We start from the raw sequence: 54893 nt of genomic DNA, 5'->3' as shown, positions 1-54893 counted from the left end.
CTCTACCCGAAGACCCTGAAGCCGGAGCTGAAGCTCGACCTGCTGAAGGAGATCAAGGACCGGGTCCAGATCCCCCTCGTGCTGCACGGTGGCTCGGGCAACCCGGACGACGAGATCGCGGAGTCGGTCAAGCTCGGCATCAACAAGATCAATATCTCCAGTGACATCAAGGCGGCCTACCACCTGAAGATGCGCGAAGTCCTGGCCGATGAGAGCCTGCGTGAGCCGAACTCCATCCAGCCGCCGTGCATCGATGCGATGAAGGTGGTGGCCGCGCAGAAGATCGACCTCTTCGAAGCGGCCGGCAAGGCGTCTCTGTACTGACATGACCAGTCCTGTAGTCCTGGGCTTGGGGGGATGCGTCGACTACGAACTCAAGCTGTCCTCGTCGATCTTGGAGCAACTCGTCGGCGAGTACCAGATCCACGATGCCGAGCTGACTTCGTCGGTCACCGTGACCGACGAGCGCGAGCTGGTCATTTCGATTCTCACCTACCTCAAAAAGGGCGGGGGAGGCGAGCACTTCGTCGCCTCCTCCGAATGCCTGAGCGCATTCTCGGGGCGCTTCCCCAAACGAACGACTCTGGGTGGCACCTCCGTTCGAGCGGCGATGGAGATGAGCCGGCTCGGCGTACCGTCCACCCTGCATCTGGTCAGCCTCAACGACATCGTCCGCCGCCTGCTGCCGGCAAGCTGCGACTACATCTGCAGCGGCGACCAGGACACCCTCTATCCGCACCTGATCGTGCAGTACGACCGGGACATGCGGGTTCGGGCGGGTGACATCGACATCCGTGCGCCATTTCCGAACAGATTGATCTACGTCAACGACCCGGCGAACGAGTCCATGCTGCTGAGTGATGAACTGGGCTCGTTGCTTCGCGACGCACGGGTCTTTCTGATCTCGGGATTCAACGCGATACGGGACCGGCGAACGCTCGACCAGCGGCTTTCCACGCTGAGAAGCCACATGCGACAGCTTCCGGCCGAGGCGGCCGTCTACTACGAGGACGCCGGATTCCACGAGCCGGGCCACAGCCGGCGGGTCCGCGACGCGCTCCTGGAAGTCATCGACATTTACGGACTGAACGAAGACGAGATGCAGGCCCACCTGGGCCACGCCGTCAACCTGCTCTCCGTGACGGAGGTGGCAGGCGCCCTCGAATCGCTGCGAGCTCTCATCCCCGTGCCGACCCTGGTCGTGCACACCAAGTATTGGTCGGCGGCATTCGGCGAGAGAGCCGGCGAGTACGCGGAGCCGCTGAACGAGGGCATCGTGATCGCCAGCACCCGCTACAGCCACGGCGATGACTACACGCACCATCAGTACGAGCTCATGCAGAACCGGCCAAGGCGAACGGAGGCGGTGGAGTTCGCCGCGGCCCTGGAGGGCCGGATGGGCGGGGTTGTTCGTTGCCTGCCTGGCTTCGAGCTCGACGTTGCCGCGCCCACGACCATCGGGCTCGGCGACGCGTTCGTCGGCGGCTTCCTGGCCGCAGTCTCCCGGGGCGGTTCAAGCAGGCAGCGCGCCACGTGAGATGGTCCGGGCCCGCGACCACCGGACAGCGGTTCAGAAGTTCGTGACCGCTCGATGCAGGGCAAGCCGGGGCCTGGTCGGCTCCGGCGATCTCGCCGCCGGCCAGGCCGCGTTCCCGGGGCGCGCTCTTCGCGGACCTGCCGGGTCAGGCTCTGTAGGCGCTCGTCAGGCGTGACCGCGACGCCTCGAGGTGGGCGGTCATGGCGCTCGCCGCCGCCTCGGGATCCTTGCGGCAGATGGCGTCGAACACCGCGCGGTGCTCGTCGGCGGCTTGAGTGGCGATCCCATGGCGGAAGTAGAGGCGGTAACCATGGGTGTGCGCGCGGAACCTGCGCAGCGTGTCGGCGATGAGCGGGCTGCGACTGGCCTCGGCGATCGCGTTGTGAAACAGGGCGTCCAGTTCCGCGAAGCCACGGTACGCCTCGTAGGTGTCGCCGAGCAGCGGTGACATCATCTGCTCCAGCGCCTCCCGCATGGCGGTCACCTCGGCGTCCGTGGCGTACCGTGCGGCACGCGCGGCGGCGGACGGTTCGAGGAGCAGGCGAACGTCGTACAGGTCGTCGAGGGCGGCCCGGTCGAGCAGGGGAGCGACCAGATAGCCGGCGTTCGGCCGGCGGACGACCAGCCCCTCCGACTCGCAGCGCGCGAGCGCTTCGCGGACCGGCGTCTGCGACACGTCGAGCTCGCGGGCGAGCCCGTCGATCGACAGCTTCGTCCCGGGCTCCAGGTCGTGATCCATGAGCCGGGCCTTCAGCGTCTGGAAGACCGATTCGCGGACGCTGACCTTGGCGGGCTCGTCGGAGCCCGAGCCGTTGGGTGCGCCTGTCACCCGCGCTGATTCACTCATCCGCCCCTCCATCCGAGGCCGCTACGGACACGTAGGTCCCGGACATCTTCGCCACTCCTGGTTGACACATGACCGAAACGCCCTGCATCCTCATGCAATCGTATCGTATCCGATCTGAGCGAGCCCGCTCGACGCAGAAGGATGAGCTCGTGACCATTCCCGACTGGTTCTGCGACGCGGGTTTCGGCCTGTTCGTGCACTGGGACCATGCGAGTCAGCAAGGCGTGGAGATCGGCTGGCCACTGGTCGGCCATTCGATCCTTCCAGGCCGGACAGAACCCGAGGCCGACATGACCATCACGCAGTACCAGTCGAGCGCGGCCACGTTCGACCCGCGGCGCTGGGACCCGCGCGGCGTGGCGCGGCTCGCCCGGGACGCGGGTGCCCGCTACGTGGTCTTCACCGTCCGCCATCACGCCGGGTACTCGATGTACCACACCAAGCAGTCGGAGTTCTCCATCGCGGCGTCGCCGTACGGACGTGACATCACCCGGGAGTTCTTCGACGCGTTGCGCGCCGAGGGCCTGCGCGTCGGCGTCTACTACTCGCTGCTCGACTGGAACCATCCCGACTATCCGGCGTTCACCGACGCCGATCGTCCCTACCCGCACGAACGCTACCGGCGGCCCTCACCGGAGCAGTGGGCTCGCTATCTCGGCTACGTCAAGGGGCAGCTCACCGAGCTGCTCACCGAGTACGGGACCATCGACCTGCTGTGGTTCGACGGGGAGTGGGAACGCACCGCGGAGGAATGGCACGCCGCCGAGCTGCGCGAGCTGATCAAGTCGCTGCAGCCGGACGTGATCATCAATGACCGGCTGCCGGGCCAGGGCGACTACGCGACACCGGAGCAGGGCATGCCGCGCCGGCCACCCGGCGGACCGTGGGAGCTGTGCCTCACCATGAGCGAGAGCTGGGCCTACCGGCCCGACGACCTCGACTACAAGAGCCCGCGGCTGCTCGCCTCCTACCTGAGCGAGGTCGTCTCCCGGGGCGGCAACCTCCTGCTCAACATCGGGCCGCGCGGTGACGGGTCGCTGGTGCCGGCCGAGGTCGCCACACTCAAGCAGCTCGGCAGCTGGCTCGCCGGCCACGGCGAGAGCATCGTCGGGGCCGCGCCCGCGCCGGAACGCCTCGACTTTCACGGCCCGGCCACGCAGCGCGGCAACAACATCTACCTCCACCTGCTGCTGCAGCCGCAGGAGGTGCTCATCGTCAGGAACGTTCCCATCGGCTCGGTCGTCGGCGTTCGCCTGCTCGGCACCGAGCAACCGCTGCCGTACAGCGTCAACGAGGAAGTGCACAAGGCCAACGGCGCGGACGACGAGCCACTCGGCGAACTGATCATCTCCGTGCCACCGCCGACCGGCGCGCTCATCGACGTCATCGCCATTGAGCTGTCAGCTCCCTGGAAGGACGGGTCCCGTGCGACTCTCTAGAACTCTGAGGGCGGCCCTCGCGGGCGCCCTGCTCGCGGCCGTCAGCACCGCGTGCGGCACCGGCACCGGACCAGGCGGCGGTGACGGCAAGTCGCTCCGGGTCCAGATCCCCACCGGACCGCTGGCCGGCGCCATGGAGCAGGTCGGCAAGGACTTCGAGAAGGCCAACCCGGGCACGGTCGTCACCTTCGAGGGCGTCGACTCCGGCAGCTCCCGCGGCCCCAACGTGGCGCTGCTCAGCTCGACCGGCACCCCGGACATCGGCTACCTCCAGCGCAGCACAGGTGTCTGGTCGGCGCTGCTGAAGAACAAGCAGCTGACCCCGCTGGACGACGTCTGGAAGGCCGCGGGCCTGGCGGACAAGTACTCCAAGAGCCAGGTCGACTACTACACGACCGACGGGCACCACTACGGCGTCCTCTACGAGCAATTGCTGATCAACCCCGTCTACTACAACAAGGCGGCCTTCGCCAAGGCCGGCATCCCCGACCCGCCCGACCACCAGATCGCCTCCGTCGCCGACTTCGAGTCCATGGTGGGCAAGGTCAAGGCCGCCGGTTACGAAGGGTTCGGCGTGGGCGGTTCGAGCCCGTACGACCTGGGGCACACGCTGGACGCGCTGCTGCCCACCGCGGTGTCGGCAGAGGACTACGACGCCATGCTCACGAACTTCAAGCCCGGCTCTCCCACGGACGTCAAGTACACCGACCCCGGCTTCGTGAAGGTGCTGCAGACGATCCAGGACTGGCAGAAGAAGGGCATCTACCAGAACGGGATGCTCGGCATGGACACCGACCAGGCCCAGGGGCTGTTCACCAGCGGAAAACTCGCGATGCTGCAGGGCGGCAACTACACGTACGCGAGCCTGAAGGAGGCCAAGCCGTCGTTCGAGATGGGCTGGTTCCTGCTGCCCCCGCTCACTCCGGGCCGGAAGACGCCGTTCGACGCCTTCAACGGCGACACCCTGGTGGTCCCGGCCAAGGCGGCGAACCCGGAGCTGGCCAAGAAGTTCCTTCAGTTCTTCATGACCGACAAGTACCAGGTCGACGTCATCGCAGCCACCGGTTCGCTCCCGGTGTTCTCCTCCATCCCCGCATCAAGCCTGTCGAACCTCGGCGACCTGGTGCAGCAGCAGCTTGAGCTGTCGCGGTCCGTCGGACTGGTCAACATCTGGGACTCCACCGTGCCGTCCACCCTCGGGCAGGCGTTCTCGGTGCCGGTGCTGCAGAAGCTCGTGGCCGGCAAGCTGACCCCGCAGCAGGCGGCGCAGCAGTACCAGTCCGCGCTGGAGGACCTGCAGTCCGGCAAGGTGTCGGGAGCGTCGGACTGATGACCGCCGACAAAGCCGTTCTGGCGACGGCCGCCACGGCGCGGCCGCCTCGCCGGAGGCCACGGATCTTCCCGATCGCGATGATGCTCCCGGCACTGGTGCTGCTGCTCGTGCTCGTCGCCTACCCGATCGCCGGATCCGTGCGGATCAGCCTCGGTTCCTGGGACGGCATCGGCGCGGTCGTCTATCACGGCCTGGACAACTACCGGCGGCTTCTGCACGATTCGCTGGTCTGGCAGTCCATCGGGACCAGCCTGCAGTTCTTCGTCGGAACCGTGGTGTTCACGGTGACCTTCGGCTGCCTCCTGGCCAACGCGATCAGCCGCAAGGTGCCCGGCGCCCGGATCTTCAAGGTCGTCTGGTTCCTACCGGTGATCATCCCGGTCAGCATCGCGGGCATCTTCTGGTCGAACGCGTTCCAGCCCACGACCGGGGTGGTCAACTCCGTGCTCGGCCTGCTCGGGCTCGGAGACGGGCACGCCTGGCTGGCGTCGTCCTCGACGGCGCTGTACGCGGCGATCTTCGCCGCGGTGTGGACGCAGACCGGGTACGCGATGCTGATCCTGCTGGGCGCGATGGAGGCCATCCCCCAGGAGGTGCACGAGGCGGCCACGCTGGACGGCGTCGGAGCGGCCGGACGGCTGTTCCGGATCACCTTGCCGAACATCGTGCCGATGCTGGGCACGATCACGACGTTGACCTCGGTGTTCTCCTTCAACGCCTTCGGCATCATCTACGCGATGACCCGGGGCGGCCCGGGTAACGCCACGAGCATCCTCCCGGTGCTGGTCTACAAGCAGTCCTTCGTCGACCAGGACTACGGCTACGGCTCGGCCACCGCGGTCGTCACGACGCTGATCGTCGCCGTCATCGGGATCATGGTCATGCGGATCTTCCGCCAGCAGACCCTGGACGCGCGATGACGGCGTCGCGGACGCCGAGCCGAACGCGGCCGGCCGTACGGCGCAGCGGGCGACGATCGGCCTGGCGGCGTGGGCCGCTCTGGTACGTCGGCTACGCGCTCCTGCTGGTCTGGACGGCGATCACGGTCGTGCCGTTCGTGTCGATGCTGCTGCTGTCACTCCACCCGACCAGCGACATCTACGCCCACCCGCTGGGGCTGGGCGGCCAGTGGGTGCTGTCGAACTACGCCGACGCCTGGCGGGGCGTGGTCGGTGGCGCGCCGCTGTCGACGTACATCATCAACAGCGTGCTGGTGGCACTCTGCAGCCTGGCCATCGGCGTGACCTGCGGCAGCCTCGCCGGTTACGGTCTGGCCCGCGCGACCAGGGGCCTGTCGAACGCGGTCAGCCGCGTCATGGTCCTGGCCCTGAGCGTCCCGCTGGTCGTCGCGCTGATCCCGACGTTCGAGCTGCTGGGCAGGTATCAGATGCTCAACAGCGTGCCGGGCATCTCGCTGGTATATGCGGCGTTCATGACGCCCACCATCGCGCTCATCATGCGGTCGGTGTTCGCCGCCGTGCCGCGGGAACTGCTCGAAGCAGCCAAGATCGACGGTTACGGGGAGCTGGCCGCGCTGCTCCGCGTGGTCCTGCCGATCAGCAAGGGCGGTTTCGTCTCCGTCACGCTGCTGGGGCTCATCTTCGTGTGGAGCGAGGTGCAGTTCGGAGTGGTCCTGCTGACCCGCCCGCAGAACCGCACGCTGTCGGTCGGCCTGCTCTCCTTGCAGGGCCAGTTCGTCAGCGACCAGGGAGCCTTCTTCGCCGGACTCGTCATCGCGACGTTCCCGATCGTCATCCTCTTCCTGATCTTCCAGCGCTATGTCACGAGCGGCATCACCCTGGGTGCGCTCAAGTGAGACCCTCAGCGGCCTCGTTCACGAGCGCATGCACGGCCGGCCGGCCTGTCATTCGCCGCCCCGGGTCGGGCAGGACCTTCGACCACGGAAAGGTCGCCGGCCGGCCGGATTCAGCCTGCTTTGACCGGCAGCCGGAGTGGCCGGTAGACGAACCCGTCGCTCCACGCGACCGCCGACAGCTCCTCCTGCGCGTGCAGTCCTGGCAGGCGCGTCACCAGGGCGCGGAACGCTTCCTGCAGTTCCATGCGGGCCAGGTTCGCGCCCAGGCAGTAGTGCGGGCCGTGGCCGAATGCCAGGTGCGGGGTGGACGGGGCGCCGGTGAATCGGTGCACGTCGAAGCGCAGCGGGTCCGGGAACACCGACGGGTCGTGGTCGGCGGCCCACAGGTTGGGCAGCACGACCGTGCCGGCCGGGATGGTCCCGCCGGACACGTCGACGTCCTCGGTGATGCGCCGGAGCATGCCGTTGGAGCCGGGGCCCTCGTGGCGCAGGATCTCCTCCACCGCCGGATCGACCAGTTCGGGATGCGCGGCGAGCTCGGCGTACTGGCCGGGGTGGCGGAGCAGGCGGAAGACGCCCCGGACGATCATCGAGGCGGTGGTCTCGTGCCCGGCCAGGATCAGCGTGAACACCATGTTGGTCAGCTCGTCCTCGCTGAGCCCGTCCTCTTCGTCGCGGGCCGCGATGAGCAGGTCGATCAGGTCCTCGCCGGGCGCGGCGCGGTGCTGCTCGATCAGCCGGCGCGCGTAGGCCGTGAACGCGGCCAATCCCTCGGCCCGGGCATCGGCGCTCGCGTCCGAGGTGGACAGGAACATCTCCGTCCAGCCGCGGAACTGGTCGAAGCGGTCCATCGGCACGCCCAGCAGCTCGCAGATCACCCGAGCGGGCAGCGGTAGCGCGAAGTCCGCGACCAGGTCGAACTCGTGGCCGGCCGCGTCGATCAACTCGCCGGCGATGGCCGCCGCGCGGGGCCGCCAGCGTTCGATCTGCCTGGGCGTGAACGTGCCGTGCATGATGCGGCGGTAGCGGGTGTGCTCGGGCGGATCCTGGTTCATCAGCGCCGCCGGATCGTCATCCAGGAACGTGCCCCGGACCATTCGGGGCAGGCCGGGCTCGCGCAAGTTACGGCTGCTGGCCGGCGAGGTGAGGACACCGCGGACGTCCGCGTACCGGACGATCATCGGCACCCGATCGCCGCTCGGCAGCGTGGCCGCCTCCATGGGCGCCTCGGCGTAGCGGCGGGTCAGGTCGGGGGAAGGGGTGCCGTACGGTCCGGGAGGAAGGTCCGGCCAGGTCGATGTGGTGCTGGACTGTTCTGTCAAAGCCGCCTCCGGGCATTGCCGTCGTCCAACAAGCTCGCCCGGAACGTACGCAACAAGCCGCCGACGGTCAAGACCGCCGCCCCACCGGCAGGCTCACCGGACGTGCCCGCTCATGATGGGGGGCTGCCTCGCGCCGGCCATGAGATCGCGTTAGATTGTCGGGCGATTGATGTTGGTCTGACAGTAGAGGCGTGACGTGGCAGGGTTTGAGATCTACTTCGACACGCTCGAGGAGTGCGCCACCAAGGCCAAGGGAGTCGCTAACCAGTTCAAGGGTGCGGCGGAGGATGGTCCCACGAGCGTCAGCACCTCCTGCTTCGGCGACCTGGAGAACGTTTCCGGCAAGCTCGCCAAGGCCGTCAACGACTTCGAGGCGAAGATCGACGCCGAGATACGCCATGCGCAACAGAACCTGACCAAGGTCGAGGCGGCCATCCACCAGGTCGTCGCCAACGTCCGCACGGCCGACCGCCCCAGCGTTCCCCGGACGGAGCAGGTGTGACGGACATCTGGGACCAGTACCTCAGTCCCATCCAGCGCGTCATCGACGACCTGAGCGGCGACCAGGCCCAGATCTCCAAGATCTCGGGGCAATGGCGAACGCTGGCGAGCGACATCACCACAGAGACCGGCGTCATCAAGCGCGCGGTCAACAGGGTGGACAGCGCGTGGAACGGCCTCGCCGCCGAAAGCTTCGCCAAGTACATGGCCAGATATCCCGAGTCCGGTACGGCACTGAGTGAGGCCCTGACCAGCTGCGCCGGCAAGCTGGATGCCGCGGGGAACGCATTGGAGACGGCCAAGGGCGCGGTCCAGGCCCTTTACCGGGAGAAACGCGCCTGGCTGGACGAGCAGCGCGGCGACCCCGACAGCACGACGATCTCGATGACGAGCATCAGGTCCCAGGTGGCCAACGCCCTCGAGCGCGCCAAGGTGCACACGGACAAGGCCGCCGAGGTGCTCGGTCAGGCCACCGGCGAGATCGACAAATACCTCGGCGAGGTGCGGTTCTTCACCGGCATCCCCGCTCCCGGCGATCAAGACTTCATCCCGGGCAACAAGTCCGGGATGCCGTGGATCCCCGACCCGGACTTCCGGCCGCACACCCCGACGACGCAGCTGGCGTCCTACAACGGCAACGGCAACGGCAACGGCCTGCCGATCGGCGACGGCCTCGGGAACGGCGTCAACGGGGCAGGCGGCGGTGGCGGCGGTGGGGGAGCGCCTTCACTGGCCGTCCCGCCGAACGCCCACAGCCTGGCGCCCAACCCACGTGCCCAGGCCGTCATCGACTACGCCCTCAAGCAGATCGGCGACCCTTACGTGTGGGGAGCGACGGGACCCGGCTCCTTCGACTGCTCCGGACTGACCCTGCGCGCGTACGAGTCTGCGGGGACCACCATCCCCAGGGTCGCGCACGACCAGTGGATGCGCGGACCGCGCATCCCTGACGGCAGTGTTCGGCCCGGAGACCTTGTCTTCTTCGACAACAACGGTGACGGCACCGCCGACCATGTGGGCATCGTTCTCGACCCGGAGAAGGGCACAATGATCCACGCGCCCAGACCGGGCTCCGAGGTCAAGATCGCCCCCTACAGCCGTACCCCCATGGGCTTCACCCGGCCGGGAACGAGCTGACCCGGGCACGCGCCTGGAGCCGGGCCGCAAGCCTGGCTCCACGCGGCCGTGCGTGATCCAAGGCTAGGGCGTGCAGACGATCATCGGCCTGGCCGTGGTGTGCCTCCACGGTCACCCGAGGCAGCGATTCCTGAGTTCTCACCCGATGGCGTGAAGGGGTTCCCTCGTAGGAGGGAGGCGCGCCGGCACCCCTGGACGGGAGCCTTGCGGTGTCACGGGTGTTCCACGTCTGGAGGGTGTGTGGCTGCTTCGCTGCGGGTTCGGAGCGTGGTGTATCTGCTGTTGTGCGGGCTGGTGCCGTGGGCGGGCGTGAAGACGGTGTGGACTCTTGGCGGTGATGCCCTCGGAGTGAGCGGGGAGGCGTGGCTTCGAGGGGTCGAGAGCGATGGGGATCCCGTGTATCAGGCGTTGGCGGCTGTTGGCATTGATCTGACGGTGCTGGCGGCCCTGCTTGGCGTGTTTCTCGCTCTCGGGCTGGTGCATCGATGGGGGATGGTCTTTCCGCGGTGGACCCTGTTTCTCGCCGGGCGGCGGGTGCCTGCCTTCCTGCCCCTGGTTCCGGCCTGGGGGGTGGGGCTGTGCCTCGGGGTGTACGGGGTTGTGCTGCTGGTCATGGTGCCGCTCAGCCTTGTCGGGACGATTTCGCGGTTCGCGCCACCGGCGCCCTTCACCAGCAGCACGGACGTGACGTGGATGATCGTGTTTGGCGGGCTGGCCTTCGGAGGGCTCGGGAGTGCCCTTGTCGTGGGGGCGTGGTCCTACGGACGGCGCCTGAAGCCGAGCGCCGCGACGACTGACCGGCGCCTCGAATGACGGCCGGGTCGACGTTGAGGGGCGCGAGGTTGCATCCAGGCGTGGGTCAGCCGCCGGTGACCCAGTCCATGTGCTCGATCCAGTGGACGAACAGCTCCCGATCTCCCTGCAGTTCCAGCGTAGGAGCCGCATCCAGAGGGCGACGCCGGCTGATCACGAGCAGCAGGTCGACGGCTGGGCCGCGTACCACGACATCCGCCTTGGTGTGCGTGCGCTCCAGCACCACCTTGTCCTGTTCCCGGCGTGCCACCCACTCCCCGGACGCGTCGGTCGCGTGGAAATGCAGACTCTGACCGTCCCCGCGCATCGCATCGGCGAAGCCCGGCCTGTTCTCCCAATAACCGCGAGACGTCAGCGTGTCCAGCCAGTCCTCAAGGGCCGCAACGGCAAGCTCCGGCGCCAGCTCGTACCGCGTGCCGAGCGCCGCAGCCGCGTCCGCGCGATGCACGCAGGCCTCGCCGAACAGCCGACGTGACCAGAACGGCACGCCTGCGGCGCCGCCCGACGGATCCCACACCGGCGTGTCATCGGTGACCGAGGCGAACGCCTGTCTCGCCGCGGCCGCGCCGTCGTTCAGCCAGGCGCGCCACTGGCCCGAATCGGTCGGACCCGGAACGTAGCCGGCGAACGCCTTGCTCGGCTCGGTCATCTGCTCACCCACGAGCATGGCCACCATGCGCTGGGTCCCGCCGACATGGTCGACGAGATCGGCCAGCGTCCACTCCGGACAGGTCGGCACCGGGGCCGCCGCATCCTTGCCGTGCACCCAATCGGCAAAGGTGCTCGTCTGCTCGACAACGGCCTCTAAATACGCGGATGTGTCCATCGCTGCACCTCCAAGTGCTTTGTGATCTTCCCGAAGTTCGCGGGCCATATGAGTGGCACTATGCCGGAAAACAGGGCTGCCGTGGTTGCGTTTGACCGTCGTGAATGACATCCGACAGCAAGCCGAAAAAGCCGCATCGTCGTAGCACGGGGTTGAGAAACCTGCGGACAGCCGTTGGCGGTACTCGTGAGTAACTTAGCTGGCCCCCTGGCTTTGCGGCGCCGGCAGCTGTTGCCCTGCCGAATCCGGCGAATCGTCCGCAGCGGGCGGCGGCTGCGCGATTCTGGGCTTTTGCCGATCTTTCCGAAGGATGTGGGGATGAGCGAGGACAGGCACCCGACCTTCGACGACCTGGACGAGGAGGAGGCGGGGGGTCGTCATCATCGAAGAGCGCGAGGGGGCGCCACGGCGGCGGTGGGCGCGCTACGTCATGCCGGTGATGGTGGAGGTCGGCCCGGACACCGACCGGATCACCCGGGTGGTGACGCTGCTGGAGGAAATCCGCGACGACCTGGGCCACTTTTGTGTGTGACGAGAAGTTCGTCCGCCGTCGCATGGACTATGACCCGGTCGATCAGCCCGAGCTGCATGCCTGGAACGTCGCCGAGGCACGCTGGAGGGACCGGTACCGGATCGGCGGCCCGGGCAACTGGCCGGAGTCCAGCCGGTGGGAGGAGGGGTCTGACCTCACCGAGGCCGACGATGCCTACGCCGAGGTCAACCCCTACGCCGAGCCCACGTGAGGGTGCAGACATCCGGTGTCCGTGGTGCTCAGGTGGTGGGTTCGCTGGTCAGCTCGATCTCGATCTCGATGGCCAGGACGCCGAGGGCTTGTTTCTCGGGGCCGTAGATGCGGCGGATGTTGGCCAGTTGCTGCTCGCGTGAGCTGGTCGGGTTCACCCGCTCGGAGGCCCTCAGCGGGTGCCTGGCGACCTCGCGGCGTGGCCTCGCTTGACCTTGACACTGTGACAAGGTCTTCACTGGCGCCAAGGAGGTGGTCCCGATGGCTATGCCGAAACAGGACACGGATGCGTTCCCAGCTTTGCAGGGACTGGAGGCCGGCGACTCGTCAGTGCGGCTGCGGGCGGTGCTGGCGCTCGGCACCAGCCCTGACCCGCGGTTCATCGACAAGCTCATCGAACGCTGCGCGATCGAGCCCGAATTCTCTGTGCGTGACATGCTGACGTGGGCGCTCACGCGCCACCCGGCGTCAATGACGGTCCCGGCGCTTGTCGAAGAAGTTCGCTCGGAGCATGCGCAGGCACGAAGCCAGGCATTGCACACGCTGTCCAAGATCGGGGATCGGCATGCGTGGCCGGCGATCACACGGGCGCTTCTGCGCGACGCCGACGATGAGGTGGCGCGGAGCGCTTGGCGGGCGGCGGTCGTGCTCGTGCCCGACGGTGAAGTGCCCGAGTTGGCTGCGGTGTTGTCGGCGCAGCTCGGGCGCGGCGGGCGTGAGATGTGGCTGAGTCTCAGCAGAGCGCTGGTCGCGCTCGGTGAGGTGATCGTGCCAACGCTGCGCGCCGCGATGACGGATCCCGACCCACGGGTACGCGCACACGCGATCGCCACGGAGAAGGTGTTGCGCGACCCGGATGCCGGGGTGGCGTTCGCGATCGAGGAGGCCAAGCGTGTGGTGGCCCTCGGCGGCACCGGCGAGGGGGAGTGACGGGCCGTGTTGATCGGTGATGTGGCACGGCGGTCCGGGGTCAGCGCCCGCATGCTCCGGCATTACGACTCGCTCGGCCTGGTGCGGCCGACGGGTCGCAGCGATGGCGGCTATCGAGAGTACTCCAGCGAGGACATCCGGCGGATCTTTCATATCGAGAGCCTGCGGTCGTTGGGGCTGTCGCTGCGTGAAGTCGGGCGCGCACTGGATGATCCTGACTTCAGGCCCGCAGAGCTCGTCGACGACCTCATCCGCCAGACGCGAGAACGCATCGCGGCTGAGACGCAGCTGCTCACGCGACTGCGCCGGATCGGCGCTGCCGAACCCGCGGGCTGGCAGGACGTCCTCCAGGTCGTCGCGCTCCTGCAAGCGCTGGGGTCGAAGAGCGCCGGTAGGCGCCAGCGCGCGGCCCTGTCCTCTGTCGAAGAGGGCCCGGTGCCCGTGGAAGCGCTGGTCGAGGCAGTGCTGAGCGAGACGGACCCGAACGTCGCCGGAGCCCTTCGATGGGCGTTGGCGCAATCGGGCGACGACGGATTGGCGCTGCTTGCGGAGGGTCTCGGCTCACCGGTGGCCGAGGTGCGCAAGCGTGCCGTCCAGTCCATCGCCGAGATTTCGGACGGTACGGCGACCGCGCTGCTGCAGGAGGCCCTCACGAGCCCCGACATCGTGGTCCGCAGGTACGCGGCTCTGGCACTGGGAGCCCGTGGCGTAGCCGAAGCCGTTCCGACGCTCACTGACATGGTTGTCGAGGGGACGAATGACGTCGATGCGGCCGATGCCCTGAGCGCGCTGGCGAGTCGTCCCGCGTCGGCGGACCGGATCGCTTCCATGCTCGTCGATCGCCTCGCCCATGACACCGTCGAATCGTCGGCACGCCGACGGCTGACACAGGCGCTCGCGGACATCCCTGGAACCACAGCGTCACGAGCCCTCGCGGATCTGTCACATGACGAAGACCGTGCCGTTGCGCTTACCGCGGCATACATCCTCGGGATACGCGAGCAGGCGTCATGACCATGATCTACAAGTCCGAAGCCGGTGGACGCGAGCTCCTCGAGCACTACCGGCAGGCGCTGGAGGCCTGGCCGGTTCCCGCCGAGCAGCTACGGGTGCCGACCCGTCAGGGCGAGACCTTCGTCCTCGTCTCCGGCCCGCACGACGCGCCGCCCCTGGTGCTGCTGCACGGTTCGGGCGCGAACGCGTCCATGTGGCGAGGAGATGTCGCCACATGGTCTCAGAACTTCCGCACATACGCCGTCGACCTCGTCGGCGAGCCGGGTCTGAGCGCGCCCTCGCGCCCCGCCCTGGACTCCGACGCCGTGGCACTCTGGCTGGACGACGTGCTGGAAGGGCTCGGGATCATCGACGCCGCGTTCGTCGCCACGTCCCTCGGCGGCTGGACGGCCCTGGACTACGCCATCCGCCGTCCAGAACGGTTGACCCGCCTGGCGTTGATGTGCCCAGGCGGCGTGGGACGGCAGAAGGTCGGCTGGATGTTCAAGGCCCTGCTGACCCGCCTGCTCCGGCGCGGCGGACTGCGCGAGTCGGCGATGGCGGTCGCAGGACTGGACGGGGACAGGGACCGGCAGGCGCTCGACGCCGTCGTCCTGACGTTCACGCACTTCAACCCGCGCAGGGAGAGGCTCCCGGTGTTCCCCGATGAGGCGTTGCGCGCTCTCACCATGCACGTCCTCGTCATCGTCGGCGGCCGTGACGTGATGTTCGACTCCCACCAGACCGCACGGCGCGTGCGTGAGTGCATCTCGCACGCGACCGTGCATCTGCTGCCTGAAGTGGGTCACGCTGTCTTCGGCCAGGCCGAGCCGATCGCCGCGTTCCTCCTGGCCTGAGGGTCGCCCGAGGGGATCCCACCCTCGGGCTCCGGGGTTGACTGGCAGCAGTCGTTGATCAAGTGGTCTGTATCCGAGCCAGTATGGCCTCCGGACACCTTCCGCTCCCGTGTCCCCAGCCCAAAGTGGGCCCTTGACTTGGGGATGGAGCGGTGCCGTCCCCGGCAGGTGTCGGGATTAGGTGATTTCCCGACAGGCTGCCGCGCCGGCCCCCGACGGACGAGGAAACCGGACACCAGGTGATGAAACGCGGCTCTGGGTGGTCGTTTGCGGGCTCTGATTGACGACAGGATTTCCCGGCAGAAAGAAGGGGGACTCCGACCCCCTTTCATCGAGGAACCTTCGGTGCGGATCGTCTACTCGACGCTCGTCCACCGCAACGCAGTCGCTGCTGCGCCAGCGGCACATCCTCACCGAGGCCGCGCTCCTGGTCCGGACCGAGGGCATCGCCGCAGGGTTTCGCCCGGCCGAGGGGGTACTGCGGTTCGAGGACCCGGCGACCACCTCCAAGATCCCCGCGCTGGAGCGTCCCGCGTTCGCCAAGGTCGCCGCCGCCGCACACCCCGGCGACGTCCTGACCGTGTCGGAGCTGTTTCGCCTGTGCCGCGACCTGATTGACATCCACGCCGTCCGCAACTGGTGCCAGGCCCGCGGCGTCGCCCTGCGCGTCCTGTCGGGACCGCTGTCGAACTTCCACGACCTCGCGGCCAACGACGCCACGACAGCGCTGCTCATCAACGTGATCACCGCAGTCGGGCAGTTCCAGCGCGACCTGCAAAACGAGCTGACCGCCGAAGGAATCGCCGCCGCCGAAGCCGAAGGCCGCTACCGCGGTCGGCCCCCCGGCGCTGGCCGGCGCCCGGCTTGCGGAGGTGCGATCGCGTTCGCCGACCGCGGCACCTCGATCGCGGCTCTCGCCCGTACGCATGGAGTGAGCCGGGCCGCCATCCGAACCGCACTGACCGGACTACTGCCCGGCCAGCCGAATCCGCCCTCGCACATCCCGACCGAGGACACCTGCCGAAGGGGCCAGCTAAGTTACTCACGGGTACCGCCAACGGCTGTCCGCAGGTTCCTCAACCCCGTAGCACGATGCTCCTCCTACGCCGAACCCGACTTGTCGGGATCGAGGCGGCGGTAGATGGCGGCTCGGCCGACGCAGGCGTTAACGGGGTTTCCACGGGTCAACGAGCCCTTGCCGGCCATGTCTTCCGCTGTGGTCGACGCCGGATTTCGCTCGCTTTCACAGCGCGGAAGGCAGCGCCCCCGCCCGGTCCTCCGGCACGCGAACGCGCGATGACCTCCTCCGTCGATGGCTGGAACCGTTCCAGGCGGTCACCCCGGTCGGCCGCGATCACGCGGACGGCCCGCTGCAGTGGGTGACGGTTGGCGATCCGGACGCCGGCGACGATGTCGGCGTCTCACCCGTGCGACCCACCTGGCCAGCATGACCTTCGACCCACCTGGCCAGTATGACCTTCGACCCACCTGGCCAGTATGACTTGGATGGCCGCCAGCCTCGCTCCCGCGTGCCGCGGTCACGCGCCGCCCTGCCCAGCCCACGCCCAGACGGCGGCACAGCGTGCGGAAGGACCGCTGCGGCGGACGCGTTCGCCGACCGCCGTCGCAGAGCTCGGCGATGGCCTCGGCGCGATCGGCGGTGAACCTGATCCCATCGCCGGCGAACTCCTTGCGCGCGATCGAGTGGAGCTTGCCGGCCTCGAAGGTGGTACGCGTCAATGGCCCAGACCTTCCTGGGACGCTTCCGCGACGCGGCCGGAACACGCCCAGAGTGAAGCGTCAGGTCGTTCGCTGGTCAACTGACGTCCAGGAGGCCGAGCCGTGCCGCTCGTACGCCCGCCGGGAAGCGGCTGTTCGCCCACAGCATCGCCGTGAGCTCACCGACCAACCGGGTGACGGTACGCGTGGAGACGCCCATGCTGCGGGGGATGGCCGAGTCCTTCTGGCCGGCGGCCAGCATGCGCAGGGCGGCCCGCTGCTGGTCGGTGAGCGTGACGCCGTCGGCCGATCGCGGCACATCGTCGGGCTCAGAGGCGGTCGTCCAGCAGTAGTCGTCGAAACCGAGCCCGGCTTGTTCGCCCAGCCGCGCCCGTAGACCGAACGCTGACCCACTGACCAGCAGACCTCATCCAGCCGCAACGACGAAAGGGGCATCAGCTCGCGTAACGCACTCTCAGGAGCCTCTGCCACGCTTCGTAAGCACCCAAAGCCAAAGAGTCAACTTCTTGCAACTCGAGTGTGTGGTCGCGCCTCTAACGAGACATGAGACGCATCGCATGGACGGTCGCCGGTCTCGCGCTCGCCGTCCTCGCCGCCCTGGCGCCGAGTACGGCACAAGCCGGCAAGACGGCCACCGCCCAGACCACAACGACAGCCACCGACCTGGTCGACAGCATCCCGCCGAAGATCCGCGCCGAGATGCTCGCCCAACGGCCCGCCGCCCAGGCGGCCCACGACATCAGGATGGCCGTGGAAAACACAGGGCCACACCGGTCTGGCCGGCATCACGATCAAAGGCACCGCCCTCGACGTGTGGTGGAAGGGCGACCTCCCGCCCCAGCTACGCAAGCTGATCGACTCCATCACCGACGTCAAGGTCGCCGTACGAAAAGCCGCCTACTCCCAGGCCGAGCTGGCCAAGGCCGCCGCAAAGCTGGAATCCGACATGCGGAATAACCCCGACACTCTTGTCCACTCCATCCGCTACCTGGCAGATGGCAGCGGCGTCGCCGTCGGCACCGAGGCGGAGGCAGACAAGGTACGTGAAACCCTCACCGAGCTTGCCGGCCCGCTTCCAGTTCAGGTGATCACCGCGCCGAGATGGGAACTCCACACAGGCCGGATGACAGACACGATGAACTTCTGGGGCGGCGGCCGCATCTTGAACATCTCCCAGGGCCTGGGATGCAGCGCGGGTTTCGCGGTCGCCGGAGGAGCGGGCATGCTCACCGTCGGGCACTGCGGTGACATCGGCAACGAGTTCCGAAACGGAGACCACACCGTCACCTACGGGTGGGCACGCCGCAAGCATGCCAGCCATGACCTGATGCTGATCCCCACCAACACGGCGGGCCGCGTCTATGTCGGAGGCGTGGACATCCCCAAGACGCACACCATGTCCATGGCAGTCGCCGGCTGGGATTGGGCCTGGCCAGGCGAGCTGATCTGCCACTCCGGAGCCACTTCAGGAACCGTGTGCGGCATCCGCAATACCGACACCTACGCGCTGTCGTTCTGCGCAGCTCCCTTCATGGGCCGCACCCGGTGCTTCTCGGACATGATCGTCTCCCACAACCTGACCTCCGGCAATCCCTCACAGCGCGGCGACAGCGGGGGGCCTGTGTTCACCTTCGCCGCCACGGCGACGCGCGAAGTGCGTGTGATCGCTGAGGGGACCATCACTGGTGGCGGCTACGGAGACATGATCTACCAGGACTTCGGCACGGCCTGGCGCGACTTCGGCGTCACGCCCGCCACCAACCCACGGTGACTCCATGCCAGGCGGACCCAACCGCTTAGCATGGTTTTCGGGCGGCCCGCAACTTGGAGCGGTCCTTGCGGCGGGTCGAGATGGTCTCCTCGACGATCTCTCGGCAGCCGGCCGCGTTCAGCAGGTCCAGCTGCGCGGCGTGGTCCTGGCCCCGGGTGGAGACGCGGGCGTAGCCGAGGCGGATCGCGTTCGACGGCTCGGCGGCCTCAGTCACGTGCGACGCCTTCCTCTCTCGGCTCGCTCCTGGCGGGCCTGCTGACGCTTGCGCCGGTCTTTCTCTTCCATGTCGGCCTCGATGATCATGTCTTGCTCGGCGGGCGTGAGATCCGTCCAGGCTGCAGGTAGGTGGCCAGCGCGGCGTGGGCGCGTTCGTCGTCCGGGCCGAACTCGGAGATCTCGACGCCGGAGCCGTCGTGGGCCTGGCGCCGCTCTTCGATCGTGTACGTGAGGCCGGCGTGCTCGTACAGTCGGAAGGTCATCGACTCGTCCAGCCCGTCGCGCGGGTTGAAACGGGGCCACCTCGCCCTGGTAACCGGAGACGCGGCTTCCCGCCCGGTGTGCGGCCAGCTACAAACGATGTGTGCGGCATCTGTACTGGGACCTCGGAGAAACCGGAGCCGGCGCCTGCTTCGAGGTGGACTGGCGCGGCTCGACCGCCCGGGTCTGCCTCATGGACAGCGAGGAATACCAGGCGTACCTCGATGAGGATGCGTACCAGTACCACGGCGGCTTCTACGACTACAGCCCCATCACCCTGCAGGTGCCCTACGACGACTACTGGTACCTGATCGTCGGCGCCCTGCTCCATGATTGACGGTCATGCCCGGCCGGTCGCTGACGGTCTGGGGTGGCTCTCGTGCAGGAGTGTGCGCAGTTCGGCGGTGTCGATGATGTGGGCCAGCCGCGGGAAAACGCTGGTCATCAGGGTGTGGTGGGTTTGCGCGTCCGAGTCGATGACGCAGTCGGACAGGATGTAGAGCTGGTAGTCGCGGTCGGCGGCGTCGGTGACGGTGGACAGCACGACGCCGCTGGTCGTGACCCCGGCGATGACCAGGGTGGAGATTCCGCGATCCCGCAGTTGCCTGTCGAGGTCGCTGGTGGACAGCGCTCCATAGCGGGTCTTACGTACGGTGATGTCACCGGGTTCGGGGGTGAGCAGGTCGTGGATGGCGGTATCGGGCTCCTCGTGATGCATGAGGTGCTGCTCTCCAATGAAGGAGAACGTCTTGTTGGCCGGTGGGATCGCCGCCCACTCGGCTTCGGTGAAGCCGACCCGCACATAGGCGATGGCGGCACCGTGCGCGCGCATGTCGGCGATCGCGCCGGCTACCCGGGACAGCAGCGCTTGGTCGGCCAACTCGGGAAGTGAGGCCAGGATTGCCTGCTGGTAATCCATGACGAGCAACGCGGTCGTCCGAGGGTCCAGCGCCTGAGTTGGGACGGTCATGTCTCTCCTTGGGTAACGAGGGTGTTGTGGCATGCGGAAGGGACACGCCAGGCACCGGCTGCGCTTGCCGAAGCCCGAGGTCTTCGGGGCGTCGTTCATGCTTGCGGCTGGCGTCTTCACTGTCTGGCGGGTTCGGCGGGCGCGGCCGACGGTGCGTCGACGGTGGTGCGCAGCGGCAGTTCCTTGATCAACAGAGCGAGAACGAGGGCGGCTGCCATCACTGCCGCGGCTACAAGGAAGGCGATGCCCAGCGCGTCGGTGAAGCCCTGCCGGAAAGGCTGGGCGAGCAAAGGGTGCAGGTGTTGCAGGAACGCCGTGTCATCGAGGGCGGACTGGCCGCCGGCCGATGCCAGGTCCAGCATCCCGGCCTGCTCGGGATGCTGCGCCGCAGCGGCGCGGAAGGCGGGGGCAGAGCTTGCCGTCGCGTAAGCCGACCTGATCGTGCTGTCAGCCGTGGAGTAGGCGATGGACAGGAACACGGCCGCGCCGCCGGCGCTGCCCACCTGACGGAAGAACGTGTTGCACGACGTGGCGACGCCCAGGTCGGCCTGGGACAGCGCATTCTGCATGGACAGTGTGATCGTCTGCGCGTACAGGCCCGCGCCGCCGCCGAGCAGGAACATCGCGGACTCGACATAGGGCAGGGGCGTCCCGGCGGACAGCCGCCACAGCAGCAGCATGCCGGCCATCAGCAGAAACGATCCCGTGACCGGCAGGATTTTGTAGCGGCCGGTTCGCGAGGTGAACTGCCCGGCGATCACCGAACCGGCCAGTGTGCCGGCCACCTGCGGCAGCGTGAGCAGGCCCGCCTCAGCTGGCGAATACCCCCGGACAAGCTGCAGGTACAGCGGCAGCAGTGCGATGCTCGCGAACATCCCGATGCTGGAGATCAACGACTGCCCGGCGCCGACAGCGAACCCACGGTTGCGAAACAGCCGCAGCACCAGCAGCGCACTGTCGCCCGCCCGCCACTCCGCGAGCAGGAATCCGGCGATCCCCAGCGTCCCGATCGTGTAGCAGGCTACCGAGGCCGGCGCGCTCCACCCCCAGTCCTGCCCGCGCTGGGCGACCAGCAGCAGCGGGACCGCCGCGATCAGCAGGGCCAGCGTGCCGGCCAGGTCGACGCGGCGCTGACGCCGGCTCTGATGGTGCCCTGACCGCAGCACCCTGATCACAACAGCGGAGGCGGCGATGCCGACTGGGAGGTTGATCAGGAAGATCCACCGCCAGCCGTCCACGCCGAGCAGCGCCCGCTGCCCGGCCAGCGCGCCGCCGACCACCGGGCCGACAACGCTGGCCACGGCATAGGTGGCGACGAAGTAGCCGCCGTATCGAGCACGCTCTCGCGGTGGGACGATGTCGCCCAGCACCGCCGAGGTCAGCGCGAGGATTCCCCCAGCACCGAGGCCCTGCACGGCACGGAAGACCGCCAGCATGGGCATCGAGGCGGCGAACACGCACAGCACGGAACCGGTGAGAAACACGCCGATGGCGACCAGGAACAACGGCTTGCGGCCGTGCGTGTCCGACAGCTTGCCGTAGACCGGCACGGAGATCGTCGAAGTGATCAGGAATCCGGTCGTCACCCACGCCTGCGCAGTGAGTCCGTTCAGGCTCTCGCCGATCCGGTACGTCGCCGCGGCTACGACGGTCTGATCGAGCGACGCGACGAAGGTGACAAGCATCAGCGCGGCCAGGATCGCCAGCACCTGACGCCGGCCATAGCCGTCCGACATGGTCACTTATACTCCTGGCGGTTGTTAGGGAGTGTCTGGGCGCCGCACATCAAATCGGATCCTGCGACACGATGTCCAACAGCCGACACAACGCATAAAACAACTAGGAGTTGTTCATGGAGCTGGACCTCGGTGCCATCAGGACGTTCCTTGCCGTGGTCGACGACGGGCATTTCACCGAGGCCGCCGCGCGCGTGGGCATGTCCCAGCAGGCCGTGTCCAAGCGCATCGCCAAACTGGAAGGTGACCTGGGAGTGCTTCTGCTGATCCGGTCCCGCACCGGGATCAGGCCGACCACGGACGGCGAGGCGTTCCTCCCGCATGCCCGGGCGCTGATCAGCCTGGCCGACCAGGCCGCCGCGATGCTCCGCGCACGCCGCCGCCCCCTGCGCGTTGACGTGCTCGGGCGCGATTCGGCCTCGATCGAGATAGTCCGGGCTTTCTACGAAGCCAGCGACGTCGAGCTCGACATCGTTGTCTCGCGGGGCGCCGTCCCACGGGCGTCGGCGCTCACTGGCGGCTCGGTCGACGCGGCGTTCGGCCGCACCACGGGGGCCCTGCCGCCAGGGATCGCGCGCGTCCCGGCCTGCCTGGAACCGATCCCCATCCTGGTCAGCCGCCAGCACCGGCTCGCCAGGCGCAAGCGCATACGGATGGAGGAGCTATCGGGCCTGACGGCGTGGATGCCGGGCAACGCCGGCGACAGCGAGTGGGCGGACTACTACCGCCTCCTCAGCGCCGAGTTCGGCGTCAAGATCGACAGTTCCGGCCCGTTCTTCGGTCGTGACCACATCATGGAGAGAATCGCGGCCTCGCCGGATCTCATCACGTTCGGCAACAAGAGGCAGTACCCGGTCTCGCCCGACGTCGTCGAGATCACGGTCACCAACCCCATGCCGGTGTACCCCTGGTCCTTGATGTGGCACGAGGCGAACCGCCACCCGTCGCTGCCGCTGCTCATCGCTCACATCAAGGACCACTACCGCCCGTTCGCCAGCCCCAGTCACTGGCTGCCCGCCCCTGATCGCTCCCTCTTCCCGGCCGATCCCGAACCAGCCCGCCAGCTGAGGCCGCTGCGCACGCCCCCGCCCGCCGAGTAACCCCCCTCCCGTTCAGCGCGCCGGATGCTCCCCGGCTGAAAGGCCCTCGGCGAGCATCCGGCGTACCTGCTCATGCGAGATCCCGGCGCTCGCGCCGATCTTGCGCAGGCCCCATCCCTCACCCCGCGCGTCCGCCATCGCCGCGATCAGCGCCGCGCCGGTCACCTCTTCCAGCATCGCGCGCAGCTCCGCCAGCCGCCGCAGCCGCAGCGCGGGCGCGAGATCAACGATCTCCAGGCAAAAACGATCAACATCAGCACGCAGGAACGCCACACCCTCAGAATCCGCCATCGGGCAAGCCTGCCCTGGTCAGGCCCATGGTGTCAAAACATGTGACACCAAGCCCGGTTCGCCGTTCCGCTCCTACTGGCAGGCCTCGTTGGCGGCCAGGAACGCGGCGTGCCCGGCGCCCAGGTCGTCCACCGCGATGCTCGGCGGCGGGGTGATCTCCAGGTCGCGCCCGTCAGGCCGCTGAGGGCCCCGCAGCGCGTCGATCTCGTCCTGCCCGGAGGGGGGGCCGGGCCCTGGGGGGCGGGGTGCGGGCTGCTGGGGGCCGTTGAGGGCGGTGCGATGTCGGTGGGCCGGTCGACGGGCGCCGAGCGGGCGTCCAGGCGGGCCCGTTCGGCGTCTAGCCGCGGTTCGGTGGCCTGGGCGGGCCAGGTGGCGGGCGAGGTCGACCAGCTCGGCTTTGCGGGCCGCGTTGGCGGCGCTCCACCTGGCTGCTGCCCATCATCACGCCCTGTGGCCTCGACCAGGTGCTGTTCGAGGCCATCTCCGCCTTCGCCACCAACGGCCTGTCCACCGGCATCACCGCCGGCACCCCGCTGGCCGGGCACGTACTGCTCAGTGTGCTGATGTTCATCGGCCGCATCGGCCCGCTCACCCTGGGCTCGGCGCTCGCCCTGAAGCAACGCACCCGTCGTTACGAACTGCCGGAGGAAAAGGTGATAATCGGCTGATCGCTCGGCCGCCGCACCGGCATTTGAAGGTACGCCCGCGTCAACCGCGTGAATCGGCGCCGAAGTTTACACGGGCGGTTCAACGTTACGGTTGATGTCATGTCGGCCTTTATGCAGAAGGAAGAACGTCATGGCGGATGACCACACGACGATCGAGCTCAGCCTGTACGAACTGCGCGAGGTCGCCGGCTTCGCCGTGGCGTGCGCGCGGCCCGCGTTGACGATCTTCGAACGTGAACGCCCTGACGATCGGCGCCCACGAGACGCGATCGAGACCGCGCAGATGTTCGCGGATGGAGCCAAGCGCAGCAAGGCGCTGCGCGACAGCGCGTGGGCGGCGATGCGCGCGGCTCAGGAGACGCGCGACGCGGGATTCGCCGCGGCGAGCGACGCCGCGCGGGCGGCGCTGGCCGCGGCCAGTGCGGGGTACCTTCATCCCCTGGCGAAAGCCACCCAGGTCAAGCACATCCTCGGACCGGCCGGTCACGCCGCACGGGCGTTCGAACTCTCCGCCGGAGACGATCCCGTCGTCGGAGCCGATCACATCGCCCAGGCGCGGGCCCTTGCCAATCCCGTCGTGGTGGACGTCCTGAGGCGCTACCCGCTCGCCCCGCCCGGCGGCGGGCGGGTCGGCGAACTGATCCGCCAACTGGACGCGTCCCTCCGATGATCCCCGACGGCGACCGCAGCGCCGTCTGGAGAAACCCCTGACCGCGCCTACGACACCAGTAGGCCCGGCACTCGGGTCGCCGTCACCAGGGGCAAGGTAACGCTGAGTAGCTGTCGTGGCTTTCGTGGTCGCGAGACTGTTCATCTCAGGGGGAGGCTGAACACGCCGGATCACCGGGGCTTGCGGCTGATCGCGGCTCGCGGGTAGGTCAGGCCGAGGTACGCGGCCGGCGGGTTGTTGAGGTAGTCGCCCCAGGCGCAGCCTGCGGGGTGGGGGCAGGTCTCCAGCCATGTGTTGCAGTGCCGGCACAGCAGGCCGCGGACCTGGAGGCCGGCGGGGTCGTGGTCGACGAACACGCCGATCGTGCTGTGGCACGCGTGGCAGGCCGGGCCCAGGGCCGCGATCAGCGCTCTGATGATCGGGCCCAGAACCGGCCCCTGGAACGGAGGCCACCGCGCGCTGTCTTGTTCGACCGGGCATCGCTCGCGTCGCCTGACGAGAGCGGGGTCGGTCTCGGAGCCGAGGGCGAGCACCGGCCAACGCACGGTCCTGTTGCCGCAGCGGCCCTCCTCCGGCCGGGTGCCAGGGGGCGGGTTGACCCGGTAGTGCTGCCCGTCCGCGCTCCACCACTTGCACCATTGCTCGTGCGGCAGGGCCGGGGGCGGCGGCTTCTTCAGTCCTCGCCACGTCCGGGCGCAGAGATATCGCGTGCCAAGACGCAGGTGGTAGCGGCCGTCGTCGCCGAGCACCGCGATCGGAGGGGTGACCGCGACGGATCCGGTGAGGACTCGGCAGGGCTGAGCAGCCCTGGCGGCGGTCAGCACCGCCAGGGCCGCGGGCTCGTCGGTGCCGGCCTCCCAGGCCAGCCGTCGCAGCAGCGTGTCGCGACGGTGCTCGGGGAAGTCGGCGGGCCCCAGCCAGGCGATCACGGCGCTGCCTGCGGGGCGGTGGGTTCGAGAGCACCTGTGGTCCGGCCGGCGCGGAGCTGCTGCAGGTCGGGGATGTGGTTGTACAGCGTGCCCGGGGAGACGCCGAGCAGCTTGGCGATCGAGGTGATGGAGTTGTCCGGGTTGGGCAGCATGTCGCGGGCGGCCCGCAGGAGTTCGGGCGTGATGACGGTGGGGCGGCCGCCGGTGCGGCCGCGGGCGCGGGCGGCGGCCAGGCCATCGCGGGTGCCCGCGACGATGAGCTCGCGGATGAACTCGGCCAGGGCGGCGAAGACATGGAAGATGAGTCGGCCGCCGGGAGTGGTGGTGTCGAGGTTCTCGTGCAGAGAGGTGAAGCCGATCTCGCGCCTGCGCAGGTCGCCGACCATGGTGATGAGGTCGGCCAGGGAGCGGCCGTAGCGGTCGAGCGACGGCACGACGAGGGTGTCGCCTTCGGTCAGGAAGGCGTGGCAGGCCGCCAGCTCGGGCCGCTCTGCGGTCTTGCCGGACTTCTTGTCGGCGAACACCTTCCGGCAGCCGGCCGCCTTGAGGGCGTCGAGTTGGCGTTCGAGGTTCTGGCCGGCGGTGGAGACGCGGGCGTAGCCGATGCGGATCTCGCTGCGGTGGGCGGGGAAGGCGGCCAGCGGGTCGGCGGGAAGCTGCAGGGAGTCGGTCACGCCCGTCATTCTCTCAACAAACGGTGTTTGGAGGTTGTTGAAGCTCGATGGTTGTTGAAGGAGTTTTTGAAGGCTTTCCGAGGCCTGGAGGTGCCGATTTCAATGTCGGTTTTCGAAGTCGTCTGCCCGGATGCGCGAAGTGGTCTGCACGCTGCGGCACACCCCGGGACGCGATCAGGGCCCGCGCGGTGCGCGGGCCCTGATCCGTTGTGGGGTTTCCTGCGTTATGCGGTGGCGGGCCGGAGGCGTGGTGGAGCTGGATGCAGCGGTTTCAGGTGGGGCGGATGGCCTGTACGGCGGTGTCATAGAGGTCGAACAGGTCGGCCTGTCCGCCCAGGCGTACCCATTCCTCGTTGGCTGCCTGCAGGCAGATGATCGCTGCGGCTGCGATCGCGCGGGCTTGCAGGGTGCGGCGGTCGGAGTCGGGCAGTCGCGGCTCGATCAGCGGTGCGAACAGGTCTTGCCAGCGGGCTTGCTTCTCGGCGTGTCCGGCGCGTAGGGAATCGTTGCCGAACAGCAGCGTGATGAACTCCAGGCGCCCTTCGGCTGTCATGTCGATCTCCTCGAGCACCTGGAACGCCGCGCGCAGCGCCGCCCAGGCATCCTCGTCGGCCGGGCGCTCGGCGAGGCGTGCGGCGATCAGCTCACCCTGTTCGGCCAGGCTGCTGAGCGCGAGGTCTTCCTTGTTGCGGAAGTAGTTGAACAGGGTCCGCCGGGAGATACCCGCGGCGGCGGCGACCTCTTCGAGGGTCGTGTTGTCGTAGCCCTTGGCGGCGAACAGTTCGATAGCGGTGCGGGCCAGCAGTGAGCGGACCACGGAGCGGGTCTGTTCCCGCAGGGGTGTCGGTTTCTGAACCATGCACCGATGGTACGTCATCTCACATGATGCAGCTACTTGCACTCCGTGCAAAGACGTGCGTAGAGTGAACGGCATGAGCAAAGTTGATTACCGCAGTCAGACCGTCATCGTCACCGGCGCCAGCTCCGGCCTCGGCGCCGAATTCGCCCGCCAGCTCGCCCGTCGCGGCGCCAACCTCGTGCTGGTCGCCCGCCGGGCCGACCGGCTGCAGGACCTGGCCGCCGAGCTCACCCGAGCGCACGGCGTGACGGTGACCACCGTCGCCCGCGACCTCGGCCTGCCCGACGCCGGCCGCACCCTGCGCGCCGAACTCGAGTCCCGCGGCATCCACGCCACCGGGCTGGTCAACAACGCCGGCTTCGGCACCCACGACGCGTTCACCGACGAGGACCCCGACCGGCTGCAGAGCATGATCGCTCTGAACGTCGCCTCGCTGGTCGATCTCAGCCGCGCCTACGTCGGCCCGCTGACCGCCACCGGCAACGGCCTTCTGATCAACGTCGCCAGCCTGCTGGGCTTCCAGCCGAACCCGTACATGGCCGTCTACGGCGCCACCAAAGCCTTCGTCCTGAGCTTCACCGAAGCACTGTGGGAAGAGGGCCACGGCACCAGCCTGCGCGTCCTGGCCGTGTGCCCCGGCGCCACCGCCACCGAGTTCTACGACGCCGCCGGCCAGAACGCCGACTACGGCACGAAACGCGCCACCCCCGAACAGGTCGTCAAGATCGCCCTGGACACCCTCGACCGCCGCTCCGCACCCCCGTCGGTGATCACCAACAGCGGCTCGCTCGCCGTGGCCAGCAAGCTCCTGCCCCGCCGCACCATGGTCCGGATCATGGGCTGGGCGGCCCGCCGCTCGCGCCCCCAGCCGGCCGCCGCCCGCGCCGACCACTGAGGACAGCCCACAACCCCAACGCCCGCCGCCGCCCGCACCAACCGCCAAAGGAGCACGATCATGACCGCCACCGACGTCACCACCCAGCCCACCGACGCCGAGCGCTTCCAACACATCCTGCAGGTCCGGCGGACCGCGTACCTGCGTGACGGAGCACCCTCCCTCGCCGCACGCCGCAGCGATCTGGCCCGTTCAAGGCGGCACTGATCGCCCGGCGCCACGCGATCGAGGAAGCGATCGACACCGACTTCGGGCATCGCTCGCGGCACGAGACCGCGATGATGGAGATCGTCGGTGTCGTGCAGGGCATCGAATACCTGCAGCGCAACCTGCGCCGGTTCATGCACCCGACCCGCCGGCACATCGAGCTGCTGCTGCGGTTCGGCAGCAACCGCATCGAATACCAGCCGCTCGGCGTGGTCGGCGTCATCTCGCCGTGGAACTACCCGGTCAACCTGTCGCTGATGCCCGTGGTCACCGCGATCGCCGCCGGCAACCGCGTCATGCTCAAACCGTCGAAGCTGACCCCGGCGACGAACGCGGTGCTCGCGGCGATGCTCGCCGAACTGTTCCCGCCGGAGCAGGTCACCATGGTCAGCGGCGATGGCTCCGCCTTCTCCGGCCTGCCGTTCGATCATCTCGTCTTCACCGGCAGCACCGAGGTCGGCCGGGCCGTGATGAAGGCCGCCAGCGAGCACCTCGTCCCGGTCACTCTGGAACTGGGCGGCAAGTCCCCGACCATCGTGGCCAAGGGACACATCACCGATCAGACGGTGGCCGACATCGTCTTCGGCAAACTGCTGTCCGGTGGGCAGACCTGCATCGCCCCCGACTACGCCCTGGTCCACGAATCCGAGATCGACACCTTCATCGCCGCCTACGACCGGCTGGTGAAAGGCGCCTACCCGGACGGGCCGACCAGCGACGACTGCACCTCGATCGTCAACGAGAAGGAGTACCGGAACCTCACCGGCCTGCTCGACGACGCCCGCGCCCACGGCGCCCGCATCATCGAGGTCGGCCACCGGCCGCACGAGGCGGCCGACCGCCCGCATACCCTCGCCCCGACCGTCGTGCTCGGCGTCACCGACGACATGCGCATCGCCCACCAGGAGATCTTCGGCCCCATCCTGCCCGTCTTCGGCTACCGCACCATCGACGACGCCATCGACCACGTCAACGCCCGGCCCCGACCCCTCGCCCTCTACTACTTTGGCGACAAGGGCCCCGACCGGCGCACAGTCCTCGACCGCACCACCTCCGGCAACGTCACCATCAACGGCACCCTCATGCACGTCGCCCAGGACGACCTGCCCTTCGGCGGCGTCTGCGCCAGCGAGGTGCGGGCACTGGGCGCCGAGGTCGTCACCGGGGACCTGACCCGAGCCGAAACGGTGGCGGCCGCGCTCGACGGCGTCCGCCGGACGTACTTCGGGCTCAGCGTGTCCCCGGACCACTTGCTCGCGGCGACCGTCATGGCCACGGTCGCGAAGGCACACGGCGGACTCGACCTGCTGGTGGGCATGTCGCAGATGACGGTGTCGCAGATGACCGCCACCAGCACCACCGAATCCCACCAGCAACGGCTGCACTGGCTCGCCGAGCAGGTGCTGGACTGGTCGGGCCTGCCCGTGGTGCACGTACGCCCGACGACGTTCCTCGACAATCCGTTGTTCACCGTCCTCGCGGCGCGGTCGATCCGCGAGAACGGCACGCTGGCGCTGCCGTTCGGGACCGGACGCACCTCGCCGGTCGCTGCCGACGACGTCGCCCAGGTGGCCGCGACCATCCTGCGCGATCCCGGCGAGCACGCCGGGAAGGTGTACGAGCTGACCGGACCACGAACACTCGACATGACCGAAGTAGCCCAGGAGTTCTCCAAGGCGCTCGGCCGTACGGTCACCTACCGGGACGTCCCCCTGCAACAGTGGCGCACCGAGGTACTCGCCAAGGCGGGCCTGCCACAGCACACCGAGCAACACATCGCGACCATGGCACAACTGCACCACGCGAACCGTTATGACAGAGCGACCACCGACGTCGAACGCATCACCGGGAAACGGCCCCTGACCGTCGAGGAGTTCGTCACCGCCCGCAAGGACTTCTACCTCGGCTGACTGCCGCAGCAATCCCAGGCGGCGGCATCACCGAACCGCGGTCAGGCACGTCAACGGCGCGCCCGCCCGCGACTGCCGTGGACGACACGTCTGTCCCGTCCTGGGGGCGCCGCGGCCCCGCCGCGGGATAGCCGTCCGCATGCGGCTGTTTCATAGGTGCAGTGTTATCTGCAGGACCAGCTGTCCCCGGACCTGGCCCTTGGGGGCGGTCGAACCTCGTGCGTCGCCCAGACGGTCATCACCCATCTTCCCTCGGTGTCCAGAACACCTACTTTTCCAGGCGATACGGCAGCCGTGTGGCAACGGGCAGACGGTCCCTGCCATGCCGTCTACCCGAGCCCCGTTGCGCCGCCTACTCCACGATCGGCGCGCTGTCAGCGACGCTCACCTTCAACTGCGCGCTCGACGACACCACGCTCCCGACCGGAGCATGGGCCAGCTTCGCATCCACGACCACCCCCCGGCGGCCGAGATAGTCGTAGGTCTTTCGGTCGAAGATGTACTCCTCCCTGACCCCGTTGGGCGAGACCATCGCCGCCGCGATGCCCTCGCGCCCCGCGGCGTCCTGCGCCTTCTTCACCGTCACCACCCCGGGGATCGTGGCCGCCGCGCGGAAGAGCGCTGCCCGCTGTGCGGCGGGCAGATAGGACTCCTCGAGCAGCCCGCCGACCCGGTTCCACGCCTCGTAGTCCTGCAACCTGCCATTGGGCAGCTGCGTGTAGAGGTGCCTGCGCATGCCTTCGGTGTCGGTCGGCAGCTTGCTGACGTAGGCGTAGTCGTTGCGCAGGAACTCGGCGCGGTCGTCGAAGTCGGCTGCCCGCCCCGGACGGCCGAGCTTGCCCACCAGCGCCTGCTCCGCTCGTGCAGCTGGCGGGAGGGTGTGCCCCGGATACGGCAAAGGCGCCAAGAGCTCCTCCTGCAGCACCCCCTTGACCGCGCTGCCCTCGACCGGCAGCCAGATCGTGCGCTTGGAGCGCGACAGCCAGACCCCCCCGTCCCCTCCGGAGGTGTCCATGCTCTGCGACTCGTAGACGAGGAACTGGCCGGGCCTGGGATGCAGCTCCGGACGGCTGCCGGCGTGCTCGGCCGCCCGCGTCAGTACCTCCACGGCCGCGACCGTGCGGATCATCGGCGGGGGCGGCGCCGGGGCGGGCGGGCTCTGGACGACGAACACCGCCGCCCCCACCGCGGCCGCCAGACCCCCCGCCAGGGCGGCGCGCAGTCCGAGGCGGCGAAAGCCGGGGCGGACCGGGGCAGACATGCCGGCCATCAGGCGCTCCGCCTCGGCGCGCAGGTCCTCCTGCGCGGGGACCTCGGAGCGGAAGCTGTTGAGCTGGGCCAGCTCATCCATGGCGAACCTCCTCGGTGACGAGTGCTGTGGGGTCGGTCCCGCCCAGTTCCTCCCGGATCTTCGCGCGGGCCCGGTTGACGCGCGAGCGGACCGTTCCGACGCGGATGCCGAGCGCCTCGGCGGCTTCGGTGTAGGTGAGCCCGCCCCAGGTCACCAGGAGCAGAACGTCGCGGTGCCCGGCGGGCAACGCGGCAAGCGCGGCCGCCAGGCGTTGCTGTACGGCCTGAGCGCTCAGCCGCTCGTCGCTGCGCGAGGCGAAGGGTTCGGTAACCGGGTCCACACCGGTGCGGGCCAGCAGGTTCAGCTGCCTGGCCTCGGTGCGCTTGTGGCGGCCGATGAGGTTGGTCGCGATGCCGTACAGCCAGGGCAGGGCGTTGTGCCTGACCAGGTCGTAGCGGCCGCGCTGGCGGAAGGCAGTGAGGAAGGTCTCCGCCACCACGTCCTCGGCGACGTCGAGTCCGAGGCGGCGGACGACGAATCTCTTGATCTCAGGCGCGTGTCTGCGGAAGATCTCCGCGAACACCTCGGGCTCCTGCCGAGACCGCGCGATGACGGCGGAATCGGCGGGGCTCGTTTCTGACATGCTCTGGCCTCTCGGCTCACGGATGGGACACCCCTACTTGCCCGCCCGGGGTCGACCGGTTCCCGCCATCAGGTCCGGACCTGCGGACAAGAACGAAACCCGCGACGACGAGGACGACCGCTGAACGGCTGGCCCAGCGGCTGGCCTGCGTGGAGGGCGCCGGGCGCCAGCCTGGCGGAGAGCCCCATCGTGATCAGACCTGTTCGTCGTCTTCGGTCGTCGCATCGCGCAGCGGCCGCAGGTTCCCCGGCGCTTCCGGACGGGTGAACGGGTAGCTGCCGTGGAAGTTAGCCCTCCGCTCGGGTCCGTGTCACCAGACGTGAAAGTAGCTGTGAGTAACCGGGAGCTCCCGGACGGCTTGCCATAAAGGCTGTTAGCGAGCAACGCGACCTGCGGAAACGTCTCCACCGTCGTTATCGCGGTAGAGGCCGCCGGACTCATCCCCGCACGCCGAGCTTCGGGCCACGAGGTGGGGCCGGTCCCGCGTGAGGCAGCGGCCGGTGGGGCGTGATACGGGGGCTTCGGCTCGGCGTGACAAAATGGGGGCCGTTCGTCCGTCCTTTGATGCTGCGAGGTTCTCCGTGAGCAAGCCCGTGGCCCGCGAGCCGCTGCGCCGTAATTCGCGGTCCAACCGGGCGCGCATCCTGGCCACGGCCCGTGAGGAGCTGGGGCGGAACCCCGATGTCACGCTGGAGGAGCTGGCTCGGGCCGCCGGGGTCGTCCGGCGCACCCTCTTCGGGCACTTCCCGGGGCGGGCGGCGCTGCTGGAGGCGCTCGCCGAGGAAGCCGCCGAGACGTTGCGGAACACGGTGGAGGCCGGGCCGGAGTCGGGAGAGCCGGCGGAGTCGGCCGAGCGGGCGTTGGCGCGGTTCGTACTCCGGATGTGGCCCGTGGGCGACCGCTACCGCTTGCTGCTGGCGCTCACCCGGCGGGACCTCGGCTCCGAGCGCGTCGCCGAGGTGCTCGCGCCGGCCCGGGAGGCCGCCACCGGGATCCTGGAGCGCGGGCAGCGGGACGGCGTCTTCCACTCCCATCTGCCGCCGGCCGTGCAGAGCGCAGGCCTGATGGCGATGATCGTAGCTCTGGTGGAGTCCGTCAACACCGGCGCGCTGGAGGACGACGGGCACCGGATCGCCACGGCCACCCTCATCGCGGCCGGCGTGCCGGAGGATCGGGCGAGCGCGGTGGTCGAGGAGGTTGCGTCGGCGATGGCTACGGCTCTTCCGGCCCACGGCCCCTGATTTCTCTCCGGCCGACCCGTTCGACGAGGTGTCCCGGGCGTCGTCGCGGCGGAAGGTGACCGACTTGCCGGAGAAGTGGGCAGTGAGGCCCTGCTCCGTGGTGGTGACCGAGCGCAGTCGGAGGCCGTCGGGGATGTTCCGCGGCGCGATCGGCTCGGCGAAGACCTGGCCGAGCAACTTCTCGCCGGCCTCGGGCAGGGCGACGCGGCCCGCGACCTTGAAGTCCTTGAAGGTGACGCGGTTGCCGGAGGCCGCCGAGACAGTCGTCGTCGCGGTGACCTCGAAGCCGAGGGTGGTCAGGACGCGGGCGCTGATCCGGTCGGAACCGTAGCCCTGGGTCAGTTCCAGACCTAGGGCGTCGGACAGGTCCGCGTACGACAGGAAGACGGTCGCCTCCGCCGAGCGGGCCCGGGCCTCGCTGTCGTCGTCCGACTTCGTCAACCCGTCCATCCGCAGGGCGAGTCCGGTCACCGGCAGCGGGCGGTCGGAGCCGTCGGGGGGTTCGTGCGAGTACGAGTACGAAAACTCGCACACCTGGTCACGGTCGTGCTCGGGGCGGGGGCGGTACATCGGCCCTCCTCCAAAGGGCTTCGGGCGACAGGGAGTTGGGGGCGGACATTTGTGTGAGTGCGAGTGGGGTACGGGCACGGGTTTCAGACGGGACTCGGGGGCGACCCGGTCTTCCGTACGTGATCGACCTTCGCGGCGGCGGTGTCCGGGGCGACTCCGGCGGCGATGAGGGCGGCGGTGGCGGCGCCGGTGCCGTCGTCGGACCACAGGCCGCGCTCGACGCAGTCGAGCAGGGTCAGCAGTTGGGCCTCGATGGCTCGGGTGAGCGGGTCGGGCGGGACGGTGGTCTGGAAGACGCCCTGTCGGCGGCCGTGGGCGAAGACCCTCGTGGCCATGTCGCGGGCGGGGGTCAGCAGTTCGTCGACGCGTGCTGGGGCGAGGTCCTGGCCGCGGGCCAGCCGGATGAGGGTGCGGTAGTGGTCGCCGACAGGCCACACCATGAGGACGAATCGCGCCAGGTCCGCGGCGGCGTCGGGGGTCGGGGCCGGGGCACCCGCGACGGCGCGCCGGATCGCCTCCGCGGCCTCGGCGGCCAGGCCCTCGACGAGCGCGGCCCGGCCGGCGAAGTGGACGTACACGGTGCGCCGGGCCACACCGGCGGCACCGGCGATGTCCTCCAGGCGGCTGTCGGGGTCGCGGGTCAGTTCCCGCCGAGCCGCGTCGAGGATCCGGGCACGGGTGGCCCGCGCGTCCCGACGCTGCGCCGAAGTCGAGGTCGAAGTCGGAGAGGGGGACGAAGTCGAAGTCGGAGCAGGAGGGGGCGGCGTCTCGTGGGGCCGGGCCGGAGACCGTTTCGGCCTCGTCGTCGGTGTTCGTGCTGGTCGGCTGGTCACGTCGGTACCTCGAGGGCGGGTGGAAGGAGGGAGTCATCGCGATAGTTGCACGGCGATGGGCAATAAAGTAGTCTGCACATCGATGGGCAATTAAGCGATTCTGCTCAAACATGTTCCAGCAGATCGGCTCCGTGATCGGCATCAGCGTCCTGGTCGCCGTCAGCCGTACTTGCTACTTGGTCCGGGCTTGCCGGACCGCGACGCCGCAAAGGCGGCTTGGGGGTTGAACTCATGACACAGGTGACCCAGCGACCGTCGTCTGGCGAGGACTCCCCGGCCAGGGGGTCCCAGGCGACCGACCGCGTCCGCCATCGGACGGTTCAGGCAGGCGGGCTGGAGGTTCCGATCCTTGAGGCCGGCAGCGGGCCGCTCGTTGTGTGCCTCCACGGGTTTCCCGACCATGCCGCCAGCTGGGCAGGGATTCTCGACCGCCTTGCGCAGGAAGGGTACTGGGCGGTCGCGCCCGCACAGCGCGGATACTGGCCCGGCGGCGCGGCTCCCGACGGCTCCTATCGCATTGCCTCGACCGGCCAGGACGTCCTGGCCCTCATCGAAGCGCTCGGGCGCGAGCAGGCGGATCTCATCGGCCACGACTTCGGAGCCGCGGCGGCGTACGCGGCAGCGAGCCTCGACGCGACGCGTATCCGCAAGCTTGTCACCATGGCGGTTCCCCATGGCCGTCAACTGCTGACCGCATTGGTCACCGACGGTGACCAGCAGCGACGCAGCTGGTACATGTTCTTCTTCCAGACAGCCATGGCGGAGGCGGCCGTCGAGCTCGACGACTTCGCCTTCATCGACCGGCTCTGGCGGGAATGGTCACCCGGCTACGAACTGCCGGACGCGGAGCGTGCCGCGCTCAAGGAAACCCTGGGTGCTCCAGGAGTCCTGACCGAGATCCTGGGCTATTACCGCCAGTTGTTCACGCCGCCGCCCGCGGACGAGGCGGCCCAAGCCCTGCAAGCCCGGGCGTTCGGTGCCATCACCGTCCCGTCGCTCTACCTCCACGGTGCCGGCGACAACTGCTTTTCCGTGGAGGTGAGCGAGGGCATGGACGACCTGTTCACGAACGGCTTCGAACGCATCGTCGTACCCGGCGCAGGGCACTTCCCGCACCTGGAGCAGCCCAAGACGGTCGCCGACCACATCCTGGGCTTCCTGAACGGCTGACCCCCTCCCACCACCCAGAACTCGAAGGGTTGACCGAACCATGACTGACAAGGAAAGGCAGGAGGCCATGGCTGTGACGACTCCTCCGTACGCGAGCGACGCACTGGCCGAGGGGACCGTCGACGCGGTGGTGATCGGCGGGGGCGCCGCGGGGCTGAACGGTGCACTGATCCTCGCCCGCTCCCGCCGCTCGGTCGTCGTGATCGACAGCGGCTCCCCGCGCAACGCGCCCGCCAAGGCCGTGCACGGCCTCATCGCCCTGGACGGCACCCCGCCGCCCGAGATCCTTCGACGGGGCCGGGAGCAGGTGCGCCAGTACGGCGGACGCGTCGTGTTCGGCGAGGTGGTCTCGGCCGAGCCTGCCGCCCCGTCGGCGGACGGGGACCTGCGGTTCACCGTCACTCTGGCCGACGGCCGCAGCATCACCGCTCGCCGCATCCTGGTGGCCACCGGCCTGACGGATGTGCTGCCGGAGGTGCCCGGGCTCGCCGAGCACTGGGGGCACAGTGTGGTGCACTGCCCGTACTGCCACGGCTGGGAGGTGCGCGATGAGCCCATCGGTATCCTCGCCACCGGCGCGGCCTCCATCGGCCACGCGTTCTTGTTCCGTCAGCTGACCGAGGACCTGACCTACTTCACCCACGGCACTGACCTGGACGAGGACAGCCGCGCCCGCTTCGCCGCCCGCGGCATCCGCGTCATCGACACCCCGGTCACCGAGGTCGTCAACGACGAGGACGGTGCCCTCGCCGGGGTGCGCCTGGCCGACGGCCAGGTCGTGGCCCGCCGCGTCCTCGCGGTCGCCGCGCCGATGCAGGCCCGCACCCAGGGCCTGGAAGGTCTGGGCCTGCCGGTGCGGGACCTGCCGAAAGGCCGCGGTTTCGCCTCCGGCATGGCCGGCACCACCGAGGTGCCGGGTGTGTGGGTGGCCGGCAACGCCACCGATCTGGTCGCCCAGGTCGGGGCCTCCGCAGCGGCCGGCGCACTGGCCGGCGCCGACATCAACAGCATGCTGGCCACCGCGGACACCGACGCGGCCCTCCAGGGGATCGCCGAGGCAGGCCCAAAAGGGGCCACAGGATGATCTTGGGCCCTGAGATCTCAGCCCGTCACCCGCTTGCCTCACCTTCGCTGGCGAGGAAACCGATCTGTTTTCCCAGGTGGAAACCGATCAGTTTCCAGACGGTTTTCAGCCATGCCCAGCAAGCAGGACGGGAGCTCCTCGCTCATGGCCACCTCCGCAGTACTTGACGCCTACCATCAAGTACTGGACAGATCGCGTCAAGTACTTTTGAGGCGATCTTCCGCAAGAGCTAGTCGACTCGGAGCCAGGCGAGCAGATCAACCCCTCCGCCGTGGAGGCGATGCGTGAGCGCGGCATCGACATCACCAGCGAATACCCCAAACCATGGACCACCGAGATCGCCCAGGCCGCCGACGTCATCGTCACCATGGGCTGCGGGGACGCCTGCCCGGTCTTCCCCGGCAAGCGTTATCTGGACTGGGAGCTGGCCGACCCGGCCGGCCAGTCGGTGCAGGCGGTGCGGCCGATCCGCGATGAGATCGAACGCCGCGTGCGCGTCCTGCTGGCCGAGCTCCTCGGCACCGCTCTGCTGCTGATCGCCGTGGTCGGCTCCGGCATCGCCGCGCAGCGGCTGTCCTCACGCGACGCCGGGCTGCAGTTGCTGGAGAACTCCACCGTCACCGCCGCGGCGCTGGTGGCCATCATCGTCGCGCTCAGCCCGGTTTCCGGGGCGCACCTCAACCCCGTGGTCACGCCGGCCGACCGCGTCGTCGGCGGCCTACGCTCCGGCGAGGCCGCCGCGTACATCGCCGCGCAACTGCTCGGCGGTGCGGCCGGCACCATCGTGGCCTACGCGATGTTCTCCCTGCCCCCGGTCACGTTCTCGACCACCGCACGCAGCTCGCCGGGCGTGTGGCTGGGCGAGGTGGTAGCCGCCTTCGGCCTGCTGCTGGTCATCTCGGCCTGACCCGCTCCGGCAAAGCATCGGTGGCGCCGCTGGCGGTGGGCGCCTACATCGGCGCCGCCTACTGGTTCACCTCCAGCACGAGCTTCGCCAACCCGGCAGCGACTCTGGCCCGTACCCTCACCGACTCCCGTCGCCAACGCTGACCTCTGATCACCAATCGCATCCAGCGGCCAGAAGTCAACCCCCGAGAAACTTCCAGCGTGAACCACTTAGTATCGGCCTGGGCAGAGCCGGTGGCTAGCGCGGCGAGCAGCTTGCGGGCTTTCGGTTTGTCCACATGGGTCAGCGTGTACGAGGTCGCGCCACGCTCTTGGAGCACCATGGTGTCGGCGGCTATGGAGATCCACGAGCCCGCGGCCCTTGAGGCGCACAGTTCGGCCAGCGCCTGCGCAGCCCGTCACTCGGGTCGGCCCGATAACCCGAAAGGTAACTGAGAGTCACATCTCCGGATCGGTACGCGCGTCCCAGGCTAGACACCATCACCGGCATTCAGCCATGCGAAGGACGGCTCCCGGCCGAGAGCGGGTCACCCGAACCGGTCCAGTGGTGCTGGTTCAGGCCCCGACCAGGCCTGCGCCGGCTTTCACCGTGGACTCCATGTCGGCGTCCAGCGGCTGGATCGTCAGCCGGTGGACGCCCAATGCTGCGTAGCGCCGGGCGCTGTCCCGATCGACGGAGCCCGGGGGCGGGGTGATCGTGATCTCCAGCGGTCCCAGACCCGGGGGCCTGTCGTAAAGCTTGGCCGCGTCCTGGAGATCGGACAGCGCGCGGGCCGCCTCCTCAGGGGTCAGGTAGACGCCGTACCAGCCGTCGGCTGACTGGATCGCCCGGCGCATGGCCGCCCTGGAGCGCCCGCCGACCACGATCGGCGGGCGTCGTTGCGGGCGTGGCCGCTGCACAACATCCGCAAAGGTCACGAAATTTCCGGCAAATGGTTGATCGTCCCAGAGGGCCTGCATGGCGGCCAGATACTCGTCTGTACGAGCACCGCGGCTGTCCAGCGAGACACCCATGGCAACCAGCTCTTCCTCCACGTACCCCGCGCCGATGCCGACGATCAGGCGGCCCCGCGAGAGCAGATCCAGAGAGGTGAGCTGCTTGGCCAGCAGGACCGGCTGGCGCTGGGGCAGCACCAGAACGCCGAAGCCGAGCTTGACCGTGGTGGTCAGGGCCGCCAGATGGGCCAGGGCGACCACGGCCTCCAGGCGGCCCTGCTCGTCGGAGGAGGGGGGCATCGCGATGTGATCACCCACCCAGATCGACTCGAAGCCCATCTCTTCGGCCAGCCGCGCCCGCCTGGCCAGCGTATCGGGGTCGACGTTCTCGGCGCGGTGCAGCCCGTACAGTCCGATCTTCATGCGCATCACCGTAGGGTTTCCGCGCCGATGTGACCAACGAATGTCTGGCATCGCTACCATGCGAAACCCGCATATCGAGCGACTGCTGGAGGGAAGCGTCATGGATGTCTCCTGGCTGGAGGTGTTTACCGAGGTGGCCGCCAGGAAGACCTTTACGGCGGCCGGGGAGGCGCTCGGCTACACCCAGTCCGCGGTGTCACGCCAGATCGCGTCCCTGGAGAGCGAGCTCGGCGTCGCGCTGTTCGATCGTCATCCGCGTGGCGTGGAGCTCACCGAGGAGGGCCGCCGCCTGCTGGAGCACGCGATCGCGATCCTGGCCAGGCTGGCGGCGGCCAGGCACGATCTGCACGACATGGGCCAGCTGCGCGTCGGAGCGTTCGACACCGCCGACGCCGATCTGGTTCCCCGCGCCATGGCCGCGTTCGGGCGGGCACACCCGAACGTGCTCCTGTCGCTGGTGGAGAGTATGACCGGCCCGTCGCTGGCCCGCCTGCAGGCCGGCGAGATCGACTTGGCGGTGGTGAGCGCCTACCCGGGCAGGCCGCTGGAGGCGGACCGGTTCACCCTGCACCACCTTATGGATGATCCGCTGCTGGTGGCCATGCCCGCAGGGCACCGGCTGGCGGGCAGGACGAGCCTGCGCCTGACCGACTTGGAGGGTGAGTCCTGGATCGAGGGCTTCCCCGACGGCTCGCAGACATTGATCGCTCTGCACCGGCGCACCGGCCTGCGGCCGCACATCGCCTTCGCGGCCAGGGAATGGACCGCCAAGCAGGGCTTCGTCGCCGCGGGGCTCGGGCTGGCGCTCGTCCCGTCACTGGCGGCGGGCGCCCTCCGCCCCGACATCATGCTGGCGCCCCTGGAGGACGAGCCCACCAGGACCGTCTACGCGGCCACGAGGAAGGGCGCGGCGCCGCTGCAGTCGGAGTTCATCCGCTGCCTGCGCGAGACCGCCGACGCGGGAAGGTGGCCACCGGCGGCTCAGCAGAAGCGCCATGGAGGTTGAGCGAAAGGTCTTGTCCGTGAGGCGGCGTGCTTCGGTTCGGATCGGCAGACCTGTAAGTTCCGGCGGCAAATGGTTCTGGTGCATTTGATGGGGAGTGGTCCCGGTCGGTGATCTCGGCTCAGTTCAGCAGTGCCATCTTTCTGAGGAGGTCGTAGTTGGCGCGGCCGAACATGAGCCGTTTCAAGAATTTGATCTTGCATACTTTGCCCTCAACAGCGCCTGAGCTGCAAGGAAGCGTGAGCCCGTTCAGGACGGCGGCGTGGTCGCGTTCGAGGCCGTTGGCGAATCATCTGCGACTACCTTGCGGACGAGGACCTCAGGAGGGAGATCGGCGAGGGCCTGAACGTGGTGGAGAACTTCAACTCGGCCAGCAAGGACCTGTTCTACGGCAAGGCCGGCGACCTGACCGGCGACGACCGGGAGAACGTGGAGGTCTCCGCGCTGGCGCTGCACCTGATCGCCGCCGCCATCACCTACCTCAACACGCACCTGATCCAGATCGTGCTGCGCGATCCGGCCTGGCGGAAGCGGCTGAGCCCGGCAGATCGGCGCGGGCTGACCGCTCTGTTCTGGTCTCATCTGAACCTGTACGGGCGTTTCGAGCTCGACATGAACCGCCACCTGGAGCTGGAGGCCGTTGACGATCCGCCCACGTGACCCCACTGGCAGGCGGGCTGACCGGCCGCAGCCGGTGCTCAACTGCGTCACGCTGTGGAACACCTTCTACATGGACCGGGCGCTCGATCAGCTCAAAGCCGAGGGCTATCCGCTGGCCGAGGAAGACGTCGCGCGGCTGTCGCCCTTCGTCCGCCAGCACATCAACGTGATCGGCACCTACTCCTTCGCCCAGCCCGACCTCGGCCCCGCCGGCGTCCGGCAGCTCCGCAACCCCGATGAGCCGGATTGGGATGAGGACATTCTCTAGGTGACTGGAGCTTTTGATCTATCTCGCGCCGCCCCCGTCCCGATGTGTCAAGGTGATCGGTGTTGGTCACCGGGCGTGGGGATGCGTTTGGGCGATGGCGGCGGGCCAGACTCCGATGCAGCCAGGGCGCTGTCCTCCACGGTGAGTTTTGTGAAGAGGTGGCTGCGAGCGTTGTCGGGGACGAGGGCAGAGTGCAAGCCGCCGGCGTGATCGCTGGTACGGCTACGTCGGACCGCCGCCTGTGCTCGGGCGGAGAAGTCAGGGCGGTCCGAGTATGTCCGGTGTGATCAGGGCGCGGGCGGTGGCGGCGAAATAGTCGCCGGGGGCGGCGTCAGCGAGGCCGAGGATGACACCTTGGCTGAGGCCGACCAGGAGTGCGCGCAGCGCCGTGGCCAGGCGTTGCGCCTGGCGCGGTGTGAGTGCGTTCCCATGGTGGAGCCTGCCGGTCAGCAGCGCGGTCAGGCGCTCCTCGTGTGCCCGGACGGAGGCGGCGAGCCTGGGGGCCAGTTCCGGGTCGCGCAGGGCCAGGTCCTGCAGGCTGATCTCGAACGACAGGTGCCGCAGCGCGTCGGGGTCGTCGCACAGGCGGCGGTAATGGCGGGCGAAGACCTCCACAGCCTCGATGAGGCCCATGCCGGCGGGGACGGCCTGCTCGATGCCGTCGTAGTGCGGACCGAGGTAGTCGGCGACCAGGGCGACGAGCAGTCCGTTTTTGCTGCCGAACAGCGAATAGACGGCGCCGGTGGTCAGGCCGGCTTGCTCGGCGATCTCCTCCAGCTTGGCCCGGTGGCCGTCGCGGGCGACGATCAGGCGCGCGGCTGCCAGTAGGGCCCGCCGGTTGTGCTCCTTGGCCTCAGCCCTTGTCTTTCTCATAATTCTATTATTACCGTAACCTCGTTATGAATGTTGCTGAGTACATGAGCCGTGTCCCCGGCTGTGCCGTGTTCCCGTCCGTCGACGCGCTCCAGGCCGAGCTGCAGGAGCTGGCTGCCGCCCATCCCAACCTGGTGCGGTCGCGCCGCATCGGCGCCTCGCGGCTGGGCGAGCCGCTGCACGCTGTCACTGTCGGCGACGGACCGGCGGACGTGGTGATCATCGCCGGGCCGCATCCCAACGAGCCCGTCGGGACCTTGACCGTCCTCACATTGGTCAAACTGCTCTGCGAGGACTCGAAACTCCAGGCGGAGCTGGGCCTTCGCTGGCACGTCGTGGCGTGTGCGGATCCGGACGGGGCCCGGCTGAACGAGGGCTGGTACGGCAAACCGGGCGACCGCCGCGCCTACGCCGAGCACTTCTACCGCCCCGACCTGGCCGACCAGGTCGAATGGACCTTCCCCCTGACCACGGGCGACTACTGCTTCGACCGCCCACTGCCGGAAACACAGGCGCTGATGCGCCTCATGGACGAGGTACGCCCGTCGCTGGTCTGCTCGCTGCACAACGGTGAGTACCAGGGCGCGTTCTTCTACCTCGACCGCCACGATGCGACGCTGGCGCAGCGGCTGGCCGCCCTGCCCGGCCTGGAAGGCCTCCCGCTGCACCATGGCGAGCCGGAGCTGCCCGGCGCCGAACCGATCGTCCCCGCCGTCTACCTGACCCCGCCCGGGTCGCAGGTGGGCAAGGCCTTTGGCGCGGGCGGGAGCAGCGCCGACTACGCGGCCGCTTTCGGCGCACTCCATCTGGTCACCGAAGTGCCGACCTGGGCCGACGAACGCGTGGCCGACCAGAGCCCGAGCGGCCGCACCTACGGGCAGATACTCGCTGAGGGAGCAGTGGCCCGGCGTGCGCTGATCGACACGATTCAGGCGGGCATGCGGGCTGTCGCCGGCGACCTGAGCGTGCGCTCGCCGTTCCGCCGATCGACAGAGAACACGCTGGAGACCTTCCGCAAACTCGGCGAACTGGAAGAGACAATGCCCGATCTGAACCGCCCAGTCACGGTCGCCGAGGAGTTCGGCAACCGCCAGACGCTGCACCTGATGCGGCTGCGCCTGCTCGGGACACTCCTGCGCATGCTCGACGCGGAGATCGCCGCGGGCAACCTGACGCCGGCCATCCGCGAGCAACGACGCCTGCTCGCCGAGCAGTTCGAGACGTGGTACGGCCAGGCCGAAGCGGACTCTCCCGGCCCGCCGATCGAGTTGCGCAAGCTGGTCGCCGTCCAGCTGGGTGCCGCTTTGACCGCCGCCCTCCACCTGGCAGAACGGGCGGCGTGATGACGAAAGCACTGCCGTGCCTGTCGATCGGCGCCGGACCGCCGCTGATCGTCCTGCTCTTCACGTCAGAGGCCGCCATCTCGACCGGCCTGGGGCGTCGCCACCTGATGCGAACGGTAGGGCCCTTCGCCGAGCACTTCGCCGTTCATGACCTCACCCGCCGTCCCGAGTTGTCGCCGAACGCGACCATGGCCGGGGTCGGCCGCCCACTACGCTGCGGCGATGGAGGCCACGTTCACCGAGCCCGTGAACGTGCTCGGCATGTCCACGGGCGGCTCGATAGCCCTCCAGCTCGCCGCCGACCACTCCGAACTGATCGCCCGCCCGGTCTTGGGCGGAACGGCATGCACGCTTGGGCCGATCGGCAAACGTGCCCAGCGGGCCTACATCGACCGGGCACGACGCGGACAACGCCCCAGCCCCGCGCCGGCCGAACTGGTGACCGAATCGGCGATCGGCCGTGCCCTCGTCACGACTCTGGGCTGGGTTGCCGACGGCCGCAAGGACCACACCGACGTCGCCACCATGCGCAACGCCGCAGACCGCTACGACCTGCGCGGGCGACTGCACGACGGCAAAGCCTGCACGTTGCTGTTTCAGGGCGCGAAGGATCTGGTCTACCCGCTGGAACCGGCCCGCCAGACCGCTCGCGCCATCCTCGGCGCGCGCCTGATCAGCTACCCCGGCAGAAGTCACGCCACGACATTCACCGACAAGCGCTTCGCGTCAGACGAGCTGACCTTTCTCCTCGATGGCTGACCAACCGCCGACCTGGTCACGGCCGCCCCTGATCGCAGCGAGCCGACCCTGCCACGGAGCGGCCAGCAGGTGCACTGAACTCCCCAAGAAAGAGCGCAACCATGGACATCACCACCGCAATCGCGACCGAACGCCGGGAACTGGCGGCGATGCTCGACAGCCTGACACCCCTCCAGTGGGACGCACCGACCTTGTGCGCCGGATGGCGCGTTCGAGAGGTCGCGGCTCACATGTCGATGGGATTCCGCTACCCGCTGGCCAGGATGGTGCTCGAACTCATCAAGGCGCGGGGTGACATCAACCGGATGGCCGACCGGCGGGCCCGCCAGGACGCGGCCACCCTGTCCACGGCCGAGCTGGTCAGCGCGATCCGCGACAACGCGGACCATCCCTGGAAACCACCGGTCGGCGGCATCACGGCCGCCCTGGGCCACGACGTGATCCACGGCCTGGACATCGCCGTCGCCCTCGGCATCGGACGCCGCGTCCCGGAAGACCGTGTGCGCCTCCTCCTGGAGCACGTCACTCCCCGGACCCTCAAATTCTTTGGAGCCGATCTCGACGGCGTCGAACTGCGCGCCGACGACCTCGACTGGTCCTTCGGCACCGGCACACCCCTGACCGGCGCCGCCCAGGACCTCCTGCTGGTCGCCTACGGCCGCAAGCTCCCGCCGGGACACCTCCACGGCACGGCACGGGATCGATACATCGCCGTGTGAACCGAATGTCCCCACTCAGCGGATCGGATCTCGGTTTCGCCTCGGCTGACCGGGTGACAGTCAGTCGCCCGCACCGCCTGCTCTCATAGGGACCACCCACACACCCGTGATCTCACTCGACCGGCCGCATTCGGCACGGTGGTGATCGTCTGGATACCCTGTCAAATGTAGAGCGGGGGCTGAATCGGTCGATTGTGCCCCCATAGGCGGATCCAATCAAGCCACCGTCCGCCACCTGGGGAAACGGCCGGTCGATCCAATGGAATCCGGTCCAGACTTCCGCCTCCCCTTTCCGCCTCCTTAAAGGGGTCGCAGACACCACACCGGCTACCACAAGGCCGGCCTTCGGAAAGGGGACACGATGGCCCCGCTCAAGCAGACCGACTGGAACGGCACGGAGATCCCCTTCACCAGCAACCACTCCGCGGATGCCAGGCGTGGCTGACCGGGTCTATCTGCGGCACTCCACTGACAAGCAGACCGACGCCCGCCAGCGGCACGCCCTCGCCGCCCTGCTGGCCGCAAGCGCCCCCGTCTACGAAGACCCCGCCACCTCCAGCCGGCAACTCTCCCTCGACCGCGCGGGCTTCGCCACGCTGCTGCACGAGGCCGCCGTCGGCGACACCATCCGCATCGCCGACGCCGCCCGCCTGTTCCGCTCCGTCGCCGACATCCTCGCCCTTCGCCCAGTACTCATCCGCCGGGGCCTGCACCTGCGCGTCGAATCCGGACTGTTGTCCGGCATCGACCTGGCCAGCGACGACCCCGGCACCAAAATGATGGTCTCCGTCCTGGCAGCCGTGCTGGAGTTCCAGCGCGACATGATCGGCGAGAACACCCGCGAGGGCGTCGCCGCCACCAAAACCGCCGGTAAGACCCTCGGCCGCCCCGCCGCCCTTGACCAGGACAAGGCGGCCGCCATCGTTGAGGAGTACCGCCAGGGTGCCGCCGTCAAGGCCCTGGCCCGACGTCACCAGGTCGCCCCCAAGACCATCCGCCGCATCCTGGACGCCGCCGGCGCCCGCAACCTGCCCGACCAGCTCGACGCGCCGCCGACCAACGCCGGCGAGCAGCACAGCGCGCACGCATTGGACCCGGACGCGACCCTCGATCTGCCCGGACTGCTCGCCGAGCATCTGCGCACCACTGGTGATGAAACCATCCGCCAGGCCCTCGCCTCCGGGCAGACCATCCGCCGCGGCCACGGCTACTCAATCCGCATCACGGCCCCGCTCCCACTCCACCGTGCCGCGCTGGAGCAGAGCGCTGCCCTCGCCGATGCCGGCCCGACCGAGCGCAAGGCGCACCGCGTGTTCGCCGCCCGTGTCACAGCCATTCAGGCCGCCCGACTGCATCCGTCATGACCTGCGAAAATCCTTCGGCGAGACGCACTTGAACGGAAAGTCACGGCAAGCCGCTCAGCGCTGCTCTGCTAACGGGACTTTTCGTTCGGATGCTCGTCATGCCCCGGAACTCAGGGGGCCGTGATTATCAAGATCAACGCTGTTCGGGGCGAGCAGCTCGTCGGCGAGCAGGCCGGGCCGGTCTGTTCAGGCGAGGACAGGTTCGCCGCTCAGCGTGACACCGGCTCGGCGCAGTTCGTCGAGTGCGGTGCGGGTGGTGTCGGCGGCGACGCCGGCGGTGTAGTCGAGCAGGACCTGCACCGTGAAGCCCGCGCGTGCTCCGTCCAGAGCGGTGGCCTTCACGCAGTGATCGGTCGCGATGCCGACGACATCGAGGTCGGTGATGTCACGGGCCTTCAGCCAGTCTGACAGTTTTGTGCCGTCCTGGGTCGAGCCCTCGAAACCGCTCTTGGAGGCGGAGTGCGCGCCCTTGAAGAAGACCTCGTCGACGTACCCGGAGTCGACGGCGGGCGCGAAATCCGGATGGAACTCGCCTCCCTCGGTGCCGGCGACGCAATGCACGGGGAATGAGTCCTGGAAGTCGGGGTTGTCGGAGAAGTGGGCGCCTGGGTCGATGTGGTGGTCACGGGTGGCGACGACGAAGGCGTACTGCCCGTCGGCGCGCCGGACCAGCTCGGCGATGGCGGCGGCTCGGTCCGCGCCGCCCTTCACCGGAACGCTGCCGCCCTCGCAGAAGTCCTTCTGCACATCCACGATGATCAGTGCACGACTCACAGGAATCCCCTTTCTCTGGGCGAACCTCTCCGGTGGTCGCCCTTCCGCCGAAGGCGTTCACGCCACTCGCCGGACGTTGACCGACCCGGTAGGGCGTGCAGGGCGGTTCGCCACTCCGAATGCAGGCCACCACATCTATCCAATTGTAACTCTAAGTGCAAGCATATTCACTGTATGTACGCATTCTTGATCTAGAAAGCGCTGGGACCGCACGTCTGCATCTGCCGGCGCCAGCGCCTGCTCGGGGATGGAGGTGAGCTCGGAGACGTCCAGGTAGGCCGATCTGCCCGTAGGTACAGGTGCGGATGGTAATAGTGTCGCAACGTTGAGTTGCCTATCTCTGGAGGAGAGGCATGCGGGTGGCGGTGCTGGATGTGGACGGCACGTTGGTGCCGGATACCTTGGCCGGGTCGCTGCCCGCCATGCTGGCCGAGCGCGGATGGTGTCCGCCTGACCGGCTGGCCAGGCTGCGCCAGGCCATGGCCGGCAGCGACCCGGAATCGACCGCAGCCGCAATGCGTGCCAACGAACTGTTCGCCGCTTCGCTGACCGACGTGCCCTGCCGGGTGGTGGCTCAGGTGGTCGCCGAGCTGTGGCAGGCCAGACGCGGCCGCGTGTTCCCCTTCGTCCGGCCGATGGTGACCGCGCTGCGCCGGGCGGGCTTCACCGTGATGCTCATCTCCGGCGGCCCGCACGACATGGTCGCGCATCTGGCCGCCGAACTGGGGATCGAGCTGTTTTGCGGCACCCGGTTCGCCGAGGAAGACGGTCTGTACACCGGCGAGGTCGCCGGCACGGCCCTGCCGGCCAAGCACGAGGTGGTGGCCGACCTGGCCGGCGGGCGGGGGGTGAGCTGGTCACCATCCATGGCGCTGGGCAACTCCCTCGGCGACGCCACCGTGCTGCGCCGGGCCGGGCACCCCATCGCCTTCGAAGCCTCCCCGGGCCTGCGCCTGCTGGCCGCCGAGCACGGCTGGCCGCTGGCCGATCGCCATAGCCTGCCTGTGGTCCTGCGCAACAGGCTCGGCCTGGACCAGCCGCCTGAACCCGGCCACGAACCGCAGCCGTGCCCGGCTCCTGGGCCGATGCCGTCCTTGATGCCTGGGCCGGTGCCGGTTCGACGACCAGGCCGGCCGCCAGGCGCCGCTTCGCGTTTGGGGCCGTGCTCAGGCCCTGGCCCTGCGTCCGTCCCTGTGCCAGTTGCTGGGCCTGTCGCTGGGCCTGCCGGTGGGCCACGAGTGAGCGGGGAGGCGGTGCGCCGAGCGGCGCAACGGCTGAGCGAACGCATCCTGGCCGAGGTCTCCGCCCGCGGCGCCATCAAAGGCGCCACCGGCAGCCGGGCGATCGAGTCCGCGTTGCTGCTGACCCTGCTGCGCCGCGAAGGGCGGCTACCGCGCCGGCAAGCCCGCCTGCACACCTACCTGGCCCGGTGCGCGCCGGCGGCCGAGCCGTTCGAAGCCGCCGTCATCAACGCCACCCTGCACGGCATCACCATCGGCGAACGCGAGCGTGAACGGCTCATCGACGCCACCTTCCACCGCGCCGAACAGCATTCCTCGGCCCGCAAGAAGCTCGCCCTGGCCGCGATCCTCGCAGCGGTCGGGCCGGAGCCGTTCCAGGTGCACGCCCCCTCCGAGGCGTTCGAACACCGCGGCCAGACCACCTGGACCCGGCTGCGACTGATGGCCATCCACCTGCTCAACACCGCTGACCCGGTGGCACCCGAACTCACCGCCCGCCTGCTGGCCGCCACCGAGCACGGCCAGCGCCACGGCGTGATCGAGCACATGACCTTCTCCCACCTGTTCGCCCTGCTGGCGCTGCACCGCGTGCTGCCCGGCCACCCGGTGATCAGCGACGGCATCGGCCACCTGGTCGCCGCTCTCAACCCCGACGACGGGCTGCCGTTCATCACCAGCGAAGAGATCTTCGCCACCGCCACCGCCGGACTGGCCCTGAGCCGAGCCGGCGCCTGCCCGCCCACCATCACCGCGATGGCCGACTATCTGGCCGGGCAGCAGGCCAGCGACGGCGGCTGGCCGTATGCCGAAGGCGTGCGGCAGACCGACACCGACAGCACCGCCCACGTCCTGGCCTTCCTGCACGCCGTCGACGTCGACCGCTACCACCAGCCGATCGAAGCCGGCCGCGCCAACCTGTGCCGCTTCATCGGCCCGGGCGGCGGCGTGGCCACCTACCACCCCAGCCACCCGCCGGAAGCGGCGATGACCGCCAACACCGCCCTGGTACTCACCCCCTACCGGCACGCCCACGCCGCCCCGCTGCACCGCGCGATCAGCTTCCTGCTCGACACCCAGCAGCCCGACGGCACCTTCGAACGCAGCTGGAGCCTCAGCGAGGCCAACGCCATGTTCCGCGCCATTCATGCGCTCCGCGCCGCCTACCAGCACCACCCTCTGGCCCACCACGGCCGTCTGCAACCCGCCATCACCGCCGCCGAAGGCCGCCTGCTGGCCACCGCCCACACCGACGGCGGCTGGGGACAAACCCCCGCCGAGCCCAGCGACCCGGTCAGCACCGCCTACACCCTCACCGCCCTGGCACCCGCCCACCAGCACACCGCCACCATCGAGCGCGGCCTGGCCTACCTGCTGCGCCACCAGGACGCCGACGGCGGCTACACCACCTCCATCTCCGACCAAGCCGCACCCCGCCCGCTGCGCTACAGCGTGCCCATCCTGACCAACAACTTCGTGCTGCTGGCCCTGACCTACCTGCATCCCGGCCTGCACCTGAGCAGCCCGCACCGCGGCGGGCGCGGCCCCGCACGCCAGGATCGTGCTCGGCGGTGATCCCCCCGGGGCCCGGGCCCGGTGGTAATCGCGGATACGGCAGAACGGGCCGCCGCATGGCATCGGCCCTGGCCCGGGGCGGCCGGACGTCGACACCGGTCGGCGATATCCGCCCGCAATTACTATCGGGCCCCCGAGACGCAAGACAGGCAAGCCGCAGCGGCGAGCCGGCGACCGCGACCGGTGCCGAGTGTCCAGTTGATGTCAGAGGTTGATGTCAGCGGCGGGTCCCGGGCGGGTCACGGAGGTCTTCTCCCGAGCGTGGCCGCAGCCGCCGCCACGGAACGCTAGGTAGCCATGCTGCGAGGACGGTCTGACATATGAGTCGTTGACAAGGGGCGTGACCTGCGCATGTCGAACCGCCAGTTGAGTGATCTGCGTGAGAGGCTCGAGGAGATTCGTCCGGCGAGCCAGGGGGGCTACGTGACCACCGAGACCACTATCGAGGCGCGGGTAAAGAAGATCGTCGCCGAACAACTCGACCTCACGAGGGAGGTGAGCCCCACGGCCTTGCTCATTGATGACCTCGGAGCCGACGATCTGGCCATGGCTGAGATCATCGCGGCCCTGGAGCAGGAGTACAACCTGGAGATCCCCGCGGGCGACGCCGAAAATATCCGCACTGTCAACGATGCGATCACCTACGTCCGAATGCGAGCACAGCGCTAGGAGTGGTAGCGGTCCGCCTGCTCCGGAAGTCGGGATCCCGGTCCCGCTTCGCGAGGAGCCACTGGCCCCTTTCTGCCGTCCTTGGCGGTCGGGGGCATGTTCGGGAGCAGACCGCCTTCTCCGGCGCCCTCACATCAGGGCAGGTCAGGGCAGGTCAGGACATGGTCCGCCGGCACCGCTCAGCGCTGCTGGGCCCGGCTCGTCGCCGACCGGCTCGGCCGGGACCAGGTGGTGCCGCTTGGCCGGGTCGCCGGCGGTCCCTCCCACGCCTGGTCGTGCCGACCGGCCTTGGTCACCGTCCCGGCGACCTCGCCGGTGGGGGCCACGACGTTCCAGCGGTGGCGGTCGTGGTCGGCCTAAATTTGGGTCAGCCGCGAGCCGGGCGCGCCGTCCTGCGCCACGTCGGCGTACGGCGTGCTGCCCGGCGGCGACCCTCGAAGTCGGCGGCCACGGCGGTCAGCGCCTTGATCTTGGAGGGGTAGGCGCCACGCTTGCCCGCGCCTGTGGTGATCGGGTGTCGGTTTCCGAAGTCGGATGCGCGAAGTGGTCTGCACGCTGCGGCACACCCTGGACGCGGTCAGGGCCCGCGTGGTGCGGGCGCTTGGGTGAGCGGTGGTGAGGAATCACTGCCCATCACAGATAGTAATATATTATCTACCCATTGTGATGCCATGGGGAGTGTTCGATCCTGCGACACCCGATCGAGACGATCCCCCCGCAATGTGGGCCCAGACCAGCCGGCTCAGTTTCCACCACGCCTTGACCGGCCAAGACCGCGACTACGAGCAGATCACCGACGTTCCTCCGCTCACCATCCCCACCGTCGGCGGCTTGTGGTCGGTCTCCTACCACGTCCGCCCCTCGATCAGCGTGCCCACGACCGCGCAACTGTGGGTCACCACAGCCCTGTTCAAGAACGGACAACTCCTCTCAGTGGCACCGAGGCCCTGAGCGGCATCGAGAACTCCGACGCGGTGGTCCAGGACACGATCGGGCAGACCTTTCTGCACAACTTCGCCGTCGGGGACGTCCTGACACTCCACGCCTACCGCATCGGGCAGGCCGGCTCGGCCGCCATCATCAGCAACGGAGACGGACGCACCACAATCGCGGCGCACTGGGTGAGGTGACCTGAGCAGAACCGCAGAGCCCCCGCACCCGCGGCCGCCGTCCCGAGGGATCAGCACTCTCCATCACGAGTCAGGGCCTCGTCGACATCACGCTACGCCGCCTAGAGCCTTCACAAGGTTACGGTCGATGGCGTTCCGGGGCGTTGATCTTCCGACGCCCCGGGCCGCCTTGCGGGTCATCAGTCCAGCGGCGCGAGAGTTCGCCGGTCGCCGTCGTTGAGCCGATCGGTGTTGACCGCGGCGTCAGCGGCTCGGATCTGGCTCAGCTTCGATGAACACAAAGAGCGATATACAAATCACTGTGGGTGATATCTGAAAGGTGCAGCAAGCATGCAACAAAACCACCGGATTTTACGCTCTGATCGTGGGAGCCAGCGCAGCAGCCGCCCTGCTGGCGCCCATCACGACCGCCACCGCCCAGACGGCCTCCGCAACGGCAACCAGTGCCGACTGCGGCGTACACCCCCAGGGCTACTCCGGATGGAGCAGCCGCTGGAAAGAGGGCCAGTTCGGCACCATCCACGGCCAGATCTACGTGTGTCGGGACGGCCAGCTCGTAAAGTGGTGAGCCATTGGTGCCGGCTTCCTTTCGCTCGCATCGCTGATGGAAGTCGGCACCCCGGTTCTCTGATGAACGGCGCCCACCACTATGGGGATCGAGGAGGAGTCCGCAGGAATCAGCGGTAGTGCACCACGCCTGCTGCCTGTGCCCAGGCGGCCGGGTGGACCGTCTCAGTGGAGTAAACGGCAGCTCATCGATGGGATCCGCTGGCGGTTGCGGGTGGGTGCGCCGTGGCGGGACGTGCCGAGTGCTTCGGGTCCTGGCGGGCGGTGTACGGGTTGTTCGTCCAGGATCACCACGGCCGGGTGGCGGCCGGTTTTTGCGGGGTGTTGGTTCAGGGGATGTTGACAGTGATGTTCAGGTGTTCATCGAGATGCGGGAGCTGTCGGCCTGGCCCTCGTTGCGCCAGTAGCCGCCTTCCTTGGTGACGCCGGCGGTGACCTTGTAGCGGCCGCTGGTCAGGCCTTCGAAGGTGTGGGTGTCGGTGGCGTGGCGGCCGTTGAGCGTGGCGCTGATTTCGCCGGGAACGGGGGAGCCGGTGGGCTTGTTCAGCCAGAAGCGGCCCTTCAAGTGGCAGCCGAAGACGCATTTGCCCTCTTCGTACCAGGCAGCGCCCCAGTAGTAGAAGAAGTCGCCGCTGAAGGTGGCCTGGATGGCGTGGGTGCCGTTGGCGCGCTTGAGCACGCTGGCGCACATGCGCACATTGCCCTTGGACCACTTGTCGTAGGAGTAGAAGGTCTGTGAGCCGCTGCTGGGGTCGCAGGTGGCGGCCAGGACGCGATGGAGCGCATCTGGACGGGCCGCGGCCGCCGCGGGGGCGACGGCGGAGACGGGGGCGGCGGGGACGGCTGCTGCGGCTGCGAACGCCAGAGCCGCCAGGCCATGGGCGGTCTTCCGGTCGTCGTTGCGGGGCCCGCGGCCGGCGGGCCGGTGCCGCGGACCCCCCTGACCCAGATTGTTGCTTAATGAAGTAACATCGTGACTCTAGGTGATATCGCTGGTGGTGGCCAGTCCCGCACCGGCTGGCTTGCGTCCCAGCGTGAGGCCTCACAAGCCAAACGTGGGCCTGGTCCCGATTGAGAAGCCGAACGTGCCCGCGCTGACGCGGGCCCGCCTGCAGCAGGTCGACCAGGGGTACCTGCGCGCGGAGACGATCTCGGCGGCCAACGCCCGGCTGAGGGGCTGCACCCCTTCCACGATCCGGCCCGCGATGTCCCCGCTTCGCAGTCCTGATGCGGGTTCTGCCTGAGACTTGGGCTCACGCCTACCTCAGAACCGGGGAGTCAGCAGGGTTCGCGAGCTGTTGCACAGTTGCGGTTACCCGCGCTTTGGGGATTGGGGACCAGGGGGCCGTGCCGGCTGCTTTCCCGCCCGCCGTGCGGCACCTACTGGTGGCCGCTCTCGGCGCCCGCGGCTGTCTCGGTGGTCGGCAACGGTTCCGCCTCGGCCAGGGCGCGGTAGACGCTGGCCACCGAGGGGTGCCGGCCCTTGTTCTTCCCGGTGGGGATGACCAGCTTGCGGGCGATGTCGGGCACGGCCACTCCTCGTTCGCGCAGCGATCGCGCGTAGGCGATCATGTCGTCGTCGAACACCTTCGGACGGCCGCCGTGTCGGCCCCGCTCCCGGGCTGAGGCCTGGCCCTCCAGCGACTTCTCCCGGATGTACTCCCGTTCGGACTCGGCCATCCCGGCGAAGAAGGCGAACAACGCCGCCCCGTGCCCTGAGGGGTTGTAGATCCCCTGCAGCGGGCCGCTCAGCAACTCCAGCTCGATGTCGTGGCGACGTAGTTCCTCGGCGATGGCGAGCAACTCGGCGGCGCCCCGGCCCAGGCGCTTCATTTCGTGCACCGTGACGATCACGCGCTGGTGCGGGACGGCCCGTTTGATGGTGCGGGCATAGTCCATCGCGTTGGTGAACTCCGGCCGCACTTTGATGCGCGTGCTGATCTTCTCGGCGAAGATCGGTTCGCAGCCCGCCTCCTTCAGAGCGTCGAGCTGGCTGTCCAGCTCCTGCTGCGCCGTACTGCACCGGGCGTAGCCGACCCGGGTCGGCTTGGCTGAGGTCGCCGGCGCCATGGCGTTCACCGCCGGCCCGGCCTTCCAGTGACGGCCGGGCCCACGCTCGGCGGGAGTCCGCACCTCCAACTCGGTACGCAGCTGCGGCACCAGCATGAAGCGAGGTGTGTGGTACTTGGGCGCGACCTTGCCGCTTCGCGTTCGGCAAGTGCTACTCGCAGGCGCCTCGCACATCGGGCAATCGAACTGTTCGACAGCGGCGGCCGGATCCGCGAGCTCGGTATGTCGCAAAACCTATCGCGGGCGCTCTTCTGAGAAGACCGTTTTGCGAGAGGTTCTGAGAACGAAGATAAGGGACAAACCGGGCACTCGCCGAGGAGTCGTCAGCGTTCGCAGAACTGGTCCATTTCTGATAACACGAAGAGTAGCGACGATTACCCAGAGCTACTTTGGGGCGGGTCGCGCGGATCCGAGTGGCGGGCCCAGCAGGCGGGCGTAGTCGGTCTCGGTGAACCCTTTGGGTTCGTTCTTACGACGCCGGTAGATCATCATGCGGTAGATCAGCCGGGTCCGCTGCTCTGGCTTGAGGCAGATCAGCCCGGCCAGGTTGACGCGTCCGGAGCCTTTGCCGGAAACGGTGACGGTGGGGGTGCATCTGCGGCGGGACCAGGTGCGGGCCTTGGGTGGCCTCAGCGATTGTCCTGCTTCGTCGGCGAAGCAGATCCACGCGTCCTAGGCCGTGTTTCATAAGGCCTTGAGCCACTGATTGATCGCAGCGATGATGACGACGGCTTCGTAGCGGACGGCGAGCTTGTCGTAACGGGTCGCCATGCCGCGGTTGCCTTTGAGCAGGT

The 54893-nt window shown here is 68.7% G+C and carries 58 protein-coding genes and 3 pseudogenes (1 of these 61 running past the window's edge); 39 read left to right on the top strand and 22 right to left on the bottom strand.

What is annotated here, in order from left to right:
• A protein-coding gene (locus tag ACFKCF_RS50575; protein ID WP_394503083.1) for a ketose-bisphosphate aldolase crosses the window boundary here: on the top strand, positions 1 to 324 show its 3' portion. Its footprint begins 537 nt before the window's first position; 324 of the gene's 861 nt are visible here — the last part of the coding sequence; its start codon lies beyond the left edge, outside the window; the stop codon is at positions 322 to 324.
• Between the two features lies 1 nt (position 325).
• Positions 326 to 1537 (top strand): ADP-dependent glucokinase/phosphofructokinase, encoded by a 1212-nt coding sequence (locus ACFKCF_RS50570; protein ID WP_394503081.1) that lies wholly within the window; start codon positions 326 to 328, stop codon positions 1535 to 1537.
• A gap of 145 nt (positions 1538 to 1682) precedes the next feature.
• Here the strand turns inward: ACFKCF_RS50570 and ACFKCF_RS50565 are convergent, their stop codons facing one another.
• Positions 1683 to 2384 carry a GntR family transcriptional regulator gene (locus ACFKCF_RS50565; RefSeq protein WP_394503079.1) on the bottom strand — a complete coding sequence of 234 codons (702 nt, stop codon included), beginning with the start codon at positions 2382 to 2384 and terminating at the stop codon, positions 1683 to 1685.
• Between the two features lie 68 nt (positions 2385 to 2452).
• Here ACFKCF_RS50565 and ACFKCF_RS50560 point away from each other — a divergent pair, with 68 nt between their 5' ends.
• Genes ACFKCF_RS50560 through ACFKCF_RS50545 form a run of 4 tightly spaced genes read left to right on the top strand, consistent with a single transcriptional unit; the run spans position 2453 to position 6972 of the window.
• Positions 2453 to 3823 (top strand): alpha-L-fucosidase, encoded by a 1371-nt coding sequence (locus ACFKCF_RS50560; RefSeq protein ID WP_394503077.1) that lies wholly within the window; start codon positions 2453 to 2455, stop codon positions 3821 to 3823.
• Positions 3810 to 5153 carry an ABC transporter substrate-binding protein gene (locus ACFKCF_RS50555; protein ID WP_394503075.1) on the top strand — a complete coding sequence of 448 codons (1344 nt, stop codon included), beginning with the start codon at positions 3810 to 3812 and terminating at the stop codon, positions 5151 to 5153. Before ACFKCF_RS50560 ends, ACFKCF_RS50555 begins: the two co-directional genes overlap by 14 nt.
• Positions 5153 to 6076: a carbohydrate ABC transporter permease gene (locus tag ACFKCF_RS50550; protein WP_394503073.1), complete on the top strand. Its 924-nt coding sequence runs from the start codon at positions 5153 to 5155 to the stop codon at positions 6074 to 6076. The genes ACFKCF_RS50555 and ACFKCF_RS50550 overlap by 1 nt, the downstream gene beginning before the upstream one ends.
• The gene (locus tag ACFKCF_RS50545) at positions 6073 to 6972 is read left to right on the top strand and encodes a carbohydrate ABC transporter permease (protein WP_394503071.1); all 900 of its coding nucleotides are present in this window, start codon (positions 6073 to 6075) and stop codon (positions 6970 to 6972) included. The genes ACFKCF_RS50550 and ACFKCF_RS50545 overlap by 4 nt, the downstream gene beginning before the upstream one ends.
• Before the next feature lie 110 nt (positions 6973 to 7082).
• Here the strand turns inward: ACFKCF_RS50545 and ACFKCF_RS50540 are convergent, their stop codons facing one another.
• Positions 7083 to 8294, bottom strand: coding sequence for a cytochrome P450 (locus tag ACFKCF_RS50540; protein ID WP_394503069.1), 1212 nt, complete (start codon positions 8292 to 8294; stop codon positions 7083 to 7085).
• Between the two features lie 196 nt (positions 8295 to 8490).
• Here ACFKCF_RS50540 and ACFKCF_RS50535 point away from each other — a divergent pair, with 196 nt between their 5' ends.
• From ACFKCF_RS50535 to ACFKCF_RS50525, 3 genes are all read left to right on the top strand, one after another.
• A complete protein-coding gene (locus ACFKCF_RS50535; RefSeq protein WP_394503067.1) occupies positions 8491 to 8796 on the top strand; it encodes a hypothetical protein in 306 nt (101 codons plus the stop codon).
• The gene (locus tag ACFKCF_RS50530) at positions 8793 to 9932 is read left to right on the top strand and encodes an NlpC/P60 family protein (RefSeq protein WP_394503066.1); all 1140 of its coding nucleotides are present in this window, start codon (positions 8793 to 8795) and stop codon (positions 9930 to 9932) included. The genes ACFKCF_RS50535 and ACFKCF_RS50530 overlap by 4 nt, the downstream gene beginning before the upstream one ends.
• Positions 9933 to 10199: 267 nt before the next feature.
• Positions 10200 to 10745 (top strand): hypothetical protein, encoded by a 546-nt coding sequence (locus tag ACFKCF_RS50525; protein WP_394503064.1) that lies wholly within the window; start codon positions 10200 to 10202, stop codon positions 10743 to 10745.
• Positions 10746 to 10791: 46 nt separating this feature from the next.
• On the opposite strand, the gene ACFKCF_RS50520 is transcribed toward ACFKCF_RS50525, so the two are convergent.
• Entirely contained in the window at positions 10792 to 11571 is a 780-nt protein-coding gene (locus ACFKCF_RS50520) for a maleylpyruvate isomerase family mycothiol-dependent enzyme (protein ID WP_394503062.1), read from the bottom strand.
• Between the two features lie 554 nt (positions 11572 to 12125).
• Here ACFKCF_RS50520 and ACFKCF_RS50515 point away from each other — a divergent pair.
• Positions 12126 to 12314: a hypothetical protein gene (locus ACFKCF_RS50515; protein ID WP_394503060.1), complete on the top strand. Its 189-nt coding sequence runs from the start codon at positions 12126 to 12128 to the stop codon at positions 12312 to 12314.
• Positions 12315 to 12342: 28 nt separating this feature from the next.
• Here ACFKCF_RS50515 and ACFKCF_RS50510 read toward each other — a convergent pair whose 3' ends face one another.
• Positions 12343 to 12471: a hypothetical protein gene (locus ACFKCF_RS50510; RefSeq protein ID WP_394503058.1), complete on the bottom strand. Its 129-nt coding sequence runs from the start codon at positions 12469 to 12471 to the stop codon at positions 12343 to 12345.
• Between the two features lie 103 nt (positions 12472 to 12574).
• Here ACFKCF_RS50510 and ACFKCF_RS50505 point away from each other — a divergent pair, with 103 nt between their 5' ends.
• The 4 genes from ACFKCF_RS50505 to ACFKCF_RS50490 all read left to right on the top strand — a co-directional run bounded on the left by ACFKCF_RS50505 (position 12575) and on the right by ACFKCF_RS50490 (position 16234).
• The gene (locus ACFKCF_RS50505; protein ID WP_394503056.1) at positions 12575 to 13243 is read left to right on the top strand and encodes a HEAT repeat domain-containing protein; all 669 of its coding nucleotides are present in this window, start codon (positions 12575 to 12577) and stop codon (positions 13241 to 13243) included.
• 6 nt (positions 13244 to 13249) lie between these two features.
• Complete coding sequence (locus ACFKCF_RS50500) at positions 13250 to 14257, top strand: HEAT repeat domain-containing protein (RefSeq protein WP_394503054.1); 1008 nt, start codon at positions 13250 to 13252, stop codon at positions 14255 to 14257.
• Entirely contained in the window at positions 14254 to 15093 is an 840-nt protein-coding gene (locus ACFKCF_RS50495; protein ID WP_394503053.1) for an alpha/beta fold hydrolase, read from the top strand. The genes ACFKCF_RS50500 and ACFKCF_RS50495 overlap by 4 nt, the downstream gene beginning before the upstream one ends.
• A 280-nt stretch (positions 15094 to 15373) precedes the next feature.
• Entirely contained in the window at positions 15374 to 16234 is an 861-nt protein-coding gene (locus ACFKCF_RS50490) for a recombinase family protein (protein ID WP_394503052.1), read from the top strand.
• Between the two features lie 675 nt (positions 16235 to 16909).
• Here ACFKCF_RS50490 and ACFKCF_RS50485 read toward each other — a convergent pair.
• The gene (locus ACFKCF_RS50485; RefSeq protein ID WP_394503050.1) at positions 16910 to 17131 is read right to left on the bottom strand and encodes a LuxR C-terminal-related transcriptional regulator; all 222 of its coding nucleotides are present in this window, start codon (positions 17129 to 17131) and stop codon (positions 16910 to 16912) included.
• Positions 17132 to 17644: 513 nt separating this feature from the next.
• On the opposite strand from ACFKCF_RS50485, the gene ACFKCF_RS50480 reads away from it, so the two are divergent.
• Positions 17645 to 18604 (top strand): hypothetical protein, encoded by a 960-nt coding sequence (locus ACFKCF_RS50480; RefSeq protein WP_394503048.1) that lies wholly within the window; start codon positions 17645 to 17647, stop codon positions 18602 to 18604.
• Between the two features lie 25 nt (positions 18605 to 18629).
• On the opposite strand, the gene ACFKCF_RS50475 is transcribed toward ACFKCF_RS50480, so the two are convergent.
• Together ACFKCF_RS50475 and ACFKCF_RS50470 are read right to left on the bottom strand one after the other, a co-directional pair.
• The gene (locus ACFKCF_RS50475) at positions 18630 to 18818 is read right to left on the bottom strand and encodes a recombinase family protein (protein WP_394503046.1); all 189 of its coding nucleotides are present in this window, start codon (positions 18816 to 18818) and stop codon (positions 18630 to 18632) included.
• Between the two features lie 85 nt (positions 18819 to 18903).
• Positions 18904 to 19083 (bottom strand): hypothetical protein, encoded by a 180-nt coding sequence (locus ACFKCF_RS50470; RefSeq protein WP_394503044.1) that lies wholly within the window; start codon positions 19081 to 19083, stop codon positions 18904 to 18906.
• 101 nt (positions 19084 to 19184) lie between these two features.
• On the opposite strand from ACFKCF_RS50470, the gene ACFKCF_RS50465 reads away from it, so the two are divergent.
• Positions 19185 to 19418: a DUF1883 domain-containing protein gene (locus ACFKCF_RS50465; protein ID WP_394503042.1), complete on the top strand. Its 234-nt coding sequence runs from the start codon at positions 19185 to 19187 to the stop codon at positions 19416 to 19418.
• Between the two features lie 3 nt (positions 19419 to 19421).
• On the opposite strand, the gene ACFKCF_RS50460 is transcribed toward ACFKCF_RS50465, so the two are convergent.
• Both ACFKCF_RS50460 and ACFKCF_RS50455 read right to left on the bottom strand, forming a co-directional pair.
• Complete coding sequence (locus ACFKCF_RS50460) at positions 19422 to 20051, bottom strand: cysteine hydrolase (RefSeq protein WP_394503040.1); 630 nt, start codon at positions 20049 to 20051, stop codon at positions 19422 to 19424.
• Positions 20052 to 20167: 116 nt separating this feature from the next.
• Positions 20168 to 21787 (bottom strand): MDR family MFS transporter, encoded by a 1620-nt coding sequence (locus ACFKCF_RS50455; RefSeq protein WP_394503151.1) that lies wholly within the window; start codon positions 21785 to 21787, stop codon positions 20168 to 20170.
• 116 nt (positions 21788 to 21903) lie between these two features.
• Between ACFKCF_RS50455 and ACFKCF_RS50450 the strand changes: the two genes are divergently transcribed.
• Positions 21904 to 22887, top strand: coding sequence for a LysR family transcriptional regulator (locus tag ACFKCF_RS50450; protein ID WP_394503038.1), 984 nt, complete (start codon positions 21904 to 21906; stop codon positions 22885 to 22887).
• Between the two features lie 12 nt (positions 22888 to 22899).
• Here ACFKCF_RS50450 and ACFKCF_RS50445 read toward each other — a convergent pair whose 3' ends face one another.
• Entirely contained in the window at positions 22900 to 23178 is a 279-nt protein-coding gene (locus ACFKCF_RS50445; RefSeq protein ID WP_394503036.1) for a hypothetical protein, read from the bottom strand.
• Positions 23179 to 23600: 422 nt separating this feature from the next.
• Between ACFKCF_RS50445 and ACFKCF_RS50440 the strand changes: the two are divergent.
• Both ACFKCF_RS50440 and ACFKCF_RS50435 read left to right on the top strand, forming a co-directional pair.
• Positions 23601 to 23846 (top strand): annotated as a pseudogene (locus ACFKCF_RS50440) (potassium transporter TrkG); the annotation flags it as partial.
• Positions 23847 to 23976: 130 nt separating this feature from the next.
• Complete coding sequence (locus tag ACFKCF_RS50435; protein WP_394503035.1) at positions 23977 to 24516, top strand: putative immunity protein; 540 nt, start codon at positions 23977 to 23979, stop codon at positions 24514 to 24516.
• A gap of 170 nt (positions 24517 to 24686) precedes the next feature.
• Here ACFKCF_RS50435 and ACFKCF_RS50430 read toward each other — a convergent pair whose 3' ends face one another.
• The 3 genes from ACFKCF_RS50430 to ACFKCF_RS50420 form a co-directional block, all read right to left on the bottom strand.
• Complete coding sequence (locus ACFKCF_RS50430) at positions 24687 to 25445, bottom strand: endonuclease domain-containing protein (RefSeq protein ID WP_394503033.1); 759 nt, start codon at positions 25443 to 25445, stop codon at positions 24687 to 24689.
• A complete protein-coding gene (locus ACFKCF_RS50425; RefSeq protein WP_394503149.1) occupies positions 25442 to 26107 on the bottom strand; it encodes a recombinase family protein in 666 nt (221 codons plus the stop codon). Before ACFKCF_RS50425 ends, ACFKCF_RS50430 begins: the two co-directional genes overlap by 4 nt.
• A 283-nt stretch (positions 26108 to 26390) precedes the next feature.
• Positions 26391 to 26978 (bottom strand): TetR/AcrR family transcriptional regulator, encoded by a 588-nt coding sequence (locus ACFKCF_RS50420; protein WP_394503031.1) that lies wholly within the window; start codon positions 26976 to 26978, stop codon positions 26391 to 26393.
• Between the two features lie 73 nt (positions 26979 to 27051).
• On the opposite strand from ACFKCF_RS50420, the gene ACFKCF_RS50415 reads away from it, so the two are divergent.
• Genes ACFKCF_RS50415 through ACFKCF_RS50405 form a run of 3 tightly spaced genes read left to right on the top strand, consistent with a single transcriptional unit; the run spans position 27052 to position 29990 of the window.
• Positions 27052 to 27873: an SDR family NAD(P)-dependent oxidoreductase gene (locus ACFKCF_RS50415; protein ID WP_394503029.1), complete on the top strand. Its 822-nt coding sequence runs from the start codon at positions 27052 to 27054 to the stop codon at positions 27871 to 27873.
• A gap of 60 nt (positions 27874 to 27933) precedes the next feature.
• Positions 27934 to 28080, top strand: a complete 147-nt coding sequence (locus ACFKCF_RS50410) for a hypothetical protein (protein ID WP_394503027.1) — start codon at positions 27934 to 27936, stop codon at positions 28078 to 28080.
• Positions 28077 to 29990, top strand: a complete 1914-nt coding sequence (locus tag ACFKCF_RS50405) for an aldehyde dehydrogenase family protein (protein WP_394503147.1) — start codon at positions 28077 to 28079, stop codon at positions 29988 to 29990. Before ACFKCF_RS50410 ends, ACFKCF_RS50405 begins: the two co-directional genes overlap by 4 nt.
• A gap of 352 nt (positions 29991 to 30342) precedes the next feature.
• Here ACFKCF_RS50405 and ACFKCF_RS50400 read toward each other — a convergent pair whose 3' ends face one another.
• Complete coding sequence (locus tag ACFKCF_RS50400; protein WP_394503026.1) at positions 30343 to 31341, bottom strand: CU044_5270 family protein; 999 nt, start codon at positions 31339 to 31341, stop codon at positions 30343 to 30345.
• Positions 31334 to 31924: an RNA polymerase sigma factor gene (locus tag ACFKCF_RS50395; RefSeq protein ID WP_394503024.1), complete on the bottom strand. Its 591-nt coding sequence runs from the start codon at positions 31922 to 31924 to the stop codon at positions 31334 to 31336. The genes ACFKCF_RS50400 and ACFKCF_RS50395 overlap by 8 nt, the downstream gene beginning before the upstream one ends.
• A 581-nt stretch (positions 31925 to 32505) precedes the next feature.
• Here ACFKCF_RS50395 and ACFKCF_RS50390 point away from each other — a divergent pair.
• Positions 32506 to 33165 carry a TetR/AcrR family transcriptional regulator gene (locus ACFKCF_RS50390; RefSeq protein WP_394503022.1) on the top strand — a complete coding sequence of 220 codons (660 nt, stop codon included), beginning with the start codon at positions 32506 to 32508 and terminating at the stop codon, positions 33163 to 33165.
• A 135-nt stretch (positions 33166 to 33300) separates the two neighbouring features.
• On the opposite strand, the pseudogene ACFKCF_RS50385 reads toward ACFKCF_RS50390, so the two are convergent.
• Positions 33301 to 33615, bottom strand: a pseudogene (locus ACFKCF_RS50385) (hypothetical protein); the annotation flags it as partial.
• Between the two features lie 203 nt (positions 33616 to 33818).
• Positions 33819 to 34568: a TetR/AcrR family transcriptional regulator gene (locus ACFKCF_RS50380; protein ID WP_394503020.1), complete on the bottom strand. Its 750-nt coding sequence runs from the start codon at positions 34566 to 34568 to the stop codon at positions 33819 to 33821.
• A gap of 231 nt (positions 34569 to 34799) precedes the next feature.
• On the opposite strand from ACFKCF_RS50380, the gene ACFKCF_RS50375 reads away from it, so the two are divergent.
• The 3 genes and pseudogenes from ACFKCF_RS50375 to ACFKCF_RS50365 form a co-directional block, all read left to right on the top strand.
• Positions 34800 to 35738, top strand: coding sequence for an alpha/beta fold hydrolase (locus ACFKCF_RS50375; protein ID WP_394503018.1), 939 nt, complete (start codon positions 34800 to 34802; stop codon positions 35736 to 35738).
• 40 nt (positions 35739 to 35778) lie between these two features.
• Entirely contained in the window at positions 35779 to 36822 is a 1044-nt protein-coding gene (locus ACFKCF_RS50370; protein WP_394503016.1) for an NAD(P)/FAD-dependent oxidoreductase, read from the top strand.
• 238 nt (positions 36823 to 37060) lie between these two features.
• A pseudogene (locus ACFKCF_RS50365) lies at positions 37061 to 37729 on the top strand (aquaporin); the annotation flags it as partial.
• Between the two features lie 554 nt (positions 37730 to 38283).
• Here the strand turns inward: ACFKCF_RS50365 and ACFKCF_RS50360 are convergent.
• Positions 38284 to 39087: a TIGR03619 family F420-dependent LLM class oxidoreductase gene (locus tag ACFKCF_RS50360; RefSeq protein WP_394503014.1), complete on the bottom strand. Its 804-nt coding sequence runs from the start codon at positions 39085 to 39087 to the stop codon at positions 38284 to 38286.
• Between the two features lie 58 nt (positions 39088 to 39145).
• Between ACFKCF_RS50360 and ACFKCF_RS50355 the strand changes: the two genes are divergently transcribed.
• From ACFKCF_RS50355 to ACFKCF_RS50345, 3 genes are all read left to right on the top strand, one after another.
• Positions 39146 to 40093: a LysR family transcriptional regulator gene (locus ACFKCF_RS50355; RefSeq protein WP_394503013.1), complete on the top strand. Its 948-nt coding sequence runs from the start codon at positions 39146 to 39148 to the stop codon at positions 40091 to 40093.
• A 285-nt stretch (positions 40094 to 40378) separates the two neighbouring features.
• A complete protein-coding gene (locus tag ACFKCF_RS50350) occupies positions 40379 to 40750 on the top strand; it encodes a Tn3 family transposase (protein WP_394503146.1) in 372 nt (123 codons plus the stop codon).
• On the top strand, positions 40731 to 41018 hold the full coding sequence (locus ACFKCF_RS50345; protein ID WP_394503012.1) for a Tn3 family transposase: 288 nt from the start codon (positions 40731 to 40733) through the stop codon (positions 41016 to 41018). Before ACFKCF_RS50350 ends, ACFKCF_RS50345 begins: the two co-directional genes overlap by 20 nt.
• 258 nt (positions 41019 to 41276) lie before the next feature.
• Here the strand turns inward: ACFKCF_RS50345 and ACFKCF_RS50340 are convergent, their stop codons facing one another.
• On the bottom strand, positions 41277 to 41891 hold the full coding sequence (locus tag ACFKCF_RS50340; RefSeq protein ID WP_394503011.1) for a TetR/AcrR family transcriptional regulator: 615 nt from the start codon (positions 41889 to 41891) through the stop codon (positions 41277 to 41279).
• A 26-nt stretch (positions 41892 to 41917) separates the two neighbouring features.
• On the opposite strand from ACFKCF_RS50340, the gene ACFKCF_RS50335 reads away from it, so the two are divergent.
• The 4 genes from ACFKCF_RS50335 to ACFKCF_RS50320 all read left to right on the top strand — a co-directional run bounded on the left by ACFKCF_RS50335 (position 41918) and on the right by ACFKCF_RS50320 (position 46076).
• Entirely contained in the window at positions 41918 to 43234 is a 1317-nt protein-coding gene (locus ACFKCF_RS50335) for a M14 family zinc carboxypeptidase (RefSeq protein WP_394503009.1), read from the top strand.
• Between the two features lie 147 nt (positions 43235 to 43381).
• Complete coding sequence (locus ACFKCF_RS50330) at positions 43382 to 43993, top strand: alpha/beta fold hydrolase (protein ID WP_394503007.1); 612 nt, start codon at positions 43382 to 43384, stop codon at positions 43991 to 43993.
• 101 nt (positions 43994 to 44094) lie between these two features.
• A complete protein-coding gene (locus ACFKCF_RS50325; protein ID WP_394503005.1) occupies positions 44095 to 44712 on the top strand; it encodes a maleylpyruvate isomerase family mycothiol-dependent enzyme in 618 nt (205 codons plus the stop codon).
• Between the two features lie 437 nt (positions 44713 to 45149).
• Complete coding sequence (locus tag ACFKCF_RS50320; RefSeq protein ID WP_394503003.1) at positions 45150 to 46076, top strand: recombinase family protein; 927 nt, start codon at positions 45150 to 45152, stop codon at positions 46074 to 46076.
• A 186-nt stretch (positions 46077 to 46262) separates the two neighbouring features.
• Here ACFKCF_RS50320 and ACFKCF_RS50315 read toward each other — a convergent pair whose 3' ends face one another.
• Positions 46263 to 46850: an isochorismatase family protein gene (locus ACFKCF_RS50315; RefSeq protein WP_394503001.1), complete on the bottom strand. Its 588-nt coding sequence runs from the start codon at positions 46848 to 46850 to the stop codon at positions 46263 to 46265.
• Positions 46851 to 47203: 353 nt separating this feature from the next.
• Here ACFKCF_RS50315 and ACFKCF_RS50310 point away from each other — a divergent pair, with 353 nt between their 5' ends.
• The 5 genes from ACFKCF_RS50310 (at position 47204) to ACFKCF_RS50290 (ending at position 52372) form a co-directional block, all read left to right on the top strand.
• On the top strand, positions 47204 to 49663 hold the full coding sequence (locus ACFKCF_RS50310) for a haloacid dehalogenase-like hydrolase (RefSeq protein ID WP_394502999.1): 2460 nt from the start codon (positions 47204 to 47206) through the stop codon (positions 49661 to 49663).
• 423 nt (positions 49664 to 50086) lie between these two features.
• Complete coding sequence (gene acpP / locus ACFKCF_RS50305) at positions 50087 to 50332, top strand: acyl carrier protein (protein ID WP_394503144.1); 246 nt, start codon at positions 50087 to 50089, stop codon at positions 50330 to 50332.
• Between the two features lie 759 nt (positions 50333 to 51091).
• The gene (locus ACFKCF_RS50300; protein WP_394502997.1) at positions 51092 to 51283 is read left to right on the top strand and encodes a hypothetical protein; all 192 of its coding nucleotides are present in this window, start codon (positions 51092 to 51094) and stop codon (positions 51281 to 51283) included.
• Between the two features lie 23 nt (positions 51284 to 51306).
• The gene (locus ACFKCF_RS50295) at positions 51307 to 51462 is read left to right on the top strand and encodes a hypothetical protein (protein WP_394502995.1); all 156 of its coding nucleotides are present in this window, start codon (positions 51307 to 51309) and stop codon (positions 51460 to 51462) included.
• 649 nt (positions 51463 to 52111) lie between these two features.
• Complete coding sequence (locus tag ACFKCF_RS50290) at positions 52112 to 52372, top strand: transposase (protein WP_394502993.1); 261 nt, start codon at positions 52112 to 52114, stop codon at positions 52370 to 52372.
• Between the two features lie 9 nt (positions 52373 to 52381).
• On the opposite strand, the gene ACFKCF_RS50285 is transcribed toward ACFKCF_RS50290, so the two are convergent.
• Complete coding sequence (locus ACFKCF_RS50285) at positions 52382 to 52720, bottom strand: hypothetical protein (RefSeq protein WP_394502991.1); 339 nt, start codon at positions 52718 to 52720, stop codon at positions 52382 to 52384.
• Between the two features lie 394 nt (positions 52721 to 53114).
• Here ACFKCF_RS50285 and ACFKCF_RS50280 point away from each other — a divergent pair, with 394 nt between their 5' ends.
• Positions 53115 to 53273 carry a hypothetical protein gene (locus ACFKCF_RS50280; RefSeq protein ID WP_394503155.1) on the top strand — a complete coding sequence of 53 codons (159 nt, stop codon included), beginning with the start codon at positions 53115 to 53117 and terminating at the stop codon, positions 53271 to 53273.
• Between the two features lie 136 nt (positions 53274 to 53409).
• Here the strand turns inward: ACFKCF_RS50280 and ACFKCF_RS50275 are convergent, their stop codons facing one another.
• The gene (locus tag ACFKCF_RS50275; RefSeq protein WP_394502989.1) at positions 53410 to 54195 is read right to left on the bottom strand and encodes a recombinase family protein; all 786 of its coding nucleotides are present in this window, start codon (positions 54193 to 54195) and stop codon (positions 53410 to 53412) included.
• Positions 54196 to 54893: the final 698 nt, after the last annotated feature.

Source organism: Nonomuraea sp. JJY05 (assembly GCF_043496855.1).
Taxonomy (GTDB): domain Bacteria; phylum Actinomycetota; class Actinomycetes; order Streptosporangiales; family Streptosporangiaceae; genus Nonomuraea.
Note: the sequence above shows the minus strand (reverse complement) of the source record. Positions and strands in the feature narration are given on the sequence as shown.

What these genes read in the sequence shown, in the direction of transcription:
- ACFKCF_RS50355 (WP_394503013.1), top strand. Translation starts at nt 39,146, where the DNA reads ATGCGAAACCCGCATATCGAGCGACTGCTGGAGGGAAGCGTCATGGAT.
- ACFKCF_RS50470 (WP_394503044.1), bottom strand. Translation starts at nt 19,083, where the DNA reads ATGACCTTCCGACTGTACGAGCACGCCGGCCTCACGTACACGATCGAA.
- ACFKCF_RS50550 (WP_394503073.1), top strand. Translation starts at nt 5,153, where the DNA reads ATGACCGCCGACAAAGCCGTTCTGGCGACGGCCGCCACGGCGCGGCCG.
- ACFKCF_RS50565 (WP_394503079.1), bottom strand. Translation starts at nt 2,384, where the DNA reads ATGAGTGAATCAGCGCGGGTGACAGGCGCACCCAACGGCTCGGGCTCC.
- ACFKCF_RS50435 (WP_394503035.1), top strand. Translation starts at nt 23,977, where the DNA reads ATGGCGGATGACCACACGACGATCGAGCTCAGCCTGTACGAACTGCGC.
- ACFKCF_RS50420 (WP_394503031.1), bottom strand. Translation starts at nt 26,978, where the DNA reads ATGGTTCAGAAACCGACACCCCTGCGGGAACAGACCCGCTCCGTGGTC.
- ACFKCF_RS50515 (WP_394503060.1), top strand. Translation starts at nt 12,126, where the DNA reads ATGGACTATGACCCGGTCGATCAGCCCGAGCTGCATGCCTGGAACGTC.
- ACFKCF_RS50375 (WP_394503018.1), top strand. Translation starts at nt 34,800, where the DNA reads ATGACACAGGTGACCCAGCGACCGTCGTCTGGCGAGGACTCCCCGGCC.
- ACFKCF_RS50560 (WP_394503077.1), top strand. Translation starts at nt 2,453, where the DNA reads ATGACCGAAACGCCCTGCATCCTCATGCAATCGTATCGTATCCGATCT.
- ACFKCF_RS50360 (WP_394503014.1), bottom strand. Translation starts at nt 39,087, where the DNA reads ATGAAGATCGGACTGTACGGGCTGCACCGCGCCGAGAACGTCGACCCC.
- ACFKCF_RS50570 (WP_394503081.1), top strand. Translation starts at nt 326, where the DNA reads ATGACCAGTCCTGTAGTCCTGGGCTTGGGGGGATGCGTCGACTACGAA.
- ACFKCF_RS50410 (WP_394503027.1), top strand. Translation starts at nt 27,934, where the DNA reads ATGACCGCCACCGACGTCACCACCCAGCCCACCGACGCCGAGCGCTTC.
- ACFKCF_RS50370 (WP_394503016.1), top strand. Translation starts at nt 35,779, where the DNA reads ATGACTGACAAGGAAAGGCAGGAGGCCATGGCTGTGACGACTCCTCCG.
- ACFKCF_RS50400 (WP_394503026.1), bottom strand. Translation starts at nt 31,341, where the DNA reads ATGGATGAGCTGGCCCAGCTCAACAGCTTCCGCTCCGAGGTCCCCGCG.
- ACFKCF_RS50290 (WP_394502993.1), top strand. Translation starts at nt 52,112, where the DNA reads ATGGGGATCGAGGAGGAGTCCGCAGGAATCAGCGGTAGTGCACCACGC.
- ACFKCF_RS50460 (WP_394503040.1), bottom strand. Translation starts at nt 20,051, where the DNA reads ATGACCGTCCCAACTCAGGCGCTGGACCCTCGGACGACCGCGTTGCTC.
- ACFKCF_RS50445 (WP_394503036.1), bottom strand. Translation starts at nt 23,178, where the DNA reads ATGGCGGATTCTGAGGGTGTGGCGTTCCTGCGTGCTGATGTTGATCGT.
- ACFKCF_RS50310 (WP_394502999.1), top strand. Translation starts at nt 47,204, where the DNA reads ATGCGGGTGGCGGTGCTGGATGTGGACGGCACGTTGGTGCCGGATACC.
- ACFKCF_RS50415 (WP_394503029.1), top strand. Translation starts at nt 27,052, where the DNA reads ATGAGCAAAGTTGATTACCGCAGTCAGACCGTCATCGTCACCGGCGCC.
- ACFKCF_RS50450 (WP_394503038.1), top strand. Translation starts at nt 21,904, where the DNA reads ATGGAGCTGGACCTCGGTGCCATCAGGACGTTCCTTGCCGTGGTCGAC.
- ACFKCF_RS50325 (WP_394503005.1), top strand. Translation starts at nt 44,095, where the DNA reads ATGGACATCACCACCGCAATCGCGACCGAACGCCGGGAACTGGCGGCG.
- ACFKCF_RS50330 (WP_394503007.1), top strand. Translation starts at nt 43,382, where the DNA reads ATGACCTCACCCGCCGTCCCGAGTTGTCGCCGAACGCGACCATGGCCG.
- ACFKCF_RS50395 (WP_394503024.1), bottom strand. Translation starts at nt 31,924, where the DNA reads ATGTCAGAAACGAGCCCCGCCGATTCCGCCGTCATCGCGCGGTCTCGG.
- ACFKCF_RS50505 (WP_394503056.1), top strand. Translation starts at nt 12,575, where the DNA reads ATGGCTATGCCGAAACAGGACACGGATGCGTTCCCAGCTTTGCAGGGA.
- ACFKCF_RS50340 (WP_394503011.1), bottom strand. Translation starts at nt 41,891, where the DNA reads ATGAGAAAGACAAGGGCTGAGGCCAAGGAGCACAACCGGCGGGCCCTA.
- ACFKCF_RS50520 (WP_394503062.1), bottom strand. Translation starts at nt 11,571, where the DNA reads ATGGACACATCCGCGTATTTAGAGGCCGTTGTCGAGCAGACGAGCACC.
- ACFKCF_RS50545 (WP_394503071.1), top strand. Translation starts at nt 6,073, where the DNA reads ATGACGGCGTCGCGGACGCCGAGCCGAACGCGGCCGGCCGTACGGCGC.
- ACFKCF_RS50495 (WP_394503053.1), top strand. Translation starts at nt 14,254, where the DNA reads ATGACCATGATCTACAAGTCCGAAGCCGGTGGACGCGAGCTCCTCGAG.
- ACFKCF_RS50285 (WP_394502991.1), bottom strand. Translation starts at nt 52,720, where the DNA reads ATGTGCGCCAGCGTGCTCAAGCGCGCCAACGGCACCCACGCCATCCAG.
- ACFKCF_RS50275 (WP_394502989.1), bottom strand. Translation starts at nt 54,195, where the DNA reads ATGCTGGTGCCGCAGCTGCGTACCGAGTTGGAGGTGCGGACTCCCGCC.
- ACFKCF_RS50335 (WP_394503009.1), top strand. Translation starts at nt 41,918, where the DNA reads ATGAATGTTGCTGAGTACATGAGCCGTGTCCCCGGCTGTGCCGTGTTC.
- ACFKCF_RS50455 (WP_394503151.1), bottom strand. Translation starts at nt 21,787, where the DNA reads ATGTCGGACGGCTATGGCCGGCGTCAGGTGCTGGCGATCCTGGCCGCG.